This window comes from Arthrobacter sulfonylureivorans (genome assembly GCF_022637435.1).
Classification (GTDB): Bacteria; Actinomycetota; Actinomycetes; order Actinomycetales; family Micrococcaceae; genus Crystallibacter; species Crystallibacter sulfonylureivorans.
Genome location: NZ_CP093326.1, coordinates 3,757,775 through 3,815,445, shown reverse-complemented (window position 1 = coordinate 3,815,445; position 57,671 = coordinate 3,757,775). Strand labels below are relative to the sequence as shown.

The 57,671-nt window shown below is 63.4% G+C and carries 46 protein-coding genes and 1 pseudogene (2 of these 47 running past the window's edge); 31 read left to right on the top strand and 16 right to left on the bottom strand.

Translation table 11 applies throughout. The features are described 5' to 3' along the window. From MNQ99_RS17520 to MNQ99_RS17505, 4 genes are all read right to left on the bottom strand, one after another. On the bottom strand, positions 1 to 410 hold the start of the coding sequence (locus MNQ99_RS17520) for an MFS transporter (RefSeq protein WP_241913881.1). 997 nt of this gene lie to the left of the window's left edge; only the first 410 of its 1,407 coding nucleotides appear in the window; the start codon lies at positions 408 to 410; its stop codon lies off the left edge, out of view. A gap of 166 nt (positions 411 to 576) precedes the next feature. Next, positions 577 to 1,371 (bottom strand): citryl-CoA lyase, encoded by a 795-nt coding sequence (locus MNQ99_RS17515; protein WP_241913880.1) that lies wholly within the window; start codon positions 1,369 to 1,371, stop codon positions 577 to 579. Beyond that, the gene (locus tag MNQ99_RS17510) at positions 1,371 to 2,603 is read right to left on the bottom strand and encodes a CaiB/BaiF CoA transferase family protein (protein ID WP_241913879.1); all 1,233 of its coding nucleotides are present in this window, start codon (positions 2,601 to 2,603) and stop codon (positions 1,371 to 1,373) included. Before MNQ99_RS17510 ends, MNQ99_RS17515 begins: the two co-directional genes overlap by 1 nt. Then, positions 2,600 to 3,346 (bottom strand): IclR family transcriptional regulator, encoded by a 747-nt coding sequence (locus tag MNQ99_RS17505; RefSeq protein WP_241913878.1) that lies wholly within the window; start codon positions 3,344 to 3,346, stop codon positions 2,600 to 2,602. The genes MNQ99_RS17510 and MNQ99_RS17505 overlap by 4 nt, the downstream gene beginning before the upstream one ends. Positions 3,347 to 3,537: 191 nt before the next feature. Between MNQ99_RS17505 and MNQ99_RS17500 the strand changes: the two genes are divergently transcribed. From MNQ99_RS17500 to MNQ99_RS17415, 18 genes are all read left to right on the top strand, one after another. Then, positions 3,538 to 4,347, top strand: a complete 810-nt coding sequence (locus MNQ99_RS17500; RefSeq protein WP_241913877.1) for a dioxygenase family protein — start codon at positions 3,538 to 3,540, stop codon at positions 4,345 to 4,347. Positions 4,348 to 4,358: 11 nt separating this feature from the next. Next, a complete protein-coding gene (locus tag MNQ99_RS17495; protein ID WP_241913876.1) occupies positions 4,359 to 4,859 on the top strand; it encodes a peptidase associated/transthyretin-like domain-containing protein in 501 nt (166 codons plus the stop codon). 58 nt (positions 4,860 to 4,917) lie between these two features. Continuing rightward, complete coding sequence (locus MNQ99_RS17490) at positions 4,918 to 5,688, top strand: enoyl-CoA hydratase/isomerase family protein (protein ID WP_241913875.1); 771 nt, start codon at positions 4,918 to 4,920, stop codon at positions 5,686 to 5,688. A gap of 1 nt (position 5,689) precedes the next feature. Continuing rightward, entirely contained in the window at positions 5,690 to 6,121 is a 432-nt protein-coding gene (locus MNQ99_RS17485) for an acyl-CoA thioesterase (RefSeq protein ID WP_241913874.1), read from the top strand. 35 nt (positions 6,122 to 6,156) lie between these two features. Further along, the gene (locus MNQ99_RS17480) at positions 6,157 to 7,341 is read left to right on the top strand and encodes a CaiB/BaiF CoA transferase family protein (protein ID WP_241913873.1); all 1,185 of its coding nucleotides are present in this window, start codon (positions 6,157 to 6,159) and stop codon (positions 7,339 to 7,341) included. Further along, the gene (locus tag MNQ99_RS17475; protein ID WP_241913872.1) at positions 7,338 to 8,132 is read left to right on the top strand and encodes a citryl-CoA lyase; all 795 of its coding nucleotides are present in this window, start codon (positions 7,338 to 7,340) and stop codon (positions 8,130 to 8,132) included. The genes MNQ99_RS17480 and MNQ99_RS17475 overlap by 4 nt, the downstream gene beginning before the upstream one ends. Continuing rightward, complete coding sequence (locus MNQ99_RS17470) at positions 8,129 to 9,739, top strand: class I adenylate-forming enzyme family protein (RefSeq protein ID WP_241913871.1); 1,611 nt, start codon at positions 8,129 to 8,131, stop codon at positions 9,737 to 9,739. Before MNQ99_RS17475 ends, MNQ99_RS17470 begins: the two co-directional genes overlap by 4 nt. A 9-nt stretch (positions 9,740 to 9,748) precedes the next feature. Then, complete coding sequence (locus tag MNQ99_RS17465) at positions 9,749 to 11,695, top strand: FAD-dependent monooxygenase (protein WP_241913870.1); 1,947 nt, start codon at positions 9,749 to 9,751, stop codon at positions 11,693 to 11,695. A gap of 705 nt (positions 11,696 to 12,400) precedes the next feature. Further along, positions 12,401 to 13,393, top strand: a complete 993-nt coding sequence (locus MNQ99_RS17460) for an ABC transporter substrate-binding protein (RefSeq protein ID WP_241913869.1) — start codon at positions 12,401 to 12,403, stop codon at positions 13,391 to 13,393. Between the two features lie 150 nt (positions 13,394 to 13,543). Continuing rightward, the gene (locus MNQ99_RS17455; RefSeq protein WP_241913868.1) at positions 13,544 to 14,827 is read left to right on the top strand and encodes an acyl-CoA dehydrogenase family protein; all 1,284 of its coding nucleotides are present in this window, start codon (positions 13,544 to 13,546) and stop codon (positions 14,825 to 14,827) included. Continuing rightward, on the top strand, positions 14,824 to 15,972 hold the full coding sequence (locus MNQ99_RS17450; RefSeq protein WP_241913867.1) for a flavin reductase family protein: 1,149 nt from the start codon (positions 14,824 to 14,826) through the stop codon (positions 15,970 to 15,972). The genes MNQ99_RS17455 and MNQ99_RS17450 overlap by 4 nt, the downstream gene beginning before the upstream one ends. Then, positions 15,969 to 17,429, top strand: coding sequence for an MmgE/PrpD family protein (locus MNQ99_RS17445; RefSeq protein ID WP_338423132.1), 1,461 nt, complete (start codon positions 15,969 to 15,971; stop codon positions 17,427 to 17,429). Before MNQ99_RS17450 ends, MNQ99_RS17445 begins: the two co-directional genes overlap by 4 nt. Beyond that, positions 17,426 to 18,322 (top strand): ABC transporter permease, encoded by an 897-nt coding sequence (locus MNQ99_RS17440; RefSeq protein WP_422387473.1) that lies wholly within the window; start codon positions 17,426 to 17,428, stop codon positions 18,320 to 18,322. The genes MNQ99_RS17445 and MNQ99_RS17440 overlap by 4 nt, the downstream gene beginning before the upstream one ends. Further along, positions 18,319 to 19,092, top strand: coding sequence for an ABC transporter permease (locus MNQ99_RS17435; RefSeq protein ID WP_241913864.1), 774 nt, complete (start codon positions 18,319 to 18,321; stop codon positions 19,090 to 19,092). Before MNQ99_RS17440 ends, MNQ99_RS17435 begins: the two co-directional genes overlap by 4 nt. After that, positions 19,082 to 19,924 carry an ABC transporter ATP-binding protein gene (locus MNQ99_RS17430; RefSeq protein ID WP_241913863.1) on the top strand — a complete coding sequence of 281 codons (843 nt, stop codon included), beginning with the start codon at positions 19,082 to 19,084 and terminating at the stop codon, positions 19,922 to 19,924. Before MNQ99_RS17435 ends, MNQ99_RS17430 begins: the two co-directional genes overlap by 11 nt. Before the next feature lie 111 nt (positions 19,925 to 20,035). Beyond that, entirely contained in the window at positions 20,036 to 20,377 is a 342-nt protein-coding gene (locus MNQ99_RS17425) for a YciI family protein (protein WP_241913862.1), read from the top strand. Between the two features lie 221 nt (positions 20,378 to 20,598). Then, positions 20,599 to 20,916 carry a nucleotide pyrophosphohydrolase gene (locus MNQ99_RS17420; protein ID WP_241913861.1) on the top strand — a complete coding sequence of 106 codons (318 nt, stop codon included), beginning with the start codon at positions 20,599 to 20,601 and terminating at the stop codon, positions 20,914 to 20,916. Then, on the top strand, positions 20,903 to 22,621 hold the full coding sequence (locus MNQ99_RS17415) for a DUF2075 domain-containing protein (RefSeq protein WP_241913860.1): 1,719 nt from the start codon (positions 20,903 to 20,905) through the stop codon (positions 22,619 to 22,621). The genes MNQ99_RS17420 and MNQ99_RS17415 overlap by 14 nt, the downstream gene beginning before the upstream one ends. Before the next feature lie 459 nt (positions 22,622 to 23,080). On the opposite strand, the gene aceB is transcribed toward MNQ99_RS17415, so the two are convergent. Further along, entirely contained in the window at positions 23,081 to 24,721 is a 1,641-nt protein-coding gene (gene aceB, locus MNQ99_RS17410; RefSeq protein ID WP_241913859.1) for a malate synthase A, read from the bottom strand. Positions 24,722 to 24,936: 215 nt separating this feature from the next. Further along, entirely contained in the window at positions 24,937 to 26,253 is a 1,317-nt protein-coding gene (gene aceA / locus MNQ99_RS17405; RefSeq protein ID WP_241913858.1) for an isocitrate lyase, read from the bottom strand. 92 nt (positions 26,254 to 26,345) lie between these two features. Here aceA and MNQ99_RS17400 point away from each other — a divergent pair, with 92 nt between their 5' ends. Further along, the gene (locus MNQ99_RS17400) at positions 26,346 to 27,860 is read left to right on the top strand and encodes a helix-turn-helix transcriptional regulator (RefSeq protein WP_241915416.1); all 1,515 of its coding nucleotides are present in this window, start codon (positions 26,346 to 26,348) and stop codon (positions 27,858 to 27,860) included. Between the two features lie 60 nt (positions 27,861 to 27,920). Here MNQ99_RS17400 and MNQ99_RS17395 read toward each other — a convergent pair whose 3' ends face one another. The 5 genes and pseudogenes from MNQ99_RS17395 to MNQ99_RS17375 form a co-directional block, all read right to left on the bottom strand. Beyond that, the gene (locus MNQ99_RS17395; RefSeq protein WP_241913857.1) at positions 27,921 to 28,718 is read right to left on the bottom strand and encodes a hypothetical protein; all 798 of its coding nucleotides are present in this window, start codon (positions 28,716 to 28,718) and stop codon (positions 27,921 to 27,923) included. Positions 28,719 to 29,482: 764 nt separating this feature from the next. Beyond that, positions 29,483 to 30,289 carry a TIGR04255 family protein gene (locus MNQ99_RS17390; RefSeq protein ID WP_241913856.1) on the bottom strand — a complete coding sequence of 269 codons (807 nt, stop codon included), beginning with the start codon at positions 30,287 to 30,289 and terminating at the stop codon, positions 29,483 to 29,485. 131 nt (positions 30,290 to 30,420) lie between these two features. Then, positions 30,421 to 31,227 (bottom strand): annotated as a pseudogene (locus MNQ99_RS17385) (5-methylcytosine restriction system specificity protein McrC); the annotation flags it as partial. A 771-nt stretch (positions 31,228 to 31,998) separates the two neighbouring features. After that, positions 31,999 to 32,580: a hypothetical protein gene (locus MNQ99_RS17380; RefSeq protein ID WP_241913854.1), complete on the bottom strand. Its 582-nt coding sequence runs from the start codon at positions 32,578 to 32,580 to the stop codon at positions 31,999 to 32,001. A 1,529-nt stretch (positions 32,581 to 34,109) separates the two neighbouring features. Next, positions 34,110 to 35,033: an Lrp/AsnC family transcriptional regulator gene (locus MNQ99_RS17375; RefSeq protein ID WP_241913853.1), complete on the bottom strand. Its 924-nt coding sequence runs from the start codon at positions 35,031 to 35,033 to the stop codon at positions 34,110 to 34,112. Positions 35,034 to 35,222: 189 nt separating this feature from the next. Here MNQ99_RS17375 and MNQ99_RS17370 point away from each other — a divergent pair, with 189 nt between their 5' ends. The 4 genes from MNQ99_RS17370 to MNQ99_RS17355 all read left to right on the top strand — a co-directional run bounded on the left by MNQ99_RS17370 (position 35,223) and on the right by MNQ99_RS17355 (position 41,974). Then, positions 35,223 to 36,626, top strand: a complete 1,404-nt coding sequence (locus tag MNQ99_RS17370; RefSeq protein ID WP_241913852.1) for an MFS transporter — start codon at positions 35,223 to 35,225, stop codon at positions 36,624 to 36,626. Continuing rightward, on the top strand, positions 36,626 to 38,344 hold the full coding sequence (locus MNQ99_RS17365; RefSeq protein ID WP_241913851.1) for an amidohydrolase: 1,719 nt from the start codon (positions 36,626 to 36,628) through the stop codon (positions 38,342 to 38,344). Before MNQ99_RS17370 ends, MNQ99_RS17365 begins: the two co-directional genes overlap by 1 nt. Beyond that, complete coding sequence (locus tag MNQ99_RS17360; protein WP_241913850.1) at positions 38,337 to 40,148, top strand: thiamine pyrophosphate-binding protein; 1,812 nt, start codon at positions 38,337 to 38,339, stop codon at positions 40,146 to 40,148. The genes MNQ99_RS17365 and MNQ99_RS17360 overlap by 8 nt, the downstream gene beginning before the upstream one ends. 188 nt (positions 40,149 to 40,336) lie before the next feature. After that, a complete protein-coding gene (locus MNQ99_RS17355) occupies positions 40,337 to 41,974 on the top strand; it encodes a zinc-binding metallopeptidase family protein (protein ID WP_241913849.1) in 1,638 nt (545 codons plus the stop codon). Positions 41,975 to 42,033: 59 nt separating this feature from the next. Here MNQ99_RS17355 and MNQ99_RS17350 read toward each other — a convergent pair whose 3' ends face one another. The 3 genes from MNQ99_RS17350 to MNQ99_RS17340 are packed head-to-tail and all read right to left on the bottom strand — an operon-like array spanning position 42,034 to position 45,661. After that, entirely contained in the window at positions 42,034 to 42,630 is a 597-nt protein-coding gene (locus MNQ99_RS17350) for a MarR family winged helix-turn-helix transcriptional regulator (protein WP_241913848.1), read from the bottom strand. Further along, a complete protein-coding gene (locus MNQ99_RS17345) occupies positions 42,627 to 44,096 on the bottom strand; it encodes an aldehyde dehydrogenase family protein (protein ID WP_241913847.1) in 1,470 nt (489 codons plus the stop codon). Before MNQ99_RS17345 ends, MNQ99_RS17350 begins: the two co-directional genes overlap by 4 nt. Beyond that, a complete protein-coding gene (locus MNQ99_RS17340) occupies positions 44,096 to 45,661 on the bottom strand; it encodes a GMC family oxidoreductase (protein WP_241913846.1) in 1,566 nt (521 codons plus the stop codon). Before MNQ99_RS17340 ends, MNQ99_RS17345 begins: the two co-directional genes overlap by 1 nt. 295 nt (positions 45,662 to 45,956) lie before the next feature. Here MNQ99_RS17340 and MNQ99_RS17335 point away from each other — a divergent pair, with 295 nt between their 5' ends. The 8 genes from MNQ99_RS17335 (at position 45,957) to MNQ99_RS17300 (ending at position 56,055) form a co-directional block, all read left to right on the top strand. After that, positions 45,957 to 47,096, top strand: a complete 1,140-nt coding sequence (locus MNQ99_RS17335) for an ABC transporter substrate-binding protein (RefSeq protein WP_241913845.1) — start codon at positions 45,957 to 45,959, stop codon at positions 47,094 to 47,096. Positions 47,097 to 47,137: 41 nt separating this feature from the next. Continuing rightward, entirely contained in the window at positions 47,138 to 47,686 is a 549-nt protein-coding gene (locus MNQ99_RS17330) for a nuclear transport factor 2 family protein (RefSeq protein WP_241913844.1), read from the top strand. A gap of 11 nt (positions 47,687 to 47,697) precedes the next feature. Continuing rightward, entirely contained in the window at positions 47,698 to 49,521 is a 1,824-nt protein-coding gene (locus MNQ99_RS17325) for an ABC transporter permease (protein WP_241913843.1), read from the top strand. Positions 49,522 to 49,551: 30 nt separating this feature from the next. After that, positions 49,552 to 50,640 (top strand): ABC transporter ATP-binding protein, encoded by a 1,089-nt coding sequence (locus tag MNQ99_RS17320; protein WP_241913842.1) that lies wholly within the window; start codon positions 49,552 to 49,554, stop codon positions 50,638 to 50,640. Between the two features lie 27 nt (positions 50,641 to 50,667). After that, on the top strand, positions 50,668 to 52,368 hold the full coding sequence (locus tag MNQ99_RS17315; protein WP_241913841.1) for a CocE/NonD family hydrolase: 1,701 nt from the start codon (positions 50,668 to 50,670) through the stop codon (positions 52,366 to 52,368). Positions 52,369 to 52,379: 11 nt separating this feature from the next. Beyond that, a complete protein-coding gene (locus MNQ99_RS17310) occupies positions 52,380 to 53,702 on the top strand; it encodes an NtaA/DmoA family FMN-dependent monooxygenase (RefSeq protein ID WP_241913840.1) in 1,323 nt (440 codons plus the stop codon). 20 nt (positions 53,703 to 53,722) lie between these two features. After that, positions 53,723 to 54,871 (top strand): flavin reductase, encoded by a 1,149-nt coding sequence (locus tag MNQ99_RS17305; protein ID WP_241913839.1) that lies wholly within the window; start codon positions 53,723 to 53,725, stop codon positions 54,869 to 54,871. Positions 54,872 to 55,131: 260 nt separating this feature from the next. Then, a complete protein-coding gene (locus MNQ99_RS17300; RefSeq protein ID WP_338423105.1) occupies positions 55,132 to 56,055 on the top strand; it encodes a glycoside hydrolase family 26 protein in 924 nt (307 codons plus the stop codon). Between the two features lie 291 nt (positions 56,056 to 56,346). On the opposite strand, the gene bioD is transcribed toward MNQ99_RS17300, so the two are convergent. Further along, positions 56,347 to 57,120, bottom strand: a complete 774-nt coding sequence (gene bioD / locus MNQ99_RS17295; RefSeq protein ID WP_241913838.1) for a dethiobiotin synthase — start codon at positions 57,118 to 57,120, stop codon at positions 56,347 to 56,349. Then, positions 57,117 to 57,671 carry the 3' portion of a cytochrome P450 gene (locus MNQ99_RS17290; protein ID WP_241913837.1) on the bottom strand. It continues 537 nt past the right edge of the window, so only the last 555 of its 1,092 coding nucleotides appear in the window; its start codon lies off the right edge, out of view — the gene reads right to left on this strand; the stop codon is at positions 57,117 to 57,119. Before MNQ99_RS17290 ends, bioD begins: the two co-directional genes overlap by 4 nt.

Here is a 57,671-nt window from a genome sequence, read left to right as displayed (position 1 = left end):
TATTCGGAGACCAACACGACTCCGGACGTCATGGTGCCGCCGATGCCGAGTCCGGTGACCACGCGCCAGGCCAGCATCTCAGGCAGTGAGGAGGCCATGGCCGTCATGAACAGCCCGACGACGGTTACCGTCATGGCTACCAAGAGGACGGGTCTCCTGCCGTGCCGGTCCGCGAAGGGGCCCACACCGGCGGTCCCGAGGGCCATGCCAATGAGCCCGCCGCTGAGCAGGAAGCCGAGCTCGGCCCCGGTCAGACCGAGGTCTTCCGTGACCGCGCTGGCCGTGAAAGCCATGGCTTGGACGTCATAGCCTTCCATCATCATGAGCATCGTCGCGACTGCGACGATGACCCACTGGTATCGGCTCATGGGCCGATCGTCGTTCTTCTCGCGGAGTGTGGAATTTTCCATGGTTTCTCCAGTTGCAGGGGGGGTGTTTTGGGCAGCACCGCATCGACGGGTGCGGTGGGTGGGCCGGTGCGTGGCAGCGGCTGGAAACGTGATACGACCAACACTGCGGATGATGGGCAGCTAGTTGGCCATGGTCGGCCCCGAGTGGGGCGACAGGTGGACCTTGTTAGGGGACGGCCCGTTCGGGCGATCCTGTATAGGTGGGCAGGATGGACCGGTGCTCGGGCCCCTTGTTGCGCTGGCTCGACTGGGATTCCTCCCAGGCGTGCGCGAGGGCCCCGACGGAACGGGACAGGATGAAGAGTCCTCGGCCGAGGACAGGTTCGAAGCCCAGCTCGGCGTAAATGATGGCAGTGGCGCCGTCGATGTTCATCGGGATGGGTCGGTCACGGTTCAGATTGATCTGTCGTTCGATCTCCAGAGCCACCTCAAGGTGCCGACCCTCGACGACGCCTACGTCGCGAGCCGTCTCGACGGCAGCAACGAGAGGTGCCCGCCGGGGATCGACGGGGTGGAAACGGTGGCCGAAGCCCGGGACGTATCTGTTGTCGGAACGCAGGCGCTTGATCTCGGCCTCCACGGCTTCCGAAAGTGGCCGGGGATCGTCGAGGATGGTCCGGAAGATCTCCATGAGTTCCTGGCCGGCCCCGCCGTGGACATCACCGAGGACGTTCGTTGCGGACGCCATGGCGCTGTTGATGCCGACCCCGCAGGTCATTGCCATTCGCGCGATCGCGATGGAGGGGGCCTGCGGGCCATGGTCGACGCCGGCCACGAGGGCACGTTCCAACAGCCGTGCTTGCGGTACGGTAGGCAGCTCGCCGCGGGTCATCAGCCAGATCATGGAGGCCATACCCACGTGCTCCGACGAGATCAGTTGCTCCACCGGGTAGCCGTGGTACCGGATGATGCCCGGCGAGATGTCGGAGATGGAGGTCTTCCACCAGTTTGAGCGGTTCATCAGATGATTCCCTTGGATCGGAAGGACTCGATGTCCTCGGGCGAATAGCCGAGGGCGCCGAGCACGTCGTCGGTGTGCTCTCCCAGCAGGGGAGGCCTTGTCGTCGGTCCCACGGCGGCACCGTCCACGTGGACCGGGGCGCCGAGCAAGCGCACCGATCCCGCCGGACCGATGGCAGCGTCGGTCACTCCCTCGAGCGCTTCGATCTGCACGGTGGAAACGAGTCCACGCTCGGTGATCTGCTCCGAGTTCAAGGCTGAGGCGACGTCCATGACCGGGCCCCCCGGAATTCCGGCCGCAGCCAGGACTTCGCTCCAATGGGAGCTGGGCTGCTGTTTCAGTTCGGCCTCAAGCTCGTTCTTGAGATCTTCGCGGTGGGCCTTGCGGTCTTCCCGCAGTGCGAACCGGGGGTCCGTGGCCAATTCTGGACGGCCCAGGAGGTGGCACAGTGCCTCGAACTGCTCTTGCTTATTCGCGGAGATGTTGAACTTGCCGTCGGCGGTGGTGAAGGTTCCTGACGGTGCGGCCGTGCGGTTCTCGTTGCCCATCGGGATGGGGACGCTGCCACCCACGAGATAATCCGAAGCAACCCAGCCCATGGCGGTCAGTGTGGCCTCCAGCATGGAGACGTCGAGGTAGGCCCCTTCACCTGTGCGGTTACGGCGCACCAAGGCAGAGGAGATGGCGAACGCGGCCGCGAACCCACCCACCGTATCGCTGATCGGCGCTCCGACCCGCAGCGGCGCCGTCTCATTATCGCCGGTGACGGACATGAGCCCGGACATCCCCTGAATGATCTGGTCGTAGGCGGGGCGGTCGCGCAGTGGACCGGTTTGACCGAATCCGGAGATGGCGCAGTAGACGAGTCCTGGATTGATGTCCCGGAGGGTGTCCCAGCTGAACCCCAGGCGGGCAAGCACGCCTGGGCGGAAGTTTTCCAGCACCACGTCATGGGTCTCGACGAGCTCGCGGAAGATCTCCTTGCCAGACTCGGACTTCAGGTTCAGCGTCATGGAACGCTTCGCGCTGTTCTGCGCGAGGAAGGAAATCCCCAGATGCCGTTCGCTCAATTCCGGGGAGGACCCTAGCTTTCGCGCCAGGTCGCCGTCGTTCCTGGCCTCGACCTTGAGCACGTCGGCTCCCATGAGGGCAAGCTGATATGCAGCAAAGGGGCCGGAAAGCACGTTGGCGAGGTCAAGGACCTTTACGCCTTCTAGCAGATTCGAGTTCACGTCAATCCTCCTACAGGGCCGATGCCGTTGTTGCTTAGCAGGTCGCCGGCGGAGCGCAGCCGTGTCAGCGCCCTTTGCCGCGCCTGTTCAGTGAAGCGGGAGACGGGGCCGGATATGGACAGGGCGGCAATGACGCGGCCGTTGTGGTTTCGGATCGGCGTGGCAATGGACGCCGCACCAATCTCGCGTTCCCCCTCGGAAAACGCATATCCGTTCTCGACGACCTGACGGGCCCGCTCACGCAGTCGGTCGGCGTCCAGCGTAGGGTCGCGTTGCTCCAACCGATCGATGATCGAGAGGTCACCGGACAGCAAGACCATCGCGGAGGCGCCGACCGTCAACGGCATGCGCGCCCCGATTTCTACTACGTTGCGGACCGCATGCCGGCCATCAGCAGAGGCTATGGGCGTCCGTTCGAGGTCCTGCCTTACATAAAGCGTGGCGGTCTCGCCCAGATCCCGGACCAGGTCCTGCAATACCTCTTGCGTCGCCTCGTCCACGCGCCACATGCGTTCAGCCAACAGGGTCCAGCGCAGGAATGTGGCGCCAATCGAATAACGGCCGCGGCTGTCCACGGACAGCACGCCCCGACTGACGAGGTCGCTGGCCAAGCGCACGACGGTCGACTTTGGCAGGCCCGAGGCCTCAACGAGATCCCGGATGTCCCTGGTGGGGGTGGTGTGGTCGAACAGTTCAATGAGGTCGACCATTCGTCCGACCGTGCGGATCGGCGTTTGGCTCACGGGAACTCCTAGTGTCGGCTGTCTTCGTCGTAATTCCGCTAAGCGGTCCGACTGTACCACGCAGTGAACCACATCACTCCGATGACTGTCAAAGAACTACACAGTGGACCGATCAAACCGTCTAGTGGTACGGTCAGCGTGTTGCAGATCACGACCAACAGTTGGATGTGGTCCGGAGTCAGGAGGAGAACATGAGTCAAGTGGAAGCCGCGGACCAGGTGGAGGTCATGGACCCTCCACTGGCCGATTCCAACTCAGCCGTCAGCCAGCTCCGTGTTCCGGTGCGGCCGCCGATCCATCTGCCGCAAGAATGGTTCCACACCCTCGAAGGGCCGGCTTTCGGTCAGCTGAAGCTCGGCGCCTTCGACAATGACTTGACGGTGCACGGCGTTGCTGACCCGATCGGCACCCGGGTGCGCGTTCATGGCAAGATCACGGACAGCGGCGGCATTCCCGTGAAGGGGGCGCTGGTGGAGATCTGGCAGTCAAACGCATCCGGTGCCTACCGTGACTCGCTGGACGTCTCCGGGTTCCCGCTGGACCCGAACTTCATCGGAGCCGGGCGCTGCATGACGGATGCTGTAGGCAATTACAGCTTCACCACCATCCGCCCGGGACCGTACCCGGCACAGTTCCGCGACGGCGGCAGGGCGTGGCGTGCGGCGCACATCCACTTTTCCGTTTTTGGGCAGAGCATCGGCCACCGCCTCGTGACCCAGCTGTACTTTGAGGGTGACCCGCTCATCGCCCACGACCGGATGATCAACGCCATCCCGAATAAGCGGGGTCAGGATCGACTCATCGCCAAGCTGGACATCGAGAACTCGATCTCCGAGTCCTTCGGACCCCCGCGGATGTTCCCGACAGTCGACGGCAGCGGTGCCGTGGTGCCCACACCCCAGCGCACCGATCCCGGTGTCCGTCTGGCACGGAACCCCTCCCTACTTGCCTACCGGTTCGACGTCACCCTGCGTGGCGAACGGGCCACCCCGTTCGAATAAGGAGCCCAGAGATGATCATCACCCCCGCGCAGACCTGTGGGCCGCTTTTCGGATTCGCCATGACCCCCGCGCCGGTTGTCCAGGCGGTCGAGGAGAATGATCCCGAGGCCATACTCGTCGAGGGCACAATCCTCGACGGGGCCGGCGAAGGCGTAGGCTACGGCGCCTTTGTCGAGATGTGGAGCAGGAACCAAACGGTGCGTGCCCGCGCCCTCGACGGACATTTCCGCACCTTCATCCGCAAGCCGGAGCCCCTTGCGCTGGCTAACGGACAGACCGCTGCGCCGCACCTCGACGTCCGCCTGGTCATGCGCGGGCTGGCCCTGCCGCTGCTCACCAAGATGTACTTCCCGGACGAAGCCGAAGCCAACGCCGTAGACCCTATCTACACCTCCGTGCCGGAAGAGCACCGGCCCCAGTTGGTAGCCCTGCCCGGCGACTCGCCCCGGCACTTCGTCTTTAATGTCCATCTTCAGGGCGAGGACGAAGCAGTCTTCTTCACGGCCGATTGACCCGCTCGCTCAAAACAACACCACTTTTCCCGCAGACCCAGTAGGAGCCCGCATTTCCATGACTGACCACCTTCTCGTTGACCGGCAGGATTCGGTCACCGTCCTCACCCTGAACCGCCCGGACAAGCTCAACGCGATGGACAGCGCGCTGTACGAGCGGCTGATCACAGAAATCAAGACCGCAGACGAGGACCCGGACGTCAGGGCCATCATCATCCGTGGAAACGGCCGGGCCTTCTGTACCGGCGCCGACGTCGGCGAGTTCGAGGAACTGACTCCTGATCAGGTGGAACGTGTGGAACAACGCGCCGGACTGACCTACGGGCTGCACCAAACGATGTCGCTCACCGCAACACCGATCATCGGTGCCATCCATGGCTACGCCGTCGGCGGAGGCTGCGGGCTGGCGGTGGCCTGCGATATTACGATCGCCTCTGCGAACGTCCAAATGGGCTACCCGGAGATCAAGCACGGGCTGGTGGCCGCCGTCGTCATGGCCAACCTCACCAAACAGATCGGGCGCAAGGCAGGGTTTGATCTGGTTGCCAGCGGACGGTTGGTCGGTGCCGAGGAAGCCCAACAGATGGGCTTGGTCACCCGCGTTGCCGAGGAAGGCCGCGAGTTCGACGAGGCAATGCGCACCGCCCAGGATCTTGCCCGCCGGTCACCTCAGGCTCTGCAAGCCACCAAGCGCCTTTACATGGACGTCGCCGACGTGCCGCTGGCCGAGGGCCTCGTCCTCGGCCGCCAAGCCAACGAGAAGATGCGGGCCTACCGGGCCGAGGCCCTGAAGACCTACAAGACCTCGGTCAAGGGACTTGCGGGCTGACATGTCGAGAGTCGAACTGCCCGAGGAAAGGGTGCAGGACCGGATCCGGGTGACCGACCTGGATTTCCAGCGGCACATGGGGAACACGGCCTTCACTGACCTGTTCGCCAACGCCCGGTTTACCTTCCTCAACCACCATGTCCGGCCAGTGGTCGGACAGGACGAAGCCTTCTTTGTCCTGGTGCACCTCGAGGTGGACTTCATCCGGCAGGTGCATCACCCGGCCACCGTCGAAACCACCACCCGGCCTGTCAAGGTTGGCCGCAGCTCGTTGCGTCTGCAGCAGCAGATGCGCTCCGACGGGGAGCTTGTCGCAACCGCCGAATCCGTCATGGTGCTGGCCGAACGAGACACCGGCCAGAGCAAACCGTGGCCGGAGGAGATCGCCCAATGGCGCGTGCCCCTCACCGCCGCCCCACAGAACCACGTGTAGGACCGCTAGGTCCGGACGAAAGGCAGAGAACGTTGTTGCAGAATTACGAACAGGAACAGAAAGCCGCCCTCGGCCAGCTGCGCGGCCTCAAAGTTGTGGAAATGGGCCAGAACCTGGCAGGCCCCTATGCGTCCAGCATCCTGGGAGACTTTGGCGCCGAAGTCATCAAGGTGGAAAAGCCCGGTGGCGATGATGCCCGGGGCTGGGGCCCGCCCTTCATCAACGGCATCGGTGTCAGCTTCCACCTGATGAACCGGAACAAGAAGTCCGTGGTCCTGTCCCTGGATGAGCCGGGGGACTACGAGTCCTTCCTGGACCTCATCCGTTGGGCCGACGTGTTCGTGCACAACCTGCGGCCAGGCGTGGAAACCAAGCTCAAGGCGGACGCCGCCACCCTGCGGACGATCAATCCGCGGCTGATCTACGCCGGCATGTCGGCCTTCGGCGACCAGGGCCCGATGACCAGCCGGCCGGGTTACGAGCCACTGCTGCAGGCTTTCGGCGGCATGATGGCCGTCAACGGTGATCCTGCCGGCCCGCCGTCCCGCGTTGGCCCCTCGGTGGTGGACCTGGGCACCGGCATGTGGACCGTCATCGGGGTGCTTGCTGCCTTGGTGGACCGGCAGGCCACCGGCCAGGGAGCCGAAGTATCCACCTCCCTGCTGGAGACGGCAGTGAACTGGTCCGCCCGTCACGCCGCCGACTACGGTGCCACAGGCCAGGTCCCGCCGCGTGTGGGCACAGGCCACAATTCCCTGACTCCGTATGGCGCATACCAGGCCAGCGACGGCGCTTTCATCATCGCGGCCGGGAACGACCGGCTCTTCTCCAAACTGGCCCAGGCCGTCGGCTGCCCCGAGTGGGTGAACGATCCGCGGTTCACCACAAACGCCGAACGGACGAGGAACCGCGACACGCTCAACCCCCTGTTGGCCGAGGTCATCAGCCGGAAGACCATGAGTGAGTGGGACGAAATCCTGCAGAAGGCAGGTGTGCCATGCTCACCGATCCACTCCATTCCTGAGGTCATCGAACATCCGCAGGTCAAGGCCATGGAGATGTTCCTCGACCACAGTGACGACCAGCTCCGCCTGGCCCGGCTGCCGCTGTCCATCGACGGGGCACGGGCCGGTTTCGGAACCGACACGCCCGCCCTTGATGCCCACCATGACCAGCTCCGGACACTCCAGGCGCCGGTTCTGAGCGGCGGTGCCAAGTGACCGCGCTGGGACCCGTCACCAGGACCGCCAAGTCCGACGCCACATCCATCACCGTCCGCGGCAAGGACCTCGCCGACGAGCTCATGGGCCACCGCTCGTTCACCGAGATGACCTACTTTTTAACGGTCGGGCGCATGCCCAACCCCGGCGAGACAGCGGTGTTGGACGCTTGCTTGGTCTCGTTGATGGAGCACGGCTGGACACCCACGTCAATCATCACGCGCCTCGCGGCCCATTCGGTGCCCGACGACACCCAGGTAGCCATCGCAGCCGGTCTCCTGGCCGTGGGTCCGGTGTTTGCCGGCACCATGGAGGGCTGCGCCGAGATCCTTCTGGCCGGCGAGGACGACGCGGCGGATGTGCCTGTCTGGGCGGAACGGGTGGCGCGCGAATACCTGGACGCCAAACGCCCGCTGCCCGGCTTCGGCCACCGGGTTCACAAGCCGGTCGATCCACGGTCGGTGCGTTTGTTGGAGATCGCGGCGGAACACGGCATCGACGGCCCGTACCTTCGCCGACTGAAGGCATTGGGAGAAGCGGTGGACGCGGTGCGCGGCAAACCGCTGCCGGTCAACGCCACCGGCGTCATCGCTGCACTCTTCCTGGAGATCGGAATCCCTCTCCGTGCGGCACGCGGTATGGCCACAGTTTCCCGCGCCGCGGGACTGCTGGGCCACATCGTCGAAGAGCACAACGATCCGTCGGCCCGCACCATCTGGCAGCTCACCCGTGAAGGCATTCCCTACTCGGAGGAGGATCCCACCGGCGGCGAGGAAGGGAACGGGCCATGACAGCCACAGCCCAGCATGACAGGTACACGCCGGAGCAGGTGCTGGCGCTCTATCGCAGACACAACGGGACCCTCAACGACCTGGTTGCCAGCCGCGCCGAGACCGACCCGGACCGGACCATGCTCATTGACCGGGAGCGGACGTGGACGTGGGCCGAGGGCATCTCCTGCGCCGCCCGGCTGGCCAGCTGCCTGCGCCGGCACGGCGTCGGACCAGGCCAACGGGTGGCACTCGTTGCGCCGAACAGTGGCTGGCATGTCCTGACCCTGCTCGCTTCCGCGCGCTTGGGCGCTATTTTGGTGCCCCTCAACCCCGACCTGCGCGGCGGGGAGCTGGCTTATCAGCTGCAGAAGGCCGACCCGGTCGTCGTCCTCACGGCCGTTGAGCTGGCCGGGACAGTTTCCGCGGCCATGCCCGAGGACTCGACGGCAACCGTCCGCCCCTTGGGCGAGGAGCTGTTGGACGCCGAACCGCTGACCGAGGACCTCGGACGGCCCGAGGCCGGGGCGATCATTATCTTCACCTCGGGCACCACCGGTTATCCGAAGGGTGCGGTGCACAGTCAACGGACTTTGCTGTTGGCCGGAGAGAGCTTTGTGTCCCGGGTCCGGCTCCAGCCCGACGACCGGTGCCTAACCATCCTGCCGCTGTTCCACATTAACTCCATGTTCTATTCGGTCACCGGAGCGCTGACCGCCGGGGCTACACTCATCATCGAACCGAAGTTTTCAGCCTCCCAGTTCTGGTCCACCGTCCGCGAACACAGGGTGACGCAGACGAACATGATCGAGGCAGTGGGCGCGATTCTGCTCAAACGCGCCGACAGCACCTTCACACCGGATCACACGCTGCGCAAGATCTACGGAATCCGCCAAACCCTGTCCGGCGCGTTCCGCGAGCGGTTCGGCGTTCCGCATCTTGTGGGCGGCTACGGGATGACCGAGATCCCCGGCGTGCTGGCCACACCCTATGATCAACCGACGCCGCAAGGGAGCATGGGGGCCTTGTCTCCGCACCCCGGAAACGGGGCGCCACTGGCCGAGTGCCGGATCGTCAACGACGGCCAAAACGTGCCGGATGGCGAGACGGGCGAGCTGTGGGTCCGCACACCCACCACCATGCTTGAGTACTTCCGCGATCCGGAGCAGACCGCGGCCTCGTTCGAGGGCGAGTGGTTCCGCACCGGCGACCTCGTGCGACGTGATTCGGACGGCTGGTACTACTTCGTCGCCCGAAAGAAAGACATCATCCGGTGCCGGGGCGAGAATATCTCCGGGGCCGAGCTCGACCGGGTCATCGCCAGCCATCCTGACGTTGTGGTTGCCGCGGCCATCGGCGTCCCCTCCGATCTGGGCGACGAGGACATCCTGGTGGCACTCACCGTCCGTGAGGGCGCTGAGCTGACGGCCGCCGAGATAACCGAGTACGCCCGCCGGAGTCTGGCCGAGATTAAGGTGCCGCGCTACGTGTACTTCGCCGAACAGCTACCGCTGACACCGACCGGAAAGGTGGCCAAGCACGAGCTGAAACAGGACACATCGCTCGTGCAAGCGGCGACCGACACCAGAGCAGCCGCCGCGGCAGCCGCATCACCGAGGAATTATTGAGGAGTAAATATGCAGTTCCACCACCAAGGCTACGTGTCCACGGACCCGCGCATCCTGCCGGCCTCGTCCATCGGCGAAAACTGGACCGACGACTTGCCGGACGAGATGGACGTCCTGATCGTCGGAACCGGACCGACCGGCATGATCACGGCCGCCCAGCTGGCACAGTACCCCGATGTCCACACCCGGATCATTGACCGCCGGCCCGAACGTCTGGAGCTCGGCCATGCCGACGGCGTGCAGGCGCGCAGCATGGAGACCTTCCAGGCATTCGGTTTCGCCAACCGCCTCAGCGAAGAGGGCTACCACATCACGGAGATGTCCGTCTGGAAGCCCGACCCGCAGAACCCACAAAACATCATCCGCACCGCGCGGCCGGAAGACGATCCGCGTGGCATCAGCGAGTTCCCGCACCTGACCATCAGCCAGGCGCGCATCCTGGACTTCTTCGCTGAATCCATGGCTCATTCACCCACCCGGATGGCCCCGAACTACGGCGTCGAGTTCCTGGGTCTCGAGGTCGCCGGGGAAGGCGAGTACCCCGTCAGCATCCGCGTCCGCCATACCGCCGGTGAGCGCGAGGGCCAAGAGCGCACCATCCGGGCCAAGTACGTACTGGGGGCCGACGGCGCCCGCAGCAACGTCCGATCGGCCATCGGCCGAAAGCTGGAGGGGAAGCAGGCAAACCACGCTTGGGGCGTCATGGACATCCTGGCCCGGACCGACTTCCCGGACATCCGGCTTCGATCCATCATCCAGTCCAGCTCCGGTGGCAGCATCTTGATCATCCCCCGTGAAGGCGGTCACCTCTTCCGTATGTACGTGGACCTCGGCGAGGTCACGGCCGAACAATCCCGCGAGGTCCGCAAAACCACGCTGGACGAGATCATCGTCAAAGCCAACAACATCCTCCACCCCTACAGCGTCGAAGTCCGCCACGTGGTCTGGAACAGTGTGTATGAAGTCGGCCACCGGCTCACGGACAAGTTCGACGACGTCGCGGTTGGCGTCACCGGCCAGACGCCCCGGGTCTTCATCGCCGGCGATGCTTGCCACACCCACAGCGCCAAGGCCGCCCAAGGCATGAACGTCTCGATGGCCGACGGCTTTAACCTTGGCTGGAAGCTCGGCCACGTTCTCTCAGGGCGCAGCCCGGAGTCCCTGTTGGACACGTACTCCACCGAACGCCAGGTGGTGGCACAGAACCTCATCAACTTCGACCGCGAATGGTCCACCCTGATGGCCAAGCGGCCGGAGGACTTCGAAAACTCCGCCGAACTCGAGGATTTCGCCATCAGGAACGCCGAGTTCCCGGCCGGTTTCATGACGCATTACGATCCCTCGATGATCACCGCCCTGCCGAAGCACCAAGACCTGGCCACAGGCTTCCCCATTGGCAAGCGGTTTAAATCGGCCCACGTGGCACGTGTTTGCGACGGCAACCCGCTGCATCTGGGCCATCAGGCCACCGCGGACGGCCGCTGGCGGATCTATGTCTTCGCCGACCGGCCCGCCGCAGGGCAGCCCTCCAAGCTCACCGATCTGTCCACCTGGCTCGCGGAGTCGCCCGATTCACCCATTCTGCAGTACACCCCTGCGGACGCGGATCTCGATGCGGTCTTTGACCTCAACGTCGTTTACCAGCAGCCGCACACAGAGTTCAACATCACCGACGCCCCGGACATCTTCCGGCCGGAGGTTGGACCGTACAAGGTGTTGGACAACGAAAACGTATACAGCGTTTTGGCAGGCGAGGACATCTTCGACGAGCGCCAGATTGACCGCAACGGCGCCATCGTTGTGGTCCGCCCGGACCAGTATGTTTCCCACGTACTGCCGCTCGATGACGCCGGGGGGTTGGTGGCATTCTTCGCTCAGAATATGCTCCCGCTGAAAAACAGCCGGGCCGGGCAGCACCCGTCCCCCGAACGGCCGGCCTTGATGGTAGCCAGCTGACTCCGGCCGCATGCGTGATTGCCGGCGCGGCGGTCATCCCGCCGCGCCGGTCAGCCCACGGGGGAGCGGGCAGCCAGGAGTACGGCCTGGCGCCTGCGCCTAGGGGCGGCGCTCCTTCCTCGCGAAATGGTGCATTCCCGTCAGGTTTTGCCGGCGGTGCCCAAACCTGCCTTCCTGACGTCTTCAGTTAGGCCGCGCACCTAAAGGCGACACCGAGCCAGTTGATGGGGCTGTCTGGGCGCGGCCCCTCCGGCGGCTGGTCAGATCGTCTCCCCGTGCAGCTACGTGCCATGGGGCTGCCCAGACACAACCCCGCCCGGGGTGCGCGGCTCCCAGTCTTTTTCCTCTGCAGCGCCGCAATCGCAGTGCAATTGGTCATTACGGGCCGCGGCCACCAGCGGCTGCCGGAATGCCCAACGGCAGCCGGGCGCGCCCCACAGGGGCGGTTGTGCCCCGTTTCCCATGCTCACTGCCGGTCTGCAAGCGACCCTGGATCCCTTTTTACAGAACCACACAATGGATCAACTATCCCGCTAAATGACTCATCTAGTGGTTTTTCGACTAAGAAATTCATGCTATGGATTAACAAAACCATGTAGTGGTACGCTCGCTGCGTAACGTTCGTCACAACAGTGCGTGATGCGCGCTAAGTCTTCGACCCCGGCCATTCAGCGTTGAGGGCCGGTCACGGAAAGGAAGTTCAAGATGATGACGTCTATGCCAAAAAGCCGCGGAGGGAGGGCGACCGTTGCCTCCGCCCTCCTCGGACTGGGTCTAGTCCTGACCGCTTGCTCCGGCGAAAGTGCCGCCAGCGACAACGGGTCGGGGCTTGAAACCACGGAAATCTCCGTCGGCGCGTTGCCGTTCGCAGACGTAGCGCCCCTGCACATCGCCGTCGAGGACGGTCTCTTCGAGGCGGAAGGCCTGGACGTGACAATCCTTGACGCGGCCAATGGAGCGGCGCAGGTGCCGGCCCTGATCTCCGGAGATGTACATTTCAGCTACGCCAGCTACGTGGCAACCCTTCAGGGGGTTACCAAGGGCCTTCCGCTGCAGGTGGTCCGGGACAACAACCGCAATAGTCCGCAGGGAATCTACGTACCGGGTGACAGTCCCATCCAGAAGCCCAAGGATCTGGAGGGAAAGACTGTGGCGCTGAATTCCCTGGCCTCCATCCAAGAGATCACCTCCAAGGCGGTTCTGAAGTCACTGGGAGTAGATATCCACACCGTCAAGTTCATTGAGCTCCCGCCGGCGAACATGATGCCGGCCCTCGAGCAGGGAAACATCGATGCAGCCTTCTTGGTCGAGCCGTTCCTCACCATGGGCGTCAATGACGATTACCGGGAAATCATGAACGCCTGGCAAGGGCCTACCGAGAACTTCCCGATCGCGGGATGGGTGGCCAGCAAACAGTTCGTGACCCAGAACCCGAACACGGTGGATGCCTTCGTACGAGCCATGGACAAGGCGACCAGCATCGCAGCCGAGTCTCCCGAGCGGATCGCTGACGTGATTCCCACCTACACGGCCATCCCCGAGGACATTGCCGGACAGGTGGCTGAGAAGTCAGCCCCGGGTCTGGCCGTGACCAGCGACCTGTCCGACTTGGGCGACGTTGCCGCACTGATGAGCGAGTGGGGCCTGCTTGAAGCAGAGGTCAATCCGGACGAAGTGGTGTATTCGCCGTCCAGCTGACGAATCACCTCTGCGCTACCAGCAAGGCGGGGGACCAGGAACTTTGCCTGTTCCCTCGCCGGCTTAGACCATCAGCCCTTCCACCCCGCTGGGCAACCCTACTGCTATGCCCATCCCGAATTTTGAATGAGAGGCTCCATGATTCAGGAGATGACGATCATGCCGACCACCGCTGAGCAGGACGAACCACGGGATCGCCGCATTTCGGCCTTTCTGCGTGGCGACTTCTCCTCCTCGCCCCACGTCGAGCGGGCACGCCAACTGGTCCCCGTCCTGAGGGAACGTGCGAGCCGCCAGTCCGGCCTCCCGAGGTTGCTCCCCGAAACCGTTGAGGACCTCAAAGAGGCGGGCCTCTTTAAGATGCTCCAGCCTCGGCGCTACGGCGGGGCCGAGACGACACCCATCGAGTCCTTCGAAGTCACCACCATCCTGGCCGAGGGAGACCCCTCGGTTGGCTGGGTCCACGGCGTGACGGGGATTCACCATTTCCATTTGGGCATGTTCGATGACCGTGCCCAGCAAGACATCTGGGGCCGCGACGACAGCGTCCTGGTAAGTTCTCCCTACATGCCGCAGGTCGCGCAGCGCGTCGAGGGCGGTTTCCGAATCTCAGGGGGCTGGTCCTTTGCCTCCGGCAGCGACTACTGCGACTGGGCCCTGCTGGGCGCCAACATCGAGAATGAGCCCCGCCCCGCGCCCGGCCCCGTGGGGAGTCACGTGTTCCTGATTCCGCGCAGCGACTACGACGTCGTCGAAAATTGGGATGTCTCGGGTCTGAAGGCCACGGGCAGCAACGACATCATCGTGTCTGATGCCTTCGTCCCGGACTACCGGACCCTCACGTGGAATGAAGTCCATGAAGGCAAAGGCCCGGGACTCGCAGTGAACACGGACTTGTTGTACCGCCTGCCGTTTTTCCAGGTGTTCTCCCGTGCCACCCAGGCACCCACTTCGCTGGGCGCGCTCCAAGGGATGGCAGATGCCCTGGTGGAGTTCAGCAAGAGGAAAAAACGCAATCCGAAGGATCCAGCGATGACCTTGGCAATCGCCGAGGCGCGGTCCTTCGTGTCCGAGGCCAAGTGCCGGCTGTACGCCAACTACGCGGCGCTGATCGCGGAGGCGGAAGGAAAGACGCTCCTGACGGAACGCCAGCTCAACGAGTTCCGCTTCCAGTCGGCCATCATTCCGGCACGGGCCGCACGCTACGGCACCGAACTGTACCGACTTGCCGGTGGTTCGGGCGTCTACAATTCCGAGTCCTTTGGGCGCTACATGACGGACCTGCTGGCCTGTTCGACACACGCGACCAACAACTACCAGGCGCGGGCCATCGACTGGATCGGTCCCGAAATGGACGCCAGCGGTGCCGACTGGGAGCAGGTGCCCTTCGGGGTCGTGGCCAAACCGGCCCTCCACGCCCAGGAGGCGCTGTGACGGCGCAGGCTTTGGACTACAGCACGCTCCGCGAAGCGCTGGGGCATCACCCGACGGGTGTCGCTCTGATCACCAGTCTGGATAGTGACGGTCAAGCCCTCGGCATGATCGTTGGAACATTCACCTCGGTCTCTGTGGACCCACCCTTGGTGGGCTTTTTCCCGATGAAAAGTTCAAGGAGTTTCGAGCGGATCCGTGAATCCGGTTTCTTTACGGTGAATATCCTCGCCCACGACCAGGAGCATGTCTGTCGGGCACTGATGCGCCGCCAGCCGGACAAGTTCGAGGGCCTTTCGTGGAGGCCCTCAGCACACGGGGCTCCGGTACTTGACGATGTCGTCCTCTCGATTGACTGCGATCTGGCCGCGGTTACGGAGGCCGGCGACCACTACCTCGCCACCGGTCTGGTGAAGGACGTACAGATCCACCGGCCGGTTGCCCCGTTGCTGCAATTCCAAGGCGGATACGGCGGATTCGTGCCCGGGTCCTTCGTGGCTCCCAGCGACGCGCTGGTGGCCGAGAGTGTGAGCGTTGTGCAGGGCATCCGGAACGGTATGGAGGAGCTGGCCAATGAGGCCAACGCCGAGGTGACCGCATATACCAAGGTCGGCGATCACGCCGTCGCCGTGGCGATCGTTAAGGGGCAGGGCGTGTCAACGCCCACGGTTCTTGGATCCAAGCTTCCGCTGGCTCCGCCCTTTGGCGAGGTGTTCCTGTCCGGGGCGTCACAGGAGGATGTGGATGAATGGCTCGCCAGGGCCTCGACCATCGGAGAGGACATGGCGCAGGTTTCACTGCAGCGGCTCGACCACCTCCGTAGACACGGTTGGACCGGATCCCACTCAGGCCTGTTCCGTGACAATCGGCTGTTCCCCGCACTGGAGGACTACGGGATCGAAGGGGTTACCCCGGCCCGACATCGCGAGATCCGGAAACTACTCACCGAAGGGGTTCGGGACCTGCAGCCGCCGCAACCTGCGGACGGGAAGGCACCCGGCGCCAGCCTCGTTGCACCCATCCACAACACTGCGGGCCGGTGCGAAATGATGCTGCGGATATCCCACCTGCCCGCCATGTCCGGGGACGAGATCCGCATTTGGGGACAACAACTCAAAGCGCTGGCCGGTCAGGCAGGTTCAGCATGACGGCCTCACATCTCGCGGCGGCTAATACCAAGGAGAAGATGACCATGACCAGGACTGCGGACGCCGACCGCACGCCGGAGGACCGGCTTGCCCGTTTCACCGCTACCGCCACAGCCGGCGACGCTCCTGAAGAAGTGCGGCAGATGGCCGTTCAGATCCTCCGGACGGTCATCGGCACGGCCGTTGCCGGGGCAGCCCAGGACGGCATCCGGGAACTTCGCGATCACCTCGTGGGCCAAGCCGGCGTCGGCGAAGCGCGCTCCCTCGTTTACGGTGACTTGATGCCCGCACGGAGTGCAGCGCTCCTCAATGGCACGATGGCACGCGCGCTCGACTACTGCGACACCATGGTGCCGGGCCTGCACCTCGGTTCATCCGTCATCATTGCGGCCTTGGTGGCCGCGGAGGTCCGAGGAGGATGCACAGGCGCCGAGCTGTTGGACGGACTGGTCGTCGGGCTGGAGGTCGGGGCACAGCTGAACCTCACCGAGGAACAGTATGCCGGCTTCGATCCAACGGGAGTGGCAGGCCTTTTTGGCGCCACCGCTGCGGCGGCTCGGATCCTGCGGCTCGACGAGATCCAGACCAGGGACGCCATGGGCCTGGCATTCAACCGCTGTTCAGGTAGTTTCCAGTCCAATGCAGATGCCAGCCTGGCCGTGCGATTCATCCAGGGCTTCACCGCGTCCAACGCCATCGAATGTGTCCAGCTCGCGCTGATCGGAATTTCGGGACCCCGAAACTTTCTGGCCGGGAAGTTCGGCTACACCCATCTCTGGGGACGTGACCAGGTCACGGCGGAAGAAATGGTGGCCGGGCTAGGGGAGTCGTGGGCCATCCTGGGCACATTCTTCAAAAAGTATCCTTGCTGTGGCCTAACCCAGGGGCCCACCGAATCCGTGCTCACGGCCATCGAGGAGAAGAGCCTAAGGGCAGAGTCGGCGGAGCGCATCGACCTGTATTTGCCGGAGTTCGCCTTCAACCTCATCGGCAAGCCCTTCGCGTCGGGGACAAACCCGAGGGTGAATGCGCAGTTCAGTGCGGCGTACTGCATCACGAACGCGTTAGTCCGGGGGGCTTCCACCCTGGCCCACTTCGAGCCATCAGCAGTGAAGGAACTCGAAGGTCATCCGCTGTTTGACCGCATCAACGTTGAGCATGATCCAGCAATCACCGGTCACTCGGCGTCGCGCCTTGTTATTCAGGGCGCGGACGGATTTGTTTGGACCCGCGAACTTGAAATCGGGCCGGGATATCCCGGTAACCCGCTGACGCTCGAGGAGCATGCCCACGGCTTCGATGACTGCCTGAAGTATGCCCCTTACCCACTAGGCCAGTCGCAGGTCGATGGATTGAAGGTGCTGCTGGGCGCAGTTCAGGACATCCAAGATGTCCGTGAATTGTTGTCCCATCTGGTCAGCCAGCGAACGGCCGACGTCATGGACAATCAGCGATGACGGAACTTCGCACGCCAGATCTCCACGCGCCACTGGATGCCCGAAGCCGTGCCATCGGAGACCTCAGTGTCTCCAACCGATCTTCGACCAGACGTTCTGCCCGACGTGGCGCGAAAAGGAAGCTGCCGACAAAGCAGTTGCTGGGCCTGGCGGGGATTGCGGGATTCCTGTTGGTGTGGGAATTGGTGCCGCGGGTGGGGATTGTTGAAGCGCGGTTCCTGCCCCCGGCGTCCGAGGTGATTGCCGTTCTGGTGCGTGACTTCGGGCTGCCCGCATTTTGGGTGGCGGTTGGCGAAACCATGCTCGCGTGGGTCTTTGGCCTGGTGATGGCGGTGTTGCTGGCGGTGGTGCTTGGCTTCGTCATCGGTTCGTCCAACTTCCTGCGGAAGTTCACCAACTCCACGGTGGAGTTCCTACGGCCGATTCCGTCGGTAGCGTTGATTCCGCTGGCCGTGCTGCTGTTCGGCGTGAAGATCGAGTCCTCGCTGATGCTGATTGCCTATGCGTCGTTCTGGCAGGTCTTCATCCAGGTGCTCTACGGGGTGGCTGATGTGGACAATGTGGCGATGCAAACGGCGAAGTCCTACGGCCTGGGCCGGTTCGCCCGGGTCCGTTACGTGGTCTTCCCCACGGCGTTGCCGTACCTGATGACCGGTGTGCGGCTGGCGGCTGCGGTGGCGCTGATTCTGGCGATCACGGCCGAACTGGTGATCGGTTCTCCGGGTCTGGGCCGCGAGATCGCGCTGGCGCAGTCCGGCGGGGCGATTCCGGGGATGTATGCGCTGGTGTTTGCCACCGGTTTGATCGGTGTACTGATCAACCTGCTGATGCGCTTTATTGAGCGCAAGACGTTGTCCTGGCATTCCTCCATCCGTTCCGAGGTGATCGTGTGAAAGTCCTGAAAGGCATCGTCTACGCGCTGGCACTGCCGGCGATCCTGGTCCTGATCTGGTGGGCCGCGACCCTGGGCGAAACGAACTTCTTCACGCCGACGCCGGGTGTGTTGGCGGAGAGGTTCGCCGAAACCTGGTTCGGGGAGCGGCTCCTTTCCGACGTGCTGCCAAGCATCGGCCGGTTGCTCATTGGGGTGGCTTCGGCGATCCTGATCGGGATCACCGCGGGCCTGCTGATCGGTTCGGTCAAGTGGCTGCGTGACTTCACCGAGCCGGTGCTGGAGTTCTTCCGCGCGATCCCGCCGCCGGTGCTGGTGCCAGTGCTGATGCTGCTCCTGGGCATCACCGACTCGATGAAGATCGTGGTCATCATCTCCGGCTGCATCTGGCCGGTGCTGCTGAATACGATCGAAGGCGTCCGTGCCATTGATTCGGTACTTTCGGACTCGGCGCACACCTACGGAATCTCTGGCACGGCGCGGATCAAGTACCTCGTGCTTCCCTCGGCCGGTCCGCAGATCATGGCCGGCGTCCGCCAGTGCCTGTCGATCGGTTTGATCCTGATGGTCATTTCCGAAATGTTCGCCTCCTCGTCGGGGCTGGGCTTTACCATCGTGCAGTTCCAGCGCTCGTTCGCGATCCCCGAAATGTGGTCGGGCATTGTGGTGCTGGGTCTGATCGGTGTTGCCATGTCGTTCGTTTTCCAATTCACCGAGCGCAAGATCCTGCGCTGGTATCACGGCCTGCGAGAGGTAGAAAATGCAGCCTGACACAATTTCGGCGCCAGCCGGCAAGACCCTGCCCGCCAACGAGGCAATGCTTTCGGTCCGCGGCCTGAAGAAGGTTTACAAGACCGACGGCGGTGACATCGAGGCCGTCCGCAACCTCACCTTCGACCTGCGCGCCGGGGAGCTGGCCTGCCTGGTCGGTCCGTCCGGTTCCGGCAAGACCACCTTGCTCAAATGCATTGCTGGCCTGATGGCGTCGACCGAAGGCGAAGTGCTGCTCAACGGCACCAAAGTTGTGGGACCGCCGAAGAAGATGGCGGTGGTGTTCCAGGAATACGGCCGTTCGCTGTTCCCGTGGATGCGGGTGCGGGAGAACGTGGAGCTCCCCCTAAAAAATCAGGGCGTGCCGAAGGCCGAACGCGACCGCCTGGTCGACGAGGCGCTGGAGGCTGTGGGCCTGGACCACGTGCCGCAGTCCTACCCGTGGCAGCTCTCCGGCGGTATGCAGCAGCGTGTGGCGATCGCCCGTGCGGTGGCCTACCAGCCCGAGGTGCTGCTGATGGACGAGCCCTTCGCCGCCGTCGACGCGCAGACCCGCGCCGACCTGGAGGACCTGATCCGCACGGTCTGGAAGAAGCTCGGCGTCACCGTTCTGTTCGTCACCCACGACATCGACGAATCGGTGTACCTAGGGCAGCGCGTGATCATCCTGTCCTCCTCGCCGACCGTGATTCAGGAAGACCTGGAGATCGACCTGCCCGACGAGCGCGACCAGCTCAACACCCGCGCCCTGCCGCGCTTCACGGAACTGCGCCACCACGTCTACGAGCAGATCCAGCTCGCCAAGAAGGGCGTACGGCGGGTGGAAGTGTGACCTGAGGATTCAACCCCACTCCGGGAAGCCTGCCCACGGAGATCCTTGCGCAGCGCGGCGGCATCGGCAAGGATGCAGTTGATCCCGTGCTGCGAAGAAGGAGCCGACGCGATGACGAAGTATCTGATCTCGTTTCCGAGTGCCGCCATGGCCGTTTCCGAAGAGGACCTGCCGGCCGTTTCGGATTCGTCGCACGCGGTGGTGCAGGAGGCGAAGGATGCCGGTGTGTGGGTGTTCGGCGGCGGCATCGATGGGAGCGTCCCGCCTGTCAGGGTCGACGGCGATGAAACCGTGAGCGAGGGCACCTACCCGCAGACGACACAGCTCGAAGGCGGTTACTCGGTGCTGGAGCTGCCCTCATATGACGCGGCCCTGGAGTGGGCCGCGAAGTTCGCGGTCGCTTGCCGTTGCGCCCAGGAAGTGCGGGCTTTCGGATACGACCCGGCCAGCTAGATCTTGGACGGCTGCTCCTTGCCGCCGGGCTCGTGGCCTACATGTAGCAACGAAAAACGCCGGGTGCGGCTCCGTAAGTAGAGCCGCGCCCGACGTTTTGTTCACTGTGCCTCCGCAGGGGCGCGGCCCGCCAATAATAGGTCGTCAATGTGCGACTAAACGGTTATGGCGATAGACAGCGGCTAGCCCGGGGCTGTATCGGTGGCTGATAGCTTTGATTCATGCAAGAGATATCTGCCCTTGAAACACTTCGCGCGTTCGTTGCCGAACGAAATTGGGAGCAGTTTCATACACCCGAGAATCTTGCAAAGAGCATCAGTATTGAGGCTGCGGAGCTCCTTGAGTGCTTCCAATGGGGCGGAGAAAATCTTCGCTCCGCGCAAGAAGAGCTCGCGGACGTACTCACGTACTGTATTCTCCTTGCCGACCGACTGGGCGTCGATCCCCAAGCCATCGTGTTAGAGAAGCTGAAGAAAACAGGCGAGAAGTACCCAATAGAAAAAGCACGAGGTCGAAGCGAGAAGTATGACCAACTTTAGCCTCGAACGCTTCCCATTCGACCCGAACGAAATTCGCGCGTGGGGCGCGGCCGATCTTCGACACCGCAACTGGCCTGTTGTGTACGTCATGAACAATGACACCGAAGTGTACGTCGGCGAATCGTTGAACTCCGAAAGCCGTATGCGGCAGCATCTAGACTCAGACGAGAAGCGTCGGCTCAGCTGGGTTCGCGTCGTGCTAAACGAAACTTTCAACAAGTCAGCGTGCCTGGATCTGGAATCGTATCTCATCCGGATGTTCTCCGGAGACGGACAGTATCAGGTGCTCAACCAAAACGCGGGCATCACCGACGCCGACTACTATGACCGCGAAGTGTACAGGAAGAGCTTCGAAGAGGTCTTCGAAAAGCTCCGAACCCAAGAGCACCTGTTCCAGCGCACCCTCCCTGAAATCATCAACAGTGACCTCTTCAAGCTTTCACCGTTCAAAGCGCTTAATCATGATCAGGCGATCGCTGTTGAGGACATCCTTGACGGACTCTTCGCTGATCTAGAAAGCGATACACCGAGCACTGTCGTCGTTCAAGGCAATCCCGGCACGGGGAAGACCGTCGTCGCTATCTATCTCCTGAAGCTGCTGGAAGACATTCGACGGCATGACCCTGAAGAACCACTAGACAGTGACTCCATCTTCAGCGAATATTTCACCCCAGCACGTGCCGAACTCTTGGCAACACTGCGTGTGGGTCTGGTCGTCCCCCAACAGTCGCTCCGGGCGTCGATCTCTCGAGTGTTCAAACTTACCCCTGGGCTCCACGAAAAGCTCGTGCTCACACCTTTTTCCGTCGGCGCGAGTGACGAGCCTTTTGATCTGCTGATTGTTGATGAAGCTCATCGTCTCAACCAAAGGGCTAACCAGCCATCCGGCCCGCTCAACAAGAAGTTTGAGGAGATCAATCGGAAGCTTTTCGGTAAGGACGACCCCAAATTTACGCAGCTAGATTGGGTCCGGAAGCAGAGCAGGCACACCATCCTGATGCTCGATACAGGGCAAAGTGTGCGTCCCGCGGATCTGCCCGTCGCCACCACTAACGCGCTCCTCGAGGAAGCATCAACTTCAGGCCGTCTCTACCCGCTTCAATCGCAGATGAGGATTTCTGCGGAACAAGACTATGTCGGGTATGTCCGCAAGGTGCTTAGCGATACGCCACCGCTGACGCGCGAGGACTTCGAGGGCTATGACCTTCGCTTCTTCTCAGATCTCGGAAAGATGAGACATGAGATCCTCCTGCGCGATCAGGAGAAGGGACTGTCACGCCTCCTTGCAGGATACGCCTGGAAGTGGAGCAGCAAGACGGACAAGAATGCGATTGACATCGAACTCGACGGCGTGAAGCTTCGGTGGAACTCGAGTCAACGCGACTGGATCAATTCGCCCGGGTCAGAGCTCGAAGTCGGTTCAATTCACACCGTCCAAGGCTATGACTTGAACTATGCGGGCGTCATCATCGGCGAAGACCTTCGCTATGACAATGCGGCGGGGGAAATCACCTTCAACCGATCCGAGTATCACGACAAGAAGGGCCGTGAAAACAATCCAAAACTCGGGATCAAATACTCGGACCAAGATCTGCTCGAGTACGTGCGGAATATTTACACCGTGCTGCTCACCCGAGGGATTTTCGGCACCTACATCTATGTCTGCAACGAAGAGCTTAGGGACTATTTACGTCAATACTTCTAGACAACGGAGGGTGGCAAATCGTTGTTGGTCACCGCACCCTTGCTCATTGAAGGATGAGAATCTGATCACGGAAGCAACAGTGGCAGCGTTTCCGCAGGACCGGCCCGAGCCGCCCGGATTTCGGGCTGCCTGTGGCGAACGGCGTGGACCGGGCGGTCCCGCGGAGTTGGTTGGCTTCCGCTCGGTGAGGGGAAACCGTTTGTGCCCGGTGATGGCACCGGCACGTGAACCCGGCGGTTGACTTGGGGGGCTGGCTATAGGACCCAGATCAACCGCCGGACAGTTAGAGGGGTGCAGCCGAGGGCGTGTTGCCCCGGTTGCGGATGGGATGGCCCGAGATGTTGTGCCCATTCGCGAGGAGGTGAACAGAACATCCCGGGCAACATCCCACGTCCCCCACTCCCGCCCTCCGGTCCGGGCCACTGTTGCCAGCGGCCCGGACCGGAGGAGCGAGGAGACTTAGGCTGCAGCAACCACCTTGGTAGGTGACTTCTCCAGCAGGTAGTTCTGGTACGCCGGGATCGTCAGGAAGGCCGGGAATTCTTCGCCGAGGGCACACTCTTCGAAGATTTCGCGGGCGTCGTCGAACCGGTCGCCGTCGAACCGGGGCAGGTTGGCGAACTCTTCCTCCAGCAGTTCGCGGACCCATTCGCGGGTGACGATCTCGCCGTCGTCGGTCAGGGCGTGGGCGTGGATCCACTGCCAGATCTGCGAGCGGGAGATTTCCGCCGTGGCGGCGTCCTCCATCAGGTTGTGGATGGCCACCGCGCCATTGCCGCGCAGCCAGGACTCGATGTACTGGATGCCCACTTCCAGGTTGGTGCGGATGCCGGTCTCGGTGATGGTCCCTTCGGTGCCGGCGATGTTCAGGAGGGCACCGTCGTCGGGCGTGACGTCCTCGCGCTGGCGGTCCAGCTGGTTGGGCCGCGAGCTCAAAACAGAATCAAACACCTCGCGGCAGACCTGAACCAGGTCCGGGTGCGCCACCCAGGAGCCGTCGAACCCGTCGGAGGCTTCGCGGGTCTTGTCCGCGTGCACCTTCTCCATGGCGATGGCGTTGGCCTCCGGGTCGCGGCGGCTGGGGATGAACGCGGCCATCCCGCCGATGGCCATGGCGCCGCGGCGGTGGCAGGCGCGGACCAGCTGCTCGGTGTAGGAGCGCATGAACGGCGCCGTCATGGTCACCTGCGTGCGGTCCGGCAGCACGAACCGCGGGCCGCGGGCGCGGAAGTTCTTGATCACCGAGAAGATGTAGTCCCAGCGGCCGGCGTTCAGCCCGGAGGCGTGGTCGCGCAGCTCGTACAAGATCTCCTCCATCTCGAACGCGGCCGTGATGGTCTCGATCAGCACGGTGGCGCGGATGGTGCCCTGCGGGATGCCCAGCAGGTCCTGCGCCAGAACGAACACGTCGTTCCACAGCCGGGCTTCCAGGTGCGACTCGATCTTCGGCAGGTAGAAGTACGGTCCGCGGCCCTGGGCGATCAGCCGCTGGGCGTTGTGGAAGAAGTACAGCCCGAAGTCAACGATGCCGCCGGCCACCGGTTCGCCGCCGATCAGCATGTGCTTCTCCGGCAGGTGCCAGCCGCGCGGCCGGACCACGATGGTGGGCAGGTCGGTCAGCGTCCGGCCGGTCAGCTTGTATTCCTTGCCGGTCTCGGAGGTGAAGTCGATCCGCCGCTCCAGCACATCGGTCAGGTTCAGCTGCCCGTTGATCACGTTGGACCAGCTGGGCGTGGAGGAGTCCTCCATGTCCGCCAACCAGACCTTGGCGCCGGAGTTCAGCGCGTTGATGGTCATCTTCTTCTCCACCGGCCCGGTGATCTCCACCCGGCGGTCCTCCAGCCCGGGCGCCGGGGGAGCGACCCGCCAGGACGAGTCCTCGCGGATGTGCCGGGTGCCGGGCAGGAACTTCGGATCGTGCCCGCGGGCGATCGACTTGCGCCGGTTCTCCCGCTGCACCAGCAGCTCGCGCCGCCGGTCGGCGGTGGCCTTGTGCAGCTTGGCCACGAACGCCAGCGCCTGCGGCGTCAGCACTTCCTCCTGCCGGCACACCGGCGAGCCCGTCAACGTAATCCCGTTCAAAGTAATCGGATCATTCATCGCTCATTCACTCCCTAAAACTTTTGTAAGTACGACGCCGGAGCCCGGCCTAGTTGCCAAAGGTAACCTTCGGATGAGGTGCGGTACTGATGGAGCCGATTGGGGGTCCGGAACGCGGCTAATAGATTCCGTAAGGCCGCCCGCGGCCGTCGGAATGTCGTGCCGCGGCGGACCCCCAATCGGCGAAGCCGAGCACCGCCGTCGTGATGTAGCTGTTAGTGGAACTGGCCTTCTTCGGTGGAGCCCACCAGGGCCAGGGTGCTGCCGTTGGGGTTGAGGGCAGTGGAGATGGTGTCGAAGTAGCCGGTGCCCACTTCGCGCTGGTGCTTGGTTGCGGTGTAGCCGCGGTCTTCGGCGTCGAACTCGCGCTCCTGCAGTTCGACGTACGCGCTCATCCCGTCCCGGGCGTAGCCGTGGGCCAGGTCGAACATCGAGTAGTTCAGGGCGTGGAAGCCGGCCAGCGTGATGAACTGGAAGGTGAAGCCCATCGCGCCGAGCTCGCGCTGGAACTTGGCGATGGTGGCATCGTCCAAGTGCTTCTTCCAGTTAAAGGACGGCGAGCAGTTGTAGGAGAGCATCTGGTCCGGGAACTCGGCCTTGACTGCCTCCGCGAACTTGCGGGCCAGCTCCAGATCCGGGGTGCCGGTCTCCATCCAAATCAGGTCCGAGTACGGGGCGTAGGCCTTGGCCCGGGCGATGCACGGTTCGATCCCGTTGCGGACCTTGTAGAAGCCCTCCGGGGTGCGCTCGCCGGTGATGAACTCGCGGTCGCGCTCGTCCACGTCGGAGGTGATCAGCGTGGCCGCCTCGGCGTCGGTGCGGGCGATGATGACGGACGGCGTGCCGGCCACGTCGGCCGCCAGCCGGGCCGCGTTCAGCGTGCGGATGTGCTGCGCGGTGGGGATCAACACCTTGCCGCCCAGATGGCCGCACTTCTTCTCCGAGGCCAACTGGTCCTCCCAGTGCACGCCGGAGGCGCCGGAGGCGATCATGGACTTCATCAGCTCGTACGCGTTCAGCGGGCCGCCGAAGCCGGCCTCGGCGTCGGCCACGATCGGCACCAGCCAGTCCTCAACGGTCTGGATGCCCTCGGAGAACTCGATCTGGTCGGCCCGCAGCAGCGCGTTGTTGATCCGGCGGACCACCTGCGGCACCGAGTTCGCCGGGTACAGCGACTGGTCCGGGTAGGTGTGGCCGGAGAGGTTGGCGTCGGCGGCCACCTGCCAGCCGGAGAGGTAGATGGCGCGCAGCCCGGCCTTGACCTGCTGCACCGCCTGGTTGCCGGTCAGCGCGCCGAGTGCGTTGGTGTAGCGGCCCTCGGCGGCTTCCTCGGTCAGCTGCTTCCACAGCTTCTGCGCGCCGCGCTTGGCCAGCGTGTGCTCTTCCTGGACCCGGCCGCGGAGGCGGACGACATCCGCTGCGGTGTAGTCGCGAGTGATGCCCTCCCAGCGGGAATCGGCGGCCCACTCGAGCTCCAGTGCCTTGGCCGCTTCCTCAGCGTTCATCGGGGCCGGCTCAAATGATGCAGTCATTGCTGTTCTCCTTGATAGCGGGTCGAACTTCTTCGTGAAATCGACTATTCCGTAGGTCACAACAGGTAATCCATAGAAAATGCTGGAAAGATCTGCACTTCTTCTCGTATCCTCAAGAAATGGCAACCACCAGCTGGCAGCGTCCCTCGAAGCACGACGACGGTGCCTCCACAGAGCCCGAAGTCGACGTAATCAGCCTGGGCCGGCGGGTGCGGCACCTGCGCAAGGCTCAGGGCATGACCCTGGACGATCTCGGTGCCGCCGTCGGTGCCGCGCCGTCACAGCTCTCGCTGATCGAAAACGGCAAGCGCGAACCCAAGCTCGGGATGCTGCAGGCCCTCGGCAAGGCGCTGGGTGTGGGCATCGACCAACTGCTCGGTGCCGAGCCGCCCAGCCGCCGCGCGGCACTGGAAATCGAGCTGGAACGCTACCAGCGCGGGCCGCTCTACGAATCGCTCGGGCTACCCAAAGTCCGCGTCAGCTCGCGGCTTTCTATGGACGTACTGGAATCACTGGTCGGGCTGCAGCATGAGCTGGAGCGCCGGCTGGATGAGCAGGCCGCCACCCCGGAGGAAGCCCGCCGCGCCAACACCGAACTGCGGGCGGAAATGCGCTCGCGCAACAACCACTATGAGGACATCGAGGCGCAGGCCCAGGAGCTGCTCAAAGCGGTCGGTTTCAAGGGCGGACCGCTGTCGCATCACGTGGCCGCGGACATCGCCGAGCACCTCGGCTTCAGCCTGCAGTACGTCAGCGACCTGCCCCATTCCACCCGGTCCGTGACGGATTTGAAGAACAGCAGAATTTACCTGACCCAGGGCCACCGGTCCGAACATGACCCTCGTTCGGTGTTGCTGCAGGCCGTCGGTCACTACGTCCTCGGCCACCAGACACCCACCGACTATGCGGACTTCCTCCGCCAGCGCGTCTACACCAACTACTTCGCCGCGGCCCTGCTTATGCCCGAACACGCCACCGTGGACTTCCTGCAAAAAGCCAAGGCCTCTAAGGAGCTGGCCATCGAGGACCTGCGGGATGCCTTCAGCGTCTCGTACGAGACGGCCGCGCACCGCTTCACGAATCTGGCCACGCATCATCTGGGGATCCCGTGCCACTTCCAGAAGGTCCACGTCTCCGGCATCATCCACAAGGCCTATGAAAACGACGGCGTGAACTTCCCAGCCGACCACACCGGCGCCATCGAAGGCCAGCCGGTCTGCCGCAACTGGACCTCACGCGCCGTCTTCGACGTCCCGGACAAGTTCCGCGCCTTTAACCAGTACACGGACACCAAGGCCGGGACCTTCTGGTGCACCGCCATCACCGAGCGGCACTCGTCGGGGGAGTACTCGCTGAGCATCGGCATTCCGTACAAGGAAGTGAAGTGGTTCCGCGGCCGTGACACCACAGAACGCTCCGTCTCCAACTGCCCCGACGAATCCTGCTGCCGCCGCCCACCGGCCGACCTCGCCGCCCAATGGGCCGGCAACGCCTGGCCCAGCGCCCGCGCCAACTCCCACCTCCTCGCCGCACTACCCCCGGGTGCCTTCCCCGGAGTGGACGAGACCGAGGTCTATTCGTTCCTGCAGGCGCACGCAAAGCTGTAGCGGGCCCCCCGTTACGCCGCAATCACTCGGACTTGGTGGCAGCTTAGGCATGCAATCTCATCAGCTCAGGGCAGGTTCGGAGAGATAGTCCAGGTCCAACATTTCGCTGCGACGATACTGATTGAGCGTGAACTCATCATCGCTAGACAGTTCAGCTGAAATGTCAGCTACCGCATTGGCATACTCCGGATTGTCTAAATCAGTAGGACGCAACTTGCATTGAGCAGCAAGCGCATCAGCGAACGCGAGCCAGAGGTGATAGAGGTCGTCCCGTTCTTCGGAGCTCGGGTTCTGCATGGCACTAGCTATTTTGGAAGCGATATCGCTGGCCGTGAGGGGGCTGAGGCTATTGTCGAGCAAGGATGCTATTTCTGGAGATATGGGGCGCGGTTCGTCAAGCGTCGGAACGGTACCCGCTTTGACGATGACATGTAGGATCAGCTGTCTGTGTGGCTGATGCCACGAATTAGCTTCAACGCGCAATTCAACGATTTCTTGTAGCACCTGTCCCAAAGCCGAGTTCTGCCGAGAGTACTTCGAGGTGATCACACCCCGAAGTGGAGCTAACCAGGGCACCACTTCGTCTGGGAACGCAAATCGGCTGTAGCGACGTCCGATGCTCCTTGCAAACGTACGTATCTGCACTGAGTTCAACGGATCTAATCCGTGTGATATTTCAAAATGAGGCAGGGCGGATTTGCTTACAGTTGCCACTGTCTCTAAGTCAGCGAAAAGTGACGCCCCGGCTTGCGGAATCGCAATATACCGTGGCGATTCCCCTTTGCTGGCACGCCGGAGCTCGTCGCCGCGGAGTTCGACGATGCGGGCGACGCTTACTGAGGGGTTCTTGTCAAGCACGATGTCACATGTTTGGGAGATGACTGCGACTCCCAAGGGTGTGGTCAGAGGAACCCACCCCACTGCCGTAAGCTCTATTAACTCGGTTAGCTGGACAACGTCTCCTTGACGGAGGTTGCTAATAGCATAACCTGTTCCAGAGCCTAAAGATCGGGGCATTTACGACTCGTGTGCCGATGAAAGGAAGGATTCAGGAGAAACGTGCGGTTGCTGGATATCCTCCGTAGCTGAAGAGTGACGGTAACGCATCTCGTCGAAAGAGCTACGGCCAGTGGACAGTGGAGTGAATAGAGCGTCGCGCTTTTCGATCGGGGTCGTTCCCGGGAGCGTCTCGACGAGAGTGATCATGGCCGCGAGCTGCTCACGATTGGCTGAATTCATTCGTCCGCCGGAAGCCCAATGGTGTAGCGCCCTTCTCGAGACGCCAAATGCCTTTGATAACTGGTCCCACGTAAGACCGGACATCCCATGCAGCTTCCGCACCAACACGGATGCACTGGGTGCCACTGGCTCTACTTGGGGTTCGACACGTTGAGCGGCAGGATATGAAACAGCGCTAGTCGTCAGGATCTGTGGGAAGTCTCGTGATTCAGCAGTTAGCCAACCCGTTCCAGGGCTGAGCGCGACGATCTCGTTCGGTTTGACTGCTGAGGTTCCGGATGATGTCGCGAGGGAGAGGGTGATGAGGCCGACGCCTAGGAATTTTGACCAACCCGAGTTGCTGGTCCTAGGAGATAATTCACTGTCCAACTGCAAATTAATGCTCACTTCGCCCCTCCGAATCGTGTTATAAACTCATCCTTGATGATGGCCCTAAAGAAGCTGTAGGCAAGTGACGCAAGATCAGATGCAGTCTGGATCAAGAAATCTGGGTTGAAATCCTTTTTCTCCTCTGAGAAAGCGTCCAAATCAAGTGTCCAGTTGTTGGAATTGGAGGGTTCAATCGTTGGGTCGATAGTCCCACCTGCAGGTAGCTTCGCCCATCGTGTGACCAGTCTTGCCTGATTGCATGTGTATAAAGCCTCATTGATGGAGTGCTGCATGCTGGCTGCCCCGGGCCATTCGATTGCCGAAGCGCCCAACACGGGAGATACAACAAGGGATTCGAGATCCCCGTAGTCTTGGCTATTATCAATCCTATTTATGTACCGGAATCCAACACGATTAGCATGGGGCATAGCCACGATTTCTTGCAGCCCAGCGAGAACTCTTCTAAATCGATTCATAAAATCGACCCGAGAGACATAGGCGTTTGTTTCCAGCGTCAGATGCGATTCGCCAAAAGTTACTGTCCAGTCTTCATCTAGTGAGGAGAATTGGAGCAGCGTTTTCCCGGCATTTTGTGTCGGGCCAGCGGGGGTAAGGGTAACTGTCATTTCTTGTTGGCTGGATCGTAGCGGGTAGTCTGCCGCCAAGGCGCTTGCTAGTTTGTCGCCTATCCCATCGAAAGCCGCTGAAATAGGCGTATATTGAGGCCAACGAACCTGACAAAGTACCTTCAAGAGCGGGGCGTTCGTTAGTTGAATTTCGTCGACTGGAGTGATGCCGTAGGGATTTACGGTGGAGGTCATACTTCACATCGTACTTCACATGCGCTCTGATTGTATCCCCTGAGCTGCTGGGTTTCTTGAAGGTGCCGGCGTGCCGGTGCGAAATCGGATGAATTGGAGCGCCCCGGCCATCAGCGGCGCCTCACCGTCTCCTAGTGATCTGCCTCGCCCGTCTGGTGACTCCCGGCTTCAAGGGTCGCGTCTAGTTCCAGCAGCTTCAGACTGCCGTCGGATCCCGAAGCGCCGTCGGCGTGCTCCCATTGTTCGTACGCCAATGTGACAGTCCTTCTGATCCCGCCCAGAATGCATTCGGGTGACTCGGCGAGGCTGAGAGACGCCTCGCAAATACTCACCCCACTGTTCCTGACACGTCGGGTTCTCCCCGTCTTAAAGTCGGCGTAAAGCAACCAGGCTTGGTCGCGGCGTAAGGCAGTGCAGTAGGCCAGCATCTGGTAATGGTCAGCGTTCGGGTATTGCCCCCTAGATGAGGCGGCCTTGTACTTTGCGTCGAAGATCAGGACAGGTTGGCTGTTGATGACGTGGACTACGTCGGGCCTCATCATTATTCGTGAGTCATCATCCGTCCAGGGCTCATCCAGGTACACCTTGTACTGCGCCTTGGTTTGGCCAGGGTGCTTCCGCAGGGCCTCAGCTAGGGCGACGGTCACGAAGTCTTCGAACACCTTGGCCATGTTTACGGTGAACGAAGCCACGTGCATTGGACCAGGCGCAGCTTCGGCAACGGCGTTTTGGAGGATGATCTCAGATATCCGCAGGGCCGAAACATAGCCAGCGTTTGATCTGCTAGGTGTCCACGCCGGGAGACGGTCGCCCCGGTTCAGCATGGCAGCCCCGTCCAGTTTCCGGTCCAGATGTTGCAGCCGGCGCCGCACTCCCTCCTGCAGCCGAGGCACCGCCAGCATACGCCGCACTGCAGATCGTAGAATCCGGTTTTCCGGAGTATCAGTCGATTGGCGGTGCTTTAACGGCCTGGGTCAAAATTGCGGGTGATCCAACCGGTCTGCCGCAACTGGACTTCCCGGGCATTGTTGCGAAGTGCCGGACAAGTTCCGTGCCTTCAACCCACGAACACCAAAGCCGGCACCTTCTCGGGCACTGCCATCACCGAGCATTCCGCCGGATTGCCTATGAGATGTTTCGGCGCGCAAACTCTTCTGCGCGCCTGAGTCCTCCCCGACGTTTATTAATGGGTTCGGCTAAAGGCTCAGGTTGGAAGCGGTCATCGACACGAGCTCGAAACCAATCGACGAGCTCAGGATTATCGATCCAAGCGAACAACGGCTCAGTGATTGCCCACTGGAAGATGTCAGGGTCTTGCCATGAGTCCTCGAACTGAATTGCATCTATCACGCCGGCGATCCATCGCAACGTCGCTTCCTGCCCAGACTGGGCGCGGCTTTTAAGTAGCAGCAAAGCTCTTTGTGCGTCGCCTTCGATAGCTGTACGCTCTGCCCAGTTCTTATGCGGGCCGTGTTGTAACTCGAGAAGCCGACGGCAGGCATCTAGGAGGTCAACGACAGCCTCAATCCGGTCGTCCCGATGAACACGTGCCCTGTCACGGTACCGGAGGACCCATGCCAGTACATTACTAGCCACAAAAGTGGCCACTGCGACCCAAACGGCGGTCGGAACTCCTCCCCAATTTCCGACGGAGGCTGCAGTCGCGGTTGGAATCACGAAGTGTGGAGCGAAGGTGAGAAATATTGGGTTCAAACCGGGTCGTCCATCTTATTGAGGATAACAAGTTCTTGGATGAGAGAGTCGAGATGGTATGACTCTACAAAAACCTCCCAGAGGACTCGATTGCTGACACTGGAATGAAGGGTGTTTCCTGCGAAAGATATCCACCGTCGTGATATGAGCACGAGCTTCTGCCATAGAGCCGGCGCCGCCGATTCTAAATCCTCTTTGTCTAGAAGCAGCTCTTGGCAGTAAGTGGCTATCGCTAGGAGATCTGTGGCCTTCGCGAACCGCCCCTTGTAAGGGCTCGAATGACCCATGGCCGGCAGTATGTATGTAACTCCTTGTGAGTTAGCCATCATGAACTCTGTATTAGACTTTAAGTTGAGCGCTTCACATCTTTTTTCGATATCATCAACTAGTGAAATGGCAAGATCTTCATGTTTGGCCACGCCAATGTGAAACGCTGTCAGCAGTTTTCGATTGCGGCTGGCACTGCGTCTGAACTCGGCTTCAGTTACCGGCAACTGGATAAGAAATGCGAAGCGAGTCGCTGGTGTCAGAAAGTGTGAATCATCAGTTGTCAGATGGCGCAAAACCAGCGCGTACACAGTGCGTATTTCTTGGAGGCCCCTCGCCGATCGAAGCGTCTTGAGTCGTTGATATAAATCTGCAGTTCCTGCCGATCCTACGTCTAACTGGAACCGTGCAGCTACGCGCACTAAGACAGAATTTGCAGGAAAGATTTCAACGGAAATCTTTGAAATCGACCCATTCAACGTCCCTATCCGGAGGTCGGTCATTGGGAGGCCTGCCTTGTTGCCATTTGGCTGCCGTCCCAGAGCTACGGAAATCTTACGGAGCAATCCGTCACTTGGATTAAACGAACGTATATCGAAGGAGTATCGGGGGGATAGATCAAAAGTGGATTGATACCTATTCTCGGACCCGGGGCGAAAGTATCGTGCAATGTCTTTCTCTCCAAGAAGGAGATCGCCCACGGGGACGCGGTGCTGCCACTCAATTTCCACTGAGGCAATACTCGGAGAAGAAGGCGGCGTCCCAAGGATTTGAACCTCGCCATGAATCATGCCGGCCTCAAAGCCGGGAACGCCCTGCGCTTCTCCACATGATGACGGTACCAGATCGTATGGGGTGCTAGGTGCCAGGGAATTTGGGCAGGATCAGAGGTGCCGGAGAGGACTGTTTTTGGCATACGCAGCGTGACAAAGAAGGCTCCTGTCGCCCGTATTGATTCGGCAGTACGGGCAGCCTGTGGGTTTAACCGCGATTAGCTACGGCAGCCTTCTATGACCGGCATGGACCAATGCAGACCTGCTTGGTGAACTGACGCGAATTGCCTCACCGCTGTATGAAGGTCTGGCGCACTCCATTGCACAAGCCAACAAAGTCCTCAAGCGATATGACCACTCGAGGTACCCCCATATGCGGTCTATGCACGTTCGCGCCGCGATAGGCGAGTATACCGAGGTCGCCGGAGCCCTTCCTTCAGGATGGATGCCGGGTGGTGATTCGGCCGCTCATGAGTCAACTCAGTTTCGTCAACCATGTCCTTGGTTACACCGCCCCGGTTCCTCAAGGAAAACAGCCGAGTGCCAAAATCGACCTGGTTCACGCGTGGGACTTCGGTCAGATCCCGACGGCATGATCGACATCGATACTTTCCGCAGTCGCATCGTGCACACGACTTCCACAGGGGTGTTCGGTGGGGTCGTGCCTCTGAATTGCTTCTTGACCTTCTTCCTGGAGGTGACCTTCACATACATTCCAGGTTTGACGGCGACGCGTCTGAAGAGGACTTTTTCTTCGACGCACAGTAGGACATCAGTGACTAGTGAGCACCCCTTCCGAATCTATGGCAGGCGACTCACCGCGCTACGAGAGCTTTTTAACCTGACTCAAACCGTTCTCTCCGCGCGCCTTGAAGTCAACCAGTTCTTCCTCTCTCGAATCGAGAAGGGCGACCGTCCCCTTCCCGAGGATTTGATACCGGGGAGGAGGATGCCGGCATCCCTTAGGGCAAGACGGTGCTCGCATCTGCATTCACACGTAATCACTCGACTGGTGGACGCGGACCATCAGTCACCCGCCCGCTCCTGCCCGGTCGTACTGTCGCGACTCAAAGGATTCTTCTGGCGTAGTCTTCCTTGACGACTTCGAGGTGGAGCCAGGAGTCGGTGCGGCTGACGCCGGGGAGGCTGCGGATTTCTTCGAGTTGGGCGAGGAGGTCGCGGGGGGATTGGGCGGCGAGGGTGGCGATGGCGTCGAAGCGGCCGACGGTCTGGGCGACGAACTCCACGTGGGATGAGCTGCGCAGGAGTTCGAGGACGGCATCGTTGTCGCCGGCGAGGTTAAGGCCGACGCCCATTGAGAGTTGACGGCCGCCGGCGCCCCGGGATTCCACCGCACTGATCCGGATGATCCGGGCGTCCAGCAGGCGCTGTACCCGTGAGCGTACGGCGGTGGGGGTAAGGCCCACGGCGGCGGCGAGGTCCCGGTAACTGGTCCGGCCGTCCTGCTGCAGGATTTCGATGAGCTGGGTGTCCACGTGGTCGATGGTGACCTCGCCGGCGTATTGGGAGATGAAGAAGCCCTTGACCACTCGCGTGTAGACCAGGGTGTCGATGTAGGCGACGTTGGGGTGCTCGCGGAGCTGGGTGAGCACGCCATGCAGCTCGTCATGGGTGGACACGCGGATCTCGGCGACCAGGTCATGGGTACCGCCGACGGCGGAAACCAGCACGGCCTCCGACCATTCGGCCAGCCGCTCGGCAATCTGGCGGACCGGGCCGGACGCCACCACGGAGACATGGGCGATCACGTGCTGGCCGAGGAACGCCGGGTCCACGGCGGCCACCACCCGCACGGTATGGGTGTCCAGCAGCTCCCGCAGCCGGGCGGAGACCGTGGCCCGGGGCAGGCCCAGGTCGCGCGCCAGGTCCTGGTAGCTGGCCCGACCCTCCTGCTGCAGGGCGCGGACCAGTTTTGTGTCGATCGTTTCGCCGTTGTCCGCCAAAGTTTCCTTAACCTCCCAAGTGAGCACCGCCGTCGTCAATTATCCAGTGATGCAGCACACATGCAAGCACTTCCGGAAAACAATGTGCGAGAAGCGGCGCAAAACTGAATTCAACCGTGCGTAACGCAAAATTTCTGCTCTTGTCGGATCTTGGCCGCCGCCCTACAGTTGCATGGATCACACCGGCACTCATGCCTATCTTCAAGGTGGAAGACCATGTCACACACGTCAGCAACCCGGCCGCAGTTCAGCCACGCCCGGGCCCGCCGCGCGGGATTCGCGGCCTTCGTCGGTACCGCCATTGAGTGGTACGACTTTTACATCTACGCCACGGCCGCCGCCCTGGTCTTCGGCCCCATCTTCTTCCCGGAGGCGGACCGGCTGGCCGGCATCGCCGCGGCCTTCGCCACCTACGCCGTCGGCTTCCTGGTCCGGCCGCTGGGCGGGATCATCTTCGGGCACATCGGCGACAAGTTCGGCCGGCGCCCGTCGCTGGTGATCACGCTGCTGGTGATGGGCCTGTCCACCGTGTTCGTGGGCCTGCTGCCCACGTACGAGAACATCGGCTCCTGGGCCGCCGTGCTGCTGGTGGTGCTGCGCGTGCTGCAGGGCCTGGCCGTGGGCGGCGAGTGGGGCGGCGCCGTGCTGATGGCGGTGGAGCACTCGCCGGAGAAGTACAAGACCTTCTACGGCGGCTTCGCCCAGCTGGGCAACCCGGCCGGCGCGCTGGGCGCCACGCTGATCTTCGGCATCCTGTCCGCACAGGGCGAGACGTTCCTGGTGGACGGCGGCTGGCGCATCCCGTTCCTGCTCTCCGTGGTGCTGATCGCCGTGGGCTTCTGGGTCCGCTACCGGGTGGAGGAATCCCCGGTCTTCGAGGACAAGGTGGAAGGCAAGGAGCAGTCCGTCCCGATCAAGTACGCGCTGCGCAACAACTGGAAGCCGATCCTGATCGGCATCGGCCTGCTGCCGATCTCTACCGGCGGCTACTACCTGGCCACCACGTTCGCCACCGCCTACGGCACCGACCCGTCGGTGGGACTGAACGAGACGTTGATCCTGAACGCCATGTCCGTGGCGGCCTTCTGCGAGCTGGTCACCTGCCTGGGCATCGCCTGGCTGGGCGATAAGTGGGGCCGCAAGCGCGTGATGGCCATCGGCCTGATCGGCTCCGTGGTGTTCGTCGTGCCGCAGTTCCTGCTGATGTCCACCGGACCGGAATGGCTGATCTTCGTGGCCTTCGCCGTGGTCCGCGTGGCGATGAACTTCACCTACGCCCCGGTGGCCACCATCCTGTCCCAGCTGTTCAAGCCGCAGGCGCGCTACACCTCCATCTCGCTCTCCTACGGCCTGGCCGCCGCCATCTGGGCCGGCCTGTCCCCGCTGGCCGCCACGCTGCTGTGGGACGCGACCGGCACGGTGTGGTCGGTGATCGGACTGTTCGCCGCGATGGGCGCGCTGGGCCTCGTCTGTCTGGCGATCGCGCCGCAGCACGTTGACGACGACGTGTACGGCGAGCAGGGCGCCGCCGGGGCTGCTGGTTTGGACGGTGCCGCGGGCGGCGGCGGAGCTGAGGGCACCGGCACCGAAGGTATGTGGAAGAAAGAGAGCTTTAAGTAATGCGCAAGCTGAAGACGTTCGACGACGGCGCCGATTTCCAGCCGCTGCTGGTCACCGCCGGCACCATCCACACGCTGGATCCGTCCGGCAAGGGCGCGACGGCGATGCTGGTCGCCGCCGGCCGGGTGGCAGCCGTGGGCACCGAGGCTGAATGCCGTCAGGCCGCTGCCGGGCTGGGGCTGCGCGAGCCGGAGCACCGGGACCTGGGCGACGCCGTCGTGGTGCCCGGGTTCGTGGACCCGCACGCGCACCCGCTGATGTACGGGCAGATGAAGACCTGGGTGGACTGCGGGCCGGATCAGGCCGGCAGCATCCCGGAGATCGTGGCGCTGCTGCGTGCGGCCGCGGAGACCGCGCCGGCCGGGCAGCCGGTGCGCGGCTACGGCTACGAGCACCGCAACCTGGCCGAGGGCCGGCACCCCACCCGGCAGGAGCTGGACCAGGTGGCCGCCGACCGAGAGGTTTACCTGATGAACGCCTCCGGCCACGGCGGCGTGGTGAACAGCTACACGCTTGAGCGGGGCGGCATCACCCGGGACACCCCCAACCCGGCCGGCGGCGAGTTCTTCCGCGACTCCGACGGCGAGCTGACCGGCGAGCTGTCCGACGCCGCCTGTAACATCCTCACCGGGCTCGGCGGCGTGAAGGTGGGCCACCACGGCCCCAACTTCCACCTGGCCGACGCGCCGGATGAGCACCTGCGCCAGCTGGCCGCGGCGCAGCAGGACTTCTTGGCCGGCGGTGTGACCACGGTGGGCGACGCCCAGGTCTCCCGCCGCGAGTTCGACATGTACCTGCGGCTGGCCGAGGCCGACCAGCTGAAGATCCGCTACAGCATGTACTTCCTCTCCCACCTGCTGGAGGAGGGGCTGGAGATCGGCATGACCGGGGCGTTCGGCAACGCGCACCTCAGCTTCGCCGGCTTCAAGTTCTACGCCGACGGCACTCTGGGCGGCTGGACCGCCTACTTCCCGGACGGCTACGTGGGCGACCCCTGCCGCACCGGCCAGCTGTACCACGACCCGGCCGACTACGCCGCGCTGATCCTTAAGGCGCACGCCGCCGGGCTGCAGACCGCCACGCACGCGCAGTCGCCGACGGCGCTGGAGATGGTGATCTCTGCGATCGAGGCCGCGCAGGCCGCGCACCCGGACTCCGACGCCCGGCACCGGATCGAACACTGCGGGCTGCCGACGCCGGAGCAGATCCGCCGGATGGCCGACGCCGGCATCTTCCCGGTGAACCAGCCGCAGCACTACTACAACTGGGGCGAAGGCGTGACCGCCGCCGTCGGAACCCCGGGGGAGCGGTTCAACCCGCTGGGCGAGTTCATCAACGCCGGCGTGCCGGTGACCCTGAGCTCCGACGCACCGGTGGCCGAACCGCGTCCGCTGGAAGCGATCCAGGCCGCCGTCACCCGGGTGACCCGCCGCGGCCACAAACTCGGACCGGACACACTGAAGATCACCGCCGAACAGGCGCTGGAGGGGCACACGCTCAACGGTGCCCGGGCGCTGGGCCGCGAGGACGACCTCGGCTCGCTCTCCGTGGGCAAGCGCGCCGACTTCGCCGTGCTCTCCGCCGACCCGCTGGCCGTGGCACCGGAGAGCATCGCGCAGATCCAGGTGCTGCAGACCTGGGTGGGCGGCAAGCCAGCGTTCGAGGCCGAGCCCGGCCGAACCGGCGAGCCGGCGCTCGCCGGAGGCGGCCATGTCTGAGCAGGCTCTGTCTGAACAGGCCCAGGGGTTGCCGACCCAAGCCCCAGCCGGGCCGGGCACCCAGCCCGCCCACGCCGTCGAACTTCCCGACGGCGTCGTGGCCGACAACGTGGGCCTGAGCGTGCTGACGCTGCTGCGCAACTACGGGATCGACGCCATCTTCGGCATCCCCGGCACGCACAACCTGGAGTTCTACCGGCATCTGGCCCCGCTGGGCATCCGCGCGGTGACCAGCCGGCATGAACAAGGTGCCGGGTACGGCGCCGACGGCTGGTCGCAGCAGACCGGACTGCCCGGCGTCGTCATCACCACTTCCGGGCCCGGCCTGCTCAACGCGCTCTCCGCAGCCGGCACCGCGTACTGCGAGTCTCGGCCGCTGATCATCCTGTCTCCGGGCGTGCCCGAGGGCGAGGAGTTCGCGGACGTCGGCGCGCTGCACGAAACCAAGGACGCCACCGGGGCCGCCGGCGCGATCGTGGAGTGGTCGCGCCGCGTCCACTCCGGGACCGAGGCCGCGCAGGCCATCCACGACGCGTTCGAACTGTTCCGCTACGGGCGCCCGCGGCCGGTGCACATCGAGGTCCCGCTCAACGTGCTCGAAGGCCCGAGCGACTGCCCGGCGGAGCTGCTGGAACCGGTCGTCCCGCGCGAACCTGCGGGCGCCTCCGCGCAGGCCATCTGCAATGCGGCCCAGCTGCTCGCGGAGTCGCGCCGCCCGGTGCTGCTGGCCGGCGGCGGATCGCTGCGCGCCGGCCACCACCTGCTGCAGTTGGCCGAAGCGCTGGATGCCCCGGTGCTGACCACGCTCAACGGCAAGGGCGCGGTCCCCGAATCGCATCCGTTGGCGCTGGGCTCGGACATCCGGCTGCCCGCCGCGCAGCAGCTCTGCGAAGAGGCCGACGTGCTGCTGGTCATCGGCTCCAAGGTGGGCGAGGCCGAGCTCTGGTTCAACCAGCTGCAGCCGCGCGGCACGGTGATCCGGGTGGACATCCTGCCCGGCCAGATGGCCAAGAACGTTGTGGCCGACGTTCCGCTGGTCGGCGACAGCGCCGCCGTCGTGCCCCAGCTGCTCGCCGCACTGCAGGAACAGCACGACGGCGGTGTCCCGCCGTTCTCGGTGGTCGACCAAGCGAGCGACCGGTGGTCGACCAAGCGAGCGCCAGCGAGCGCGTGGAGACCCGAGCGCGTGGAGACCCGCGAGCGTCGAGACCGCGGCGCCGACCGCGTGGCCCGGCTGCGTCCGGTGCTGCGCGAGGCCGCCCGCGAACTGGCCCCGCCGCTGGCCGCGCTCGCCGAACAAGTTGCCTCCGTGCTGCCGGCCGACGCCATCCTCGGCGGCGACTCCTCGCAGGTGACGTACTTCGGCACCGCCAGCTTTGTGCCGCAGGAGCGGGCGCACTCGTTCCTGTATACGCCCGCCTACGCCACGCTGGGCTACGGACTGCCGGCGTCGATCGGCGCCAAGGTGGCCGCGCCGGACCGGCCGGTGGTCTGCGTGCTCGGCGACGGCGCGCTGATGTTCGCCGTCCAGGAGCTGGCCACCGCGGTGGAGCAGCGGCTGGACCTGGTGGTGGTCTGCGCGGACAACGGCGGCTACGGCGAGATCCGGCAGAACGAACTGGACCGCGGGATCGCGCCGGTGGGCGTGGACCTGGTCCAGCCCGACTGGGCCGCCCTGGCCACCGCCTTCGGTGGCCACGGCGAACGGATCACGTCCGCCGAGGACTTTGCGCCAGCACTCGCCGCCGCGATCGATGCCGGGGGAGTGCGCCTGCTGCACGTCCCCACCGAATTGTTCGAGTAAGCGCGATCCCGTGGTCGACCGGTCTCTACTCGGCGCTGGCGCGCCTCCATCGACCACCGGAGCCTTGGTGGTCGACCAAGCGAGCGCCAGCGAGCGCGTGGAGACCCGAGCGCACCGTCCGGCGCCGAGCACCGCCGTCGTACTTTCCTCTGCACCTTATTAACAGCACCACCCGAAAGGACCTACCCGTGAGCACCACCCAGGAAGCCACCGCCACCGTCCCCGCAGGCCTCGCCGCCGACGCCAAGGCGACCGCGCGGGAGTGGATCGACGCCAACATGGACCGGCTCTCCGACTGGCACCGGCACATCTGGGAGCTCGCGGAGCCGGCGTGGCGCGAATACCGTTCGGCCGCCTGGTACGTGGAGCGGCTGCGCGCCGAGGGCTTCGACGTGGAAGAGGGCAGCGGCGGCATGCCCACCGCTTTCAAGGCCGAGTGGACGCAGGGCGGCGGCGGACCGGTGCTGCTGACCTATGCCGAGTACGACGCCGTGCCCGGCAACTGCCAGGCCGCGTCCACCGAGGAGACCCCGCGGGACGGGCTGAGCGCCTTCGCCCCCGGCCACACCGACCCGCACTCGGCGCTGGGCATCTCCACGCTGGCCGGCTTGCTCGGCACCAAGCACGCCATGGAGGTGCACGGCATCGCCGGCACGCTGCGCTACACCGGCGAACCGGCCGAGAAGGTGCAGGGCTCCAAGGTGGTGCACGGGCTGCGCGGCTACTACGACGGCGTGGACGCGATTGTCAGCTTCCACCCGTTCTACATGCTGCCGCTGTGCAACACCGCCCGCTGGGACACCCAGTGCGGCTCCTACTACTCGAAGGTTTACTCGTTCATCTGCGACGAGCCGGAGAGCTGGCAGCTCTCGGCCAACCCGAACTCGCCGATCCCGGCGTCGCACTCCGCCGCCCGCGCCCCGGGAGCGAACGTGGCGCTGATGCAGATGTACACCAGCTCGCGGGTGATGCAGGACGCCATGCTGCCCAGCTTCGGCGGCTGGAGCCTCTCGGACGCGATCCTCGGCTCCGGGCAGGCGACCGCGGACAACCTGCCGGCGCGGATCGCGCAGATCCAGTACTCCTGGCGCTGCCCCACGCTGGAGATGGCCGAGCACGTGCTGGCCGTGCTGGACCGCAACGCCGAGCACGCCGCCGCGATGGCGCACTGCCGGGTGGAGACCACCTGGGTGGCCCGCAACCGCCCCGGCATCACCAACCACGCGCTGGCCCAGGCGCTGTACAACAACCTTGAGGAAGTCGGCGCTCCTATATACAACGACGACGCCGTGGCTGCCGCGCGCGAAATCCAGTCCGGACTGGGGATCGAGCCGATGGAGAAGCCGTTCCTGGACGAGTGCGAATCGCTGATCTCCCCGCAGGACGCCGAGACAGCCTTGCGCGAGCACCTGGCCCCGTGGCAGAAGAACTGGACCAGCGACGACTACGTGGAGATGACGCACTACGCCCCGACCGTCCGGTTCTACATCTCCCGGCCCGCGCTGAAGCCCGCCCCCGGCAAGGGCGCCTACCCCGGCTGGGTCATGAACGCCCTCGGCGGCATCCCCGCCGCCATCGACCCGACCATCGAGGTGGCCGGCAAGACCATCGCCGGCACCTTCGTGGACATGCTCACCTCGCCGGACCTGTTGGCCTCGGCCGCGGAGGAGTTCAAGCAGCGCAAGGCCGCGGACCCCACCGAAGCCCTGCTCCCCGCCGACTTCATGCCGCCCACCGGCCTCGCCTGGCCCGACTACGCCCCGGCCGACGGCGTCGGCTTCGGAGCCGGAGCGGGCGAAAGGACCTGGCACCCGCAGGCGCTCTAGCTTAGCGCTCTACCTTGTCGTCGCCGTGTGCGTAGCCGGTCCGAGCCAGGGCCGGCCGGCTACGCTCGCCCTTCCTGCGCTGCAGGACCATCCAGAAGCTTTCCGAGCAGCATAAACAGGAGCAGCCGTTCAGTTTCAGTGAGTGGTTGGAGCCAATCGTGCTCAAGCCCGATGTGCGACTGATAAGTGCGGACGACCGCGGCTTCGCCTGCCGGTGTGAGCCGCAAGACGGTCGATCGCTGGTCTACTGCTGATGGCTCGCGACTGATCAGGCCGTCTTCTTCGATCTTCTTAATTGCAGCAGAGACAGTGGCACGGCTCATATTCGACGCTGAAGCAATCTGGTGTGGAGGCATTGGGCCTACCACCCAAAGACCAAAGCACACGCGGAAGCTGGCCTGCGTCCATCCCTCGATCTGGTGCACCTTCCTGTTGGCATCGTCCGCCATCAGCTGGTTCACTTTCCGCAACATGAGGCTCAGCCTCAGCACCATGGGATCCTCAAATTCGAGGGCAGACTCCGCCCGCGCTACTGCGGAATCAACGAAGGTCCGGAATCGTTCGCCAGTTGTTTGATGGCGATATCCATTGCCGTTCGTGTGTCCGTTACCGGAACCGGTCGTCCCAGCGCCGTTTAGCGCGTCATGCAAGCTCATTTGGCCTGTTCCTTGAAGTTGAAGGTTGCGCTTTTGAGTTCAGTGAAGGCGTCCAGTCCAAGTTGGCCCCCTTCACGTCCAACACCGCTTTCCTTGGCACCACCGAATGGAACGGAGGGGTTGGGACGGCCGAGACCGTTGACCCATACCATGCCTGACTCCAGTTGTTCCGTCACATGATGGGCCATTTCCTCGTCCTCAGTCCACACCGTGGCGCCGAGGCCGAAACGCCCTCTGTTAATCAGCTCGATAACGTCATCAACATTTGTGAAGGCGACGACCGGAAGGATTGGACTGAACTGCTCTTCCTCTACGAGGGGCGCTCCGTTCGGCAAACCGGTCACGATGGTTGGCTGGGCGAAATAACCGCCGGCGTCACTACTGTGTCCTTCGAAAATAATGCTCGCGCCGCGTGACCGGGAGTCGTCCAACAAGCGACGCATGAACTCGAATTGACCACGGGTGGTTAGCGCCGGCATCGTTGCGTCGGAACCGTACGGTGAGCCCGGCCTGGCCATGGAAGCGAGCTCGGCTAGTCGGTGGGCGACCTCGTCGGCAATGCTTTGGTGCGCGTACACGCGTTTGACCGCAACGCACGCCTGTCCGGACGAGCTGAAGGCAGCCTGGAAAATTTTCGGCACGACCTCGTCGAGGTCGACGTCGGCGCCGATGATTGCCGGGTCGTTGCCGCCCAGCTCCAACTGGACTCGCTTCAGTGTTGTAGCCGCCGAAGCCATAATCGCTTTGCCTACCCCGACGCTGCCGGTGAACGTGACCATGTCCACGTCCGCCGACGACGTCAGGGCGGGACCGGCGTCGTCCCCTCCACAGACAATGTTGATGACCCCGGCTGGCACAATATCCGCGACCAACCGTGCAAAGTACATTGCCGTCAGGGGAGTGTGCGGTGAGGGCTTGCACACGATCGTGTTACCGGCGACCAGCGCGGCGCCGATCTTGTTCACCATCATGAGCAAAGGCATGTTGAATGGAGTGATGGCTGCGACAACACCCAAGGGCGACCGCAGCAACCTTGTCTCGTGGGTGGGCGAGGAGTCGATAATCTCCTCGGAGGGCTTGAGCCCAGCCCAGTAGCGCAAGCTTGCAGCTGCCCCTGCTGCTTCCCCCAGTGCGGCAGGTTGTAGCTTGCCGTTCTCAAAGGAAATTAGAGTTGCGAACTCTTCCTGCTCGGACTCAAGTCGATCGGCAATGGCGAGCAGCCAGTGGCTGGGGTGACCGCCGCCCTCCTTACGCAGTTTTCGGAAGGCTGCGCGGGCCCCAGCAACAGCCTCGTGGACTTCGTCCACGGCCGCCTGAGTGTAGTGGACAGTCAGATTGTGGTCCCATGGGGCTGCCACGACAGCTTCGACGGTACCCTGAACGAGTTGTCCATTGATCAGATGTCCGGACTTGAGGGACAGCTCGGCGGCACAGTCACGGGCAGAGGTTGGTGTTTCGATAGGCATTAGGCATCTCCTGCCGACACAGCGGCATCTCGGGAGCCGGCAAGCAACTCCGGATTCTTGTCAAAGAAAACTTCTGCCAGGGCCAGGACCGTCAGGTAGGTGTTGGCGCTGACCACTGTCGGCATGATCGAGGCATCGACAACGCGAAGATTGGTTACACCGACCACGTTGCACTTCGGGTCGACGACGGTTTCCGGGTCTTCGGGGTGGCCCATCCGCGCAGTGCAGCACAGATGCATGGTGTCCTTGACGGTCGCCATAATCTCGGCGTCGTCTTGGGGCCAGGTCGGCTCACCTGTCGCGATCTGCTGGAAAGCAGGATGCTCCAGGAACGTGCGGGCCCTCTGCAAGCCGTCCCTCACTCGGGCGAGGTCGCGGGGGTTGGAGAGGAAATCCAGATCGAAATGCGGTTCATCGGCGGGATCTGCAGACCGCAGCCGCATCCGTCCGCGCGAGAGCGGCTGCTCCAGTGAGACTGCCAGGCCGGCTGTTTCCTTGCCGAACCAGTAGTTATGATTGGTGGCCAGGATCATCATGTCATTGGTCCGGCCGCCTGGGAAGCCGGAACTGTAGCGGACGACAATGTTGGTTGGGCGGTTTCCAACACACGTCTGCGCGGCGGGATCGACGGGCAATTCTACGAAGACAACGGCATGGTCCTGGGCGCTGCGGCCGACGGGCAGGTCAACGAGCAGCTCAATGCCCAGTTCCGCCAGTTCCTCCGCCGGCCCTATGCCCGAACGCATCAGGAGTGCGGGCGACGCACTGGAACCAGCGGACAGGATGACTTCCCCGCCCTCAGCCACCCGATGCTCACTGCCTGCAGCGTCTACAACGCCGACGGCGAGGGTCCCCTCAAAGAGGACGCGGTCGATGAGTGTGTCCCCGAGAATGGTCAGATTGGCCCGGCCCCGGGCGGGCTCGATGTAGGCATGGTTGGTCGAGACTCGGTCGCCACCCCGGATGTTCATGGCCATGGGGGAGACTCCGGTGCTCGCCGGGTCGTTGTGGTCCGGGCTCCAGCCGTAGCCGGCGTCGAGCGCTGCCTCCTTCAATGCCCGGTCGACTCCGCCCCAGCCCGCTTCCGGTTCTCGGTAGACCGGAGTGGGGCCACCGGTGCCGTGGAACGGCATGCCGGGGAAATCGTGTTCGTCCTCGATCCGGCCGTAGGCGGCGAGCATCGCGTCCGGGCCCCAGCCATCGGCTCCCAGTTTCTCCCATTCGGAGAAGTCGTCGGGTACTCCCCGGATGGCATACAGGCCGTTAATGATGGAGCTGCCGCCGAGGCCGCGTCCCCGCCGGTATTGGAATGGTTCTTGCCCTTGGGCACGGGTCGCGGTGATGCCGTGCCAGTAGAACTCGGGATTCAGATGGTTTTTCGGTGCTTCAAGGGCCAGGCCGAGGCCTTTGGTTCGGTCCTTGAATTCCTTCGGCGTGTCCTGAGCCCGGTAGTCAGGGCCGGCTTCGATGAGTAGGACTTCGCAGGCTGGGTCCTCCGTCAACCGGGCGGCAACTAGGGCGCCGGCACTGCCTCCGCCAACAACTATGAAATTCCATTTCGCCATATGCGTCCGTCCCTAACCGACAAGGTCTCCAGTATCACTGACTTTCCTTCTTGAATTAGATCACGTCGAGCCTCAAACTGAAATAGAATTTGACTACTTTTCAAGGGCAAGACGAAGTCGCACGCTCGGTTTTATGCGCTTCACGTGAGCGTAGTGTGGCCCAGTTCATAGAAATTTATGGATAACTATTGACTAACTATCGGCACTCTGGCTGAATGGTCCTGTTCCCAGCAGCACCGGATTTTCCCCGGCCGACTGCTTCCAAAGTGACCGTCGTGAATCGAAGGAAACATCAATGAAGCTGAACTTCAGGATCACAGCCCTTCCCCAAGCTGCAGTTGCAGGTCTTGCCGTCAGCGCCTTGCTGCTAACCGGCTGCGGAGGCCCGGACAGTGCCGCCGCAGGTGCTGAGCTCGATCTGGCGCCTCTCAAGATCGACAGCAGCCAAGAGCAGGAGTTGCAGGCTCTGTACGACGCGGCCATCGAATCCGGTGAAACAGATGTGGCGATCTACGCCGGGCATCACGACGAATTCAAGGGCATTTACGATTCTTTTGAGGAGCGCTTCCCGGGCCTAACCATCACCCCGGAAACGTATGTGGGAGCAGAGCTGCAGACCACGTTGGAAGCGGAACGGCAGAGCGGCAACCGCGTGGTGGACGTGCTCTCCAACCCGAACGCTGACCGCTATGCGGAGCAAGGATTCGCCGAAGCGTACAAGCCAGGTACTTTCGAGATGCCCGAGTGGGCCGAAGGGCGCGTGAGCCCGGATCAGATCGAGGACCCGAAGGGCTTCTACTATGCGCCTTGGGCGCTGATGTTCGCATCCTCTTACAACACCGAGCTACTGCAGGAATCCGACCTGCCAGAATCATGGGCGGACCTGGCTGACGACGAGTGGGCTGGCAAGCTCACCTTCATGGATCCTTCCAAGCCTGGCGGCACCATGACCGTCTCCACCACGCTGCTCCAAGCCGGAGTCGTCGACGAGGCATGGCTGAAGGCCGTCGGCGACAACGCGAAGATCGTGGCCCAAGACCAGTTGGCCCTGCAGTCGATTAGTTCCGGCGAGTTCGCCTACCAGCCGCTATCGGCGAGCATCTCAATCTTGAACGCTCAGCAGGACGGTGCGCCGGTTGAGGTGCAGTTCTTCGACGAGAACAACGTCATTGCTACAGAAAAGTGGATGTTGGCAGCGGACGCACCGTCCAGCGATGCAGCCAAGCTGCTGCTGAGCTACCTCTACACCGTGGAAGCTCAGGAGAAGACGTTGGAGGCGGGCAACTTCCCGATCAACCAGGACGAGTCGCTCACCTCCCCGCACGGCTGGCCCGCGCTGGCGGACGCCAAATTCGTCGAGCTTCCCCAGCAGTCCGTGATGCGCGAAAAGATGGCCGAATACGCAGACCTGTTCAAGTCCATCACCGCTCAGTAGCACCAACTTCTCTCATAAACATCCAGAAAGGCACCACCGGAATGAATGACGAAGACCTGATTGCAGCCGTCCGGGAACTCCAACGGAAAGTCGACGAACTGGAATCCGCCAAGGAGATTGAGCGGCTTCAGCAACAGTACGTCCGTGACCTGGGCGACCGTAATTGGGCCGGCGTTGCCAGCGCCTACGCCGATGACGCAGTGTGCGACATCCGGTTGCACGGCGTGCACAAGGGCAAGGAGTCCATCGCGGGCATGTTCAAGACAGACCTCGAAGAGGTGGTCAAGAGCCGTGACGGCTACGTGCTGTCATCGCCGTCGATCACCGTCTCGGGCGATGCGGCCTACGGCGAATGGACCTGGCATCGGATGCAATGCGAGTTCAGAACGTCGTTCGGCATGATGCGGGTGTGGGGTCCATGGACCGAAGGCAAGTACAAGTGCCACTACACCCGCATCAACGGCGAATGGAAAATCAAGGACCTGTGGTTCCGCGTGCTGCGGCCGGACTCCGACGAAGAACTGGCGGCGCTACCGGCGGACGGAGTCATCGGCGGGGGCTCGTTGGACCGCGATACGGCCACGGTCTAGGGGCTGGGGCGATGCTGAAGCGTTTAAGGTTTGCCGCCAGCAACCCGCAGTGGACCATTGCACTGATCTGTCTGGTCTGCTTCGTGGGACCAGCACTGATGGTAGTGCAGGGCGCGTTCAAGACAGAAATGTTCGGCTCGGGCGGTTCGTTCACCGCCCAGATGTTCCTGGAAGTCATTGCATCGCCCGAGACTCATTCCGTCGTCATCCAGACGGTGGCTATGGGGCTGGCGACGATCGTCCTCTCCACGCTGCTGGCACTGGTCTTCGCCACGATCTACACGAAGACCAACGCCCCGCTGCGCCAGGTGATCCCCGTGATGATGTTCATTGTCATCGCGACCCCGGGTCTGTTCTTCGCCATCTCGTGGGGACTGCTGGGCAACCAGAACGTGGGGATGCTTAACGAGTGGCTGGTCGCCGCCTTCGGCGACGGTGCGGGCATCCTAAACACCGAGTCGTGGTGGGGCATTGTCTTCGTCTCCTCCCTGCGCCTTGTGGCACTGCAGTTCTTCCTGCTGCTCGGGCCGTTCATGGCCATGGACCGGTCATTGGACGAAGCGGCACGGACCAGCGGGGCCAGCCCGCTGCGGGCTTATTTTCAAATCGAACTGCCGATCCTGGCGCCGGCCATCACCGGTGCGATGATTCTGGGGTTTGTGCTGTTCCTGGAATCATTCGACGCACCGCAGATCCTCGGGGTGCCCGCGGGCATTTTTGTGATTCCCACAGAGATTTACGCTTATCTGTCCAACTCGACTGGACCGCTGTTCGCTCAGGCTAGCTCGATTTCCGTCCTGCTGATGGTCGTGTTGCTGGCCCTGGTCTTTATCCAGATCAAGGTGCTGGGCCGCCGCTCTTTCGTGACAGTCGGCGGCAAGGAGTCCCGGGTCCTGCGGCGCGACGTCGGCGCTTGGCGCTGGCTGTTCACTGCACTGATCGTGGTGTTTGCGCTGCTGACCATCCTGCTGCCGATGATCCAGCTGGTCCGTGTTTCGCTCTCCCCGTTCCTCGGCGCGTCGAGCGGGTTCTCGCTTGACAACTATGAGGAGGTGTTCAACAGCCGGAAGATGGTCAGCGGCTACTGGAACACCATCGGAACGGCCATGCTCGGGGCCCTGCTGGCCATGCTTGCTGCGACCGCGTTCTCCTGGGCCGCCCGCTTCAAGTCCGGCCCCGTGGCTCGGTTCATCGAATACAGCCAGTGGCTCGGACTAGCGATGCCCGGCCTGATTCTCGGCCTCGGAGTCCTCTGGCTGTTCCTCGGGGTGCCGTTCCTGTCGGGCTTCTACGGCAGCCCGGTGCTGCTGGTCTTCGCGCTCTTCGTGGCGACGATTCCGCTGGCCAGCCGGACCACAACTGCCGCGATGGCTCAGATTCCCAAATCCCTGGAGGAAGCAGCGTGGGTTTCGGGCGCGTCCAAGTACCGCACCATCTGGGAAGTGATCGTCCGGCTCATGTTGCCCAGCCTGATCAGTGGGTGGCTGCTCTGTTTTGTAGTCATCTGCGGCGTCCTGTCCATACCGCTTTTGCTCTCGTCGGCCGGTTCCGAATACCTGTCGGTTGAAATCTACAGTCGGTACGTCGAAGGTCAGGCGCCGGTTGCCGCAGCAGCTGCTTTGCTGCTCATTGCCAGCTTCCTGCTGGTTGCCGCCGTGGCTTTTGCCGCCGCCAAGTTGGCTGCCCTGGCATCGAGGAAGCGGATCGACGGAACCGGCAACGACGATGGCGGTGCGTCGTCGCCGCTGCCCGGACCGCCTGCCCTGGACGCCGCCGGCAACCGAACAGACGAAGGCCGGAAGGCCGAGACGAACGCGTTGGCCAATACGCGCTAAAACGGCGCGAGAATCCACTTAGGACAGAAGATGCATATCGATATCAGCTCCCTCAGCAAGGCCTTCAACGGCAATCCCATCCTTAAGGACATCAACATGTCCATCTCATCCGGCGAGTTCATCACCCTGCTGGGACCGAGCGGGTGCGGCAAGACCACCACGCTGCGGTGCGTGGCCGGGCTCGAGACGCCGGATCAGGGATCGATCAAGGTCGAAGGCAAGACCTTCGTCCAGGCACAGAACAAGACGTTCCTGCCAACGCATAAACGCCAGGTCGGCATGGTCTTCCAGAGCTATGCGCTGTGGCCGCATATGTCCGTCTCCGCGAACGTGGCATATCCGCTCAAACGGCAGAAAACTCCGCAGGCGGAACTGAAGCAAAGAGTTGCTACGACGCTGGAGGCAGTTGGAATGGGCCAACATGCAAACCGCTATCCACACGAACTGTCCGGCGGACAACAGCAGCGTGTGGCCCTGGCCCGCGGGCTGGTGTCCGCCCGGGGCGTGATGCTGTTCGACGAGCCGCTGTCCAACCTGGACGCCAAGCTGCGGATCGCCATGCGCAGCGAGATCCGGCGCCTGCACGACAAGTTCGGCAACACCTCCATCTACGTCACCCACGACCAGGACGAGGCTCTGGCCCTGTCCGACCGCGTCATCATCATGAACGGCGGCGTGGTGGAGCAGATGGGCACCCCGGCGGAAGTCCATACCCGCCCGGTCTCCAGCTTCGCCGCGGACTTTGTCGGCTTCGAAAACATCCTGCAGTGCCAGGCGGTGTCCGAGGAGACAGGACGTCCCGTGGCATCGCTTCAAGGCGGGCTGCGGTTGCCGCTGGGCGCCGCCACGGCCAGCCTGGCGCCGGGCAAGTTCGTCGCGTTCCGCAGCTCGAACGTGATCATCTGCGATCCGCAGGAGACCGGCATCGACGGCTCGGGCACGGTTCGGGACAGCTCCTACACGGGAGAGAGCCGCACCGTCATCGTGGACATTGCGGACGGGACCGGCCTCACGGTGGCCGTACCGGACACCGTGGACGCCGTCACAACCTACCGGCACGGTGGAACCGAGGTCCGGTTCCACGTCCCGGAGCCATCCCTCGTTGTCCTCGACCGCTAGCCCGCCAAGCCGAGATTGGAAAACAGCATGAACCAGCTCACCTACACGGCCATCACCGAGCCCGGACTCGATCCCACGACCGCCGAAGGCAAACCGCCGCTGCCGCCGCTCGAGCAGGTGACCGAGGACCGCGACGGCCTGCGGACCGACCGGAACGTTGCCATTCCCCTGCGGGACGGGATCCGGATCTATGCCGATATCTACCGGCCGGCCGGCGTCGAGCACGACCTGCCCATCCTGTTGGCCTGGGGGCCCTACGGCAAGCACAACCAGAAGGACATGCTCTGGCCGTCAGCCGGTATCGAGCCGGGCTGGATGTCCCCGCTCACCGGCTTCGAGGCGCCGGATCCGGCCTATTGGTGCCGGCACGGGTATGCCGTGGTCTACACGGATCCGCGTGGCATGTGGCATTCCGAAGGCGAGGGAGTGCACAACGGCCCGCAGGAAGCCGAGGACGTCTACGACGCCATCGAGTGGCTCGGGGCGCGGGAATGGTCCAATGGCCGGGTCGGCATGCTGGGCGTGTCCTACCTGGCCGGCATCCAGTACATTGCCGCGGCCATGCAGCCGCAGGCGCTCAAGGCGATCAGCCCGTGGGAGTGCTTCTCGGACTGGTACCGGGAGTTCTGCTACCACGGCGGCATCCCGGAAACCGGCTTCATCCCCCGGGCCTCACGCAACATGAGGTACTCGCTGACCCGCACCGAGGACACGGCCGCCAACGTCGCGGCGAACCCGCTGATGTCCCCTTACTACCGGAACCGTTACCCGGATCTGTCACAGATTGAGGTCCCGGCCTACGTGGTGGCCAGCTGGAGCGACCACGGGCTGCACACGCGCGGCACGCTGGAGGCGTACCGGCAGATGTCCTCCGCGGAGAAATGGCTCCAGGTGCACGGGCAGAAGAAGTGGCGGTACTTCTACGAGCCCGCCAATGTGGAGCGCCAGCGCGTGTTCTTCGACCACTACCTCCTGGACAGGGGACCGGGCCCGCAGTCCTGGCCGAAGGTCCAGGTGGAAGTCCTAGACACCGCGGAACGCCACACCCTCCGCCAGGACGTACCGTGGCCGGTCCCCGAGGAACAGGCCGTGCGCCTGCACGCACACCTGGCGAGCCGGACCCTGGGAACGGATGCCCCGGCCGTCGCCGAGAGCACCACTTTCGACCCGATGGCCGATGCACTGGACCTGGAGCACGTATTCGAGGATCCGACGGACCTGGTGGGAGCCATGCGGCTGAGGCTCGTGCTGCAGGCCGACCAGGCACAGGACGCCGACATCTTTGTCGCCGTCCGGAAATTCGCGGCGGACGGGACCGAGCGGCGATTTGCCTTCAACGCACTCTTCGAGGACGGCCCGGTGGCCCTGGGATGGCTGCGGGCCAGCCACCAGGCGCTCGACGCCGAGAAGTCCTCCGAGCTGCAGCCGGTGCACCTGCACGAGGCGGAGGAACCGCTCGAGCCGGGCCGGCCGCGGGAACTCGATGTTGAAATCTGGCCCACCGGCATCTTCTTCGATGCGGGCGAGAAGCTGGTGGTCACCATCCTGGGCCGGGACTTCGTCTACCGGGATCCGGATCTGAACTCGCCGGTCATCCGGCACACCAGCTCGAGGAACAGCGGAACCTGGACCATCCACAGCGGCCCCGGCCAGGAGAGCTACCTGAGCCTTCCGCTGTTCAAACCGGCTGCCCGGCAGCCGGAAGCCGTCCCGCACAACGAATCTTGAGAGGACACTCGATGACCGCCGCACCGAAGCATCCCACCAACCACATGGTGCTGACCACCTTCATGCTGCCCGCCGGCTACCACCGCGACAGCTGGCGCCGGCCGGGCAGCAGGGCGGAGGAACTGGGCAACCTGTCCTTCGTTGCCGATCTGACGCAGATGGCTGAAGATGCGAAACTGGACGCGGTCTTCTTCGGGGACATCGTCCACGCCAACAACCTGTTCCGCAACGACATCATGATGAACGGGTTCTATGAACCGATCAGCGTGCTGTCCGCGCTGGCCGCACGGACCAAAAACATCGGCCTCATCGGCACCATGTCGACGTCGTTCTCGGAGCCGTACAACGCCGCGCGCCAGTTCGCCGGACTGGACCACATGTCCGGCGGCCGGGCCGGCTGGAACATTGTGACCTCCCGAGACGGGTTCGCGAACTTCGGTGGTGATTCCGCTCCCGATCCCGCGCAGCGCTACGAGCGGGCCGCGGAGTTCGTGGACGTCACGATGCGGCTGTGGGACAGCTGGAGCGACGACGCCATCCGCGCGGACCGCGAAAGCGGCGTCTGGGTCGACCCCGCCGGGCTCAAACCCCTGAACCACCAGGGCCGGTTCTACAACGTGCAGGGGCCCATCAACATGCCGCGGCCGCCGCAGGGGCGCCCGGTGCTGGTGCAGGCCGGTTCATCGGTGCCCGGCATGGATCTGGGCTCGTCAGTGGCCGACGTCATCTACACGGCGCAGCCGCGCAAGGAGCAGGCTCAGGACTTCTACGCCAAGATGCGGGTGCTGGTCGAGTCCAAGGGGCGCAAGGCCGACTCCATCAAGGTTGTACCCGGGATCCTGCCGATCATCGCGGACACGGCGCAGGAGGCCGAAGAACTCGCGGCCGAACTCGCGGGCTACCTGGATCTGGACGCGGGCCGCCGGCAGATCAGCGGGGACCTGAAGATCGATATCGACGACATCGGCTTTGACGAACGGATCCCGGCCGAACGCTTCTCCGAGGACCCGGACCGCGGCAGCAGATACCACATCTTCCGGAAGAAGAGCGTGGAAGGACAGATGACGCTCCGCGAACTGATCGTTGACCGTGCCCGGTCCACCGGCCACACGTGGATGGCCGGAACCGCCGGCCAGGTGGCCGACGCGATGATCGACTGGTTCACTTCCGGCGCCTGCGACGGCTTCAACCTCAACAGCCCGTTCAACCCCGGCGGCTTTGAAGCCATTTGCCACAAGCTGGTGCCCGAACTCCAGGAACGTGGCTACTTCCGGCAGGAATACGAGGGCACCACGCTGCGCGACAACCTGAAGCTCGACCGCCCGGCCGCCTGAGTCAGATGGAGACGACGAAAATGGACCAGAACATGTTCGCCCCTGCACCGGCATTCGACCAGGATGTCTTCCGCCAGGTGGTGGGGCATTTCGCCAGCGGGGTCGCGGTCATCACCACGGCCCACGAGGGGCGGCTGTACGGGACCACGGCCTCCGCGGTGAGCTCGTTGTCCATGGAGCCGCCGATGATGCTGATGTGCCTCAACCAAAGCAGCAGCACTCATGACGCCGTGGCTCAGGCGGGACTATATGCAATCAATATTTTGGCTGAGGACCAACGGGACTTGGCCATGAAATTTGGCCGTAAGGGAGGCGACAAATTCGACGGCGTTTCCTTCAGGCTGTCGGAGCACGGGGGTGTCCCCATTCTCGACGGCGTTATTGCTGCCATCACCTGCATCGTTGACGAGACGCCGCGCGGTGGGACGCACTCGGTGTTCTTCGGACGCGTCGTCGACGCAGAATCGTCACATGGTGAGCCGCTGGCTTACTACCGGGGCGCCTTCGGGCGGTTAGAGCGAGTGAAGGAACTGGATACTTACATGAATGTTCGCCAGTGGGTGCTGGCTCGCCGGACTCCGTTGGGAGAAAACCTTCACATCTCCATGATGGTGGAAGCGCTTCGGGCCGAACCCGACGACGTATTCAACGCGTTCGTTAAACTCACTGCCGAAGGTCTAGTGGATCGAACCAACGCTGGCGCTTTCATCGCGGCGCCTATCACCGTCGATTTCAGCAACAGCCTCTACGATGGCAGAGCAACCATCGAAGTGGGGGTGATCGCGAGCAGAATCATGGAGTTTGAGCAGGCACTCCTGGATCGGCTCAGAGGCATGACTGAAGTCATGGGGCAGTTGCGCGCCTCTGAAAACGGATCGCTCCGCGAGTTTCTGGAACTCCATTCGAACTTTCACCAGACTTTGGTCGGCGCATCCGGTTCCGTGCAGTTGCTTGATTCGTATCGACGTCTGAGTATCGCTGGGGTTTGGGGAGAAGCATGGGACAAAGCTGACTGGCGGACGCTCTTGGATCACACGCATCTGACGCAGCTGGCCAACTCCCTGATTGCCCGGGACGTAAACGCCGCGATAGAAGCGGTACAAAACTACACCGCCCAAGCCAAGGAATTCGCCCGGATTGCAATCGAAAGCCGAGGTGGGCAGGTCTGAGTAGCCGGGAACTGCAGCAGTGGTAAGGCGCCGCGTCGGCGGGGCGCCTCGGTCGTTCTTTGCAGCCCTGCCATGCTGGCTGGCGATCCCGTGAGGGATTCTAGGCCAGATCGAGGCTGAGCTACCCGGATGTCCCGGTTGGCTCCCTCGGTGGTGAACGCGTCGATACGGCACAATTCTTCGTCGGAGAAGGTGGTGTTTGCGAAGGCGTTTAGGTACTCGTCGAGCTGGGCAATGGAGGAAGGACGAACAGGACTGAGGTGACGCCGCCGTCGCGAAGCAGCCAGGCGAAGTCCTCCGGCACCATCAACGGGGGAACAGAGCCGGTCACTTTCGTCTCCGGTTACTTCCGGGCCACTCTTGTGATCCCCGCGTCCGAGCAGGCAGTTGTCTCGATCGACGCCCGGGCCGGAGCTGCCCGTGCATCGGCTCCTTTCACGCTCACCTACAGCAGCCCCTCGGTCTCGGAGGAGGAACCTCCACAGCCTCAGCCATCCCCGGCGCCCGCCGCGCCGGCGATCAGCACGGCACCCCTTCGCTTCGGCCTGGGTACGCCGGGCGGCCCACTAGCCTCCTCGGAAATCGACGCGGCCGCCGCCCTGGTCGGCGAAGCGCCGTCGATCATCCTCTCCTACAAAGACTTCAACCAAGCCCCGCCGATCACTGAACTGGAAGCAGTCCGCTCCCGCGGTGCGGTCACCCTGCTCACCTGGGAGCCATGGACCTGGGGCGGAGGTTCCGAACAGCCCGCCTACTCCCTGGACCGGATCACCGCCGGAGACTTCGACCCCTACCTCCGCGAGTGGGGCACGGCTCTGGCACGCTGGGGCCACCCGGTCATGCTGCGTTTTGGCCATGAGATGAACGGCAACTGGTACCCCTGGTCGGAAGGCATCAACGGCAACACGGCAGGTGACTATGCCGCGGCGTGGCGGCACGTCCACGACGTGGTCTCTTCCACCGGCGCCCGGAACATCACCTGGGTCTGGAACCCCAACGTCCCCTATTCCGGCTCAACGCTTCTGGATGGGCTTTACCCAGGCGCGGGTTACGTCGACGCCGTTGCCCTCGACGGCTACAACTGGGGAACCTCCGCCGCCTGGAGCACTTGGACCCCGCCCTGGGCGCTCTTCGCCGACGGTCTCGGGCAGCTCCGGTCCCTGGCCCGGGCAAGCCCATCCTGATAGCCGAGACGTCCTCGGCAGAAGAGGGCGGCTCCAAGGCAACTTGGAACAAAGACCTTGTCTACTACCTGTCCCAGCAGCCCGACATCACTGCCCTCGTCTGGTTCCACTTCAACAAGGAACCCGACTGGCGCATTGACAGCAGTGCTGCCTCTGCCAGCGCGCTCTCCGAAGCCCTTGCCGCCCGGCCCAAATAAGGGGCCAGGCTACCCCTTGCTTGTCCCAAGAGTGTAGGGGGGCAAGCGACTGCAATTCCATGGGTTAGGCGCTCGGCGTGATCTAAACGGCACCCTAGTGACGGCCTCCGCGGAACCATTCGGAAGCCTGGGCGCGGAATTCTGGCGGATGCAGGGCCGAGGCTTCCATAGGGACCCTCCCCAGGAACGGAACGGGAAGGTCGCTCAGGTACCGTTGGTTGTCCAACTCAATGTCGGTGGGCTCTTGCGGCCAGGCACCGATCACCAGCCCCGAGACGGGAAGTGACCGGCGCTGGAGTGCCTCGAGCGTGAGCAGGGTGTGGTTCAACGTCCCGAGCCCGCTGCGGCACACGACAACGATGCCCGCCGTTTGCCGGCTGTCGCCGCCGGTGCCCGCAGTCTTTGTCCCGTCGATGAAGTCAGCAGCCAGATCCGCGAGGCAAAAACCCGGCTCGAGTTCGACGAGCAGTCCGCCGACGCCCTCCACCAGCACGTGGTCGAAACCCCCGGCGAGACTACGGATGGTTTCGGTATGTTCCACATGTCCTGGGAGGGAGGCGCCCTCACGGGCGGCTGCGGCGATCGGCGCCATCGGTAACCGGAGCCGGGCACCTTCTAAGACGTCGTCGATCCCGGCCAGCCGGCGGACCTCCTCGATGTCCCCGGCCTCCTCCTCCCGGACGCCCGTTTGGACGGGTTTATAGACCGCGACCGAGGGGCGGACGTTGCGCGCGGAAGCCGCGCGCGAGCCAGCCGACAGCGCCGCCGCAAGCGCCGCCGTCGTCATCGTTTTGCCCACGCCGGTGTCCGTGCCGGTCACGAACAGGATCCGGGGCAGGGCGGGCAGGCCCGCGTCAGGGTGTCTCACCGGTTGCTCCTTCCCGGTGCCGCGGCTTCCACTGTGACGGACAGGGGCGCCTGGAAGGACAGCAACCGCAGCCAGTCAGGTTCCGGCCCGCTGAGCCGTATGGCAGGCAGGGCGCGGGCTGTTTCCTCCAGGGCCAGGACGGTTTCGAGTTCGGCCAGCCTCGCCCCCAGGCAGCGGTGCAGCCCGTAGCCAAAGGACAGCGAGTACGCCGTGGGGCCGGCATCGGGAGGGTGGTGGCCGGCCAGTTCCAGCAGGATTTCGGATCCAGCGGGCAGCGCCGTGCCGTCCAGGACGGTGTCGCGGGGGACGGCCCGGCGCCAGGTGTGCACGGACGGTTCCTCGGCCAGCACCCTGCGCACCAGCGGCGCTCCGGTGCCGCCGGCGGCCAGCGCTTGCCAGCACCCGGGATCCTGCAACGCCCGGTACAGGGCGGTGCCGATCAGCAGGGCAGTGGTTTCCTGCCCGGCGATAAGCAGGAAGTAGCCCAGCGAGCAGACCTCGGCGGTCCGGAGCCCGGCCGCGTGCAGGGCGCCGAAGAGGTTGTCGCGCCC

What these genes read in the sequence shown, in the direction of transcription:
- MNQ99_RS17515 (WP_241913880.1), bottom strand. Translation starts at nt 1,371, where the DNA reads ATGAACCGCTCAAACTGGTGGAAGACCTCCATCTCCGACATCTCGCCG.
- MNQ99_RS17500 (WP_241913877.1), top strand. Translation starts at nt 3,538, where the DNA reads ATGAGTCAAGTGGAAGCCGCGGACCAGGTGGAGGTCATGGACCCTCCA.
- MNQ99_RS17495 (WP_241913876.1), top strand. Translation starts at nt 4,359, where the DNA reads ATGATCATCACCCCCGCGCAGACCTGTGGGCCGCTTTTCGGATTCGCC.
- MNQ99_RS17490 (WP_241913875.1), top strand. Translation starts at nt 4,918, where the DNA reads ATGACTGACCACCTTCTCGTTGACCGGCAGGATTCGGTCACCGTCCTC.
- MNQ99_RS17485 (WP_241913874.1), top strand. Translation starts at nt 5,690, where the DNA reads ATGTCGAGAGTCGAACTGCCCGAGGAAAGGGTGCAGGACCGGATCCGG.
- MNQ99_RS17470 (WP_241913871.1), top strand. Translation starts at nt 8,129, where the DNA reads ATGACAGCCACAGCCCAGCATGACAGGTACACGCCGGAGCAGGTGCTG.
- MNQ99_RS17465 (WP_241913870.1), top strand. Translation starts at nt 9,749, where the DNA reads ATGCAGTTCCACCACCAAGGCTACGTGTCCACGGACCCGCGCATCCTG.
- MNQ99_RS17460 (WP_241913869.1), top strand. Translation starts at nt 12,401, where the DNA reads ATGATGACGTCTATGCCAAAAAGCCGCGGAGGGAGGGCGACCGTTGCC.
- MNQ99_RS17455 (WP_241913868.1), top strand. Translation starts at nt 13,544, where the DNA reads ATGACGATCATGCCGACCACCGCTGAGCAGGACGAACCACGGGATCGC.
- MNQ99_RS17445 (WP_338423132.1), top strand. Translation starts at nt 15,969, where the DNA reads ATGACGGCCTCACATCTCGCGGCGGCTAATACCAAGGAGAAGATGACC.
- MNQ99_RS17440 (WP_422387473.1), top strand. Translation starts at nt 17,426, where the DNA reads ATGACGGAACTTCGCACGCCAGATCTCCACGCGCCACTGGATGCCCGA.
- MNQ99_RS17430 (WP_241913863.1), top strand. Translation starts at nt 19,082, where the DNA reads ATGCAGCCTGACACAATTTCGGCGCCAGCCGGCAAGACCCTGCCCGCC.
- MNQ99_RS17425 (WP_241913862.1), top strand. Translation starts at nt 20,036, where the DNA reads ATGACGAAGTATCTGATCTCGTTTCCGAGTGCCGCCATGGCCGTTTCC.
- MNQ99_RS17420 (WP_241913861.1), top strand. Translation starts at nt 20,599, where the DNA reads ATGCAAGAGATATCTGCCCTTGAAACACTTCGCGCGTTCGTTGCCGAA.
- MNQ99_RS17415 (WP_241913860.1), top strand. Translation starts at nt 20,903, where the DNA reads ATGACCAACTTTAGCCTCGAACGCTTCCCATTCGACCCGAACGAAATT.
- aceB (WP_241913859.1), bottom strand. Translation starts at nt 24,721, where the DNA reads ATGAATGATCCGATTACTTTGAACGGGATTACGTTGACGGGCTCGCCG.
- aceA (WP_241913858.1), bottom strand. Translation starts at nt 26,253, where the DNA reads ATGACTGCATCATTTGAGCCGGCCCCGATGAACGCTGAGGAAGCGGCC.
- MNQ99_RS17390 (WP_241913856.1), bottom strand. Translation starts at nt 30,289, where the DNA reads ATGACCTCCACCGTAAATCCCTACGGCATCACTCCAGTCGACGAAATT.
- MNQ99_RS17370 (WP_241913852.1), top strand. Translation starts at nt 35,223, where the DNA reads ATGTCACACACGTCAGCAACCCGGCCGCAGTTCAGCCACGCCCGGGCC.
- MNQ99_RS17365 (WP_241913851.1), top strand. Translation starts at nt 36,626, where the DNA reads ATGCGCAAGCTGAAGACGTTCGACGACGGCGCCGATTTCCAGCCGCTG.
- MNQ99_RS17360 (WP_241913850.1), top strand. Translation starts at nt 38,337, where the DNA reads ATGTCTGAGCAGGCTCTGTCTGAACAGGCCCAGGGGTTGCCGACCCAA.
- MNQ99_RS17350 (WP_241913848.1), bottom strand. Translation starts at nt 42,630, where the DNA reads ATGAGCTTGCATGACGCGCTAAACGGCGCTGGGACGACCGGTTCCGGT.
- MNQ99_RS17345 (WP_241913847.1), bottom strand. Translation starts at nt 44,096, where the DNA reads ATGCCTATCGAAACACCAACCTCTGCCCGTGACTGTGCCGCCGAGCTG.
- MNQ99_RS17340 (WP_241913846.1), bottom strand. Translation starts at nt 45,661, where the DNA reads ATGGCGAAATGGAATTTCATAGTTGTTGGCGGAGGCAGTGCCGGCGCC.
- MNQ99_RS17335 (WP_241913845.1), top strand. Translation starts at nt 45,957, where the DNA reads ATGAAGCTGAACTTCAGGATCACAGCCCTTCCCCAAGCTGCAGTTGCA.
- MNQ99_RS17330 (WP_241913844.1), top strand. Translation starts at nt 47,138, where the DNA reads ATGAATGACGAAGACCTGATTGCAGCCGTCCGGGAACTCCAACGGAAA.
- MNQ99_RS17325 (WP_241913843.1), top strand. Translation starts at nt 47,698, where the DNA reads ATGCTGAAGCGTTTAAGGTTTGCCGCCAGCAACCCGCAGTGGACCATT.
- MNQ99_RS17320 (WP_241913842.1), top strand. Translation starts at nt 49,552, where the DNA reads ATGCATATCGATATCAGCTCCCTCAGCAAGGCCTTCAACGGCAATCCC.
- MNQ99_RS17315 (WP_241913841.1), top strand. Translation starts at nt 50,668, where the DNA reads ATGAACCAGCTCACCTACACGGCCATCACCGAGCCCGGACTCGATCCC.
- MNQ99_RS17310 (WP_241913840.1), top strand. Translation starts at nt 52,380, where the DNA reads ATGACCGCCGCACCGAAGCATCCCACCAACCACATGGTGCTGACCACC.
- MNQ99_RS17305 (WP_241913839.1), top strand. Translation starts at nt 53,723, where the DNA reads ATGGACCAGAACATGTTCGCCCCTGCACCGGCATTCGACCAGGATGTC.